This window comes from Salinimicrobium aquimaris (assembly GCF_035607535.1).
In the GTDB taxonomy this organism is placed as follows: domain Bacteria; phylum Bacteroidota; class Bacteroidia; order Flavobacteriales; family Flavobacteriaceae; genus Salinimicrobium.
On sequence record NZ_JAYDZX010000001.1, the window covers coordinates 519,042 to 576,712 of the forward strand.

General features: G+C 42.6%; 52 protein-coding genes, 1 tRNA gene and 1 riboswitch (1 of these 54 only partly in view). Of the genes, 38 read left to right on the plus strand and 15 right to left on the minus strand.

Going from position 1 to position 57,671, the window contains the following annotated elements; translation table 11 throughout:
- A protein-coding gene (locus tag VR862_RS02315; protein ID WP_324719329.1) for an LptF/LptG family permease crosses the window boundary here: on the plus strand, window positions 1-1,027 show its 3' portion. 425 nt of this gene lie to the left of the window's left edge; only the last 1,027 of its 1,452 coding nucleotides appear in the window; its start codon lies beyond the left edge, outside the window; the stop codon is at window positions 1,025-1,027.
- 31 nt (window positions 1,028-1,058) lie between these two features.
- On the plus strand, window positions 1,059-2,195 hold the full coding sequence (gene ribB, locus VR862_RS02320; RefSeq protein ID WP_324719330.1) for a 3,4-dihydroxy-2-butanone-4-phosphate synthase: 1,137 nt from the start codon (window positions 1,059-1,061) through the stop codon (window positions 2,193-2,195).
- Here ribB and VR862_RS02325 read toward each other — a convergent pair.
- Window positions 2,192-2,821 (minus strand): NAD(P)H-dependent oxidoreductase, encoded by a 630-nt coding sequence (locus tag VR862_RS02325; RefSeq protein WP_324719331.1) that lies wholly within the window; start codon window positions 2,819-2,821, stop codon window positions 2,192-2,194. The genes ribB and VR862_RS02325 overlap by 4 nt on opposite strands.
- Before the next feature lie 386 nt (window positions 2,822-3,207).
- On the opposite strand from VR862_RS02325, the gene VR862_RS02330 reads away from it, so the two are divergent.
- Window positions 3,208-4,254 carry a helix-turn-helix domain-containing protein gene (locus VR862_RS02330; RefSeq protein ID WP_324719332.1) on the plus strand — a complete coding sequence of 349 codons (1,047 nt, stop codon included), beginning with the start codon at window positions 3,208-3,210 and terminating at the stop codon, window positions 4,252-4,254.
- Here the strand turns inward: VR862_RS02330 and ligD are convergent.
- Together ligD and ku are read right to left on the minus strand one after the other, a co-directional pair.
- Complete coding sequence (ligD, locus tag VR862_RS02335; RefSeq protein ID WP_324719333.1) at window positions 4,251-6,674, minus strand: DNA ligase D; 2,424 nt, start codon at window positions 6,672-6,674, stop codon at window positions 4,251-4,253. The two genes, VR862_RS02330 and ligD, sit on opposite strands and share 4 nt — an antisense overlap.
- On the minus strand, window positions 6,675-7,454 hold the full coding sequence (gene ku / locus VR862_RS02340; protein ID WP_324719334.1) for a non-homologous end joining protein Ku: 780 nt from the start codon (window positions 7,452-7,454) through the stop codon (window positions 6,675-6,677).
- 264 nt (window positions 7,455-7,718) lie between these two features.
- Between ku and VR862_RS02345 the strand changes: the two genes are divergently transcribed.
- Window positions 7,719-8,378, plus strand: coding sequence for a flavodoxin family protein (locus VR862_RS02345; RefSeq protein WP_324719335.1), 660 nt, complete (start codon window positions 7,719-7,721; stop codon window positions 8,376-8,378).
- A 19-nt stretch (window positions 8,379-8,397) separates the two neighbouring features.
- The gene (locus tag VR862_RS02350) at window positions 8,398-8,754 is read left to right on the plus strand and encodes a phage holin family protein (protein WP_324719336.1); all 357 of its coding nucleotides are present in this window, start codon (window positions 8,398-8,400) and stop codon (window positions 8,752-8,754) included.
- A 1,130-nt stretch (window positions 8,755-9,884) separates the two neighbouring features.
- On the opposite strand, the gene VR862_RS02355 is transcribed toward VR862_RS02350, so the two are convergent.
- Window positions 9,885-10,955: an NADH:flavin oxidoreductase/NADH oxidase gene (locus VR862_RS02355; protein ID WP_324719337.1), complete on the minus strand. Its 1,071-nt coding sequence runs from the start codon at window positions 10,953-10,955 to the stop codon at window positions 9,885-9,887.
- Window positions 10,956-11,310: 355 nt separating this feature from the next.
- Between VR862_RS02355 and VR862_RS02360 the strand changes: the two genes are divergently transcribed.
- From VR862_RS02360 to xth, 6 genes are all read left to right on the plus strand, one after another.
- Window positions 11,311-12,102, plus strand: a complete 792-nt coding sequence (locus tag VR862_RS02360; RefSeq protein ID WP_324719338.1) for a hypothetical protein — start codon at window positions 11,311-11,313, stop codon at window positions 12,100-12,102.
- A gap of 105 nt (window positions 12,103-12,207) precedes the next feature.
- On the plus strand, window positions 12,208-13,452 hold the full coding sequence (gene xseA / locus VR862_RS02365; RefSeq protein WP_324719339.1) for an exodeoxyribonuclease VII large subunit: 1,245 nt from the start codon (window positions 12,208-12,210) through the stop codon (window positions 13,450-13,452).
- Window positions 13,453-13,455: 3 nt separating this feature from the next.
- Window positions 13,456-13,656 carry an exodeoxyribonuclease VII small subunit gene (gene xseB / locus VR862_RS02370; protein ID WP_324719340.1) on the plus strand — a complete coding sequence of 67 codons (201 nt, stop codon included), beginning with the start codon at window positions 13,456-13,458 and terminating at the stop codon, window positions 13,654-13,656.
- 93 nt (window positions 13,657-13,749) lie between these two features.
- Entirely contained in the window at window positions 13,750-14,943 is a 1,194-nt protein-coding gene (locus VR862_RS02375; protein WP_324719341.1) for a GAF domain-containing sensor histidine kinase, read from the plus strand.
- Window positions 14,944-15,195: 252 nt separating this feature from the next.
- Complete coding sequence (locus VR862_RS02380; RefSeq protein WP_324719342.1) at window positions 15,196-16,359, plus strand: PQQ-dependent sugar dehydrogenase; 1,164 nt, start codon at window positions 15,196-15,198, stop codon at window positions 16,357-16,359.
- Window positions 16,356-17,132, plus strand: coding sequence for an exodeoxyribonuclease III (gene xth / locus VR862_RS02385; RefSeq protein ID WP_324719343.1), 777 nt, complete (start codon window positions 16,356-16,358; stop codon window positions 17,130-17,132). The genes VR862_RS02380 and xth overlap by 4 nt, the downstream gene beginning before the upstream one ends.
- Here xth and VR862_RS02390 read toward each other — a convergent pair.
- The 4 genes from VR862_RS02390 to VR862_RS02405 all read right to left on the minus strand — a co-directional run bounded on the left by VR862_RS02390 (window position 17,099) and on the right by VR862_RS02405 (window position 22,931).
- Window positions 17,099-18,007, minus strand: a complete 909-nt coding sequence (locus VR862_RS02390; RefSeq protein ID WP_324719344.1) for a hypothetical protein — start codon at window positions 18,005-18,007, stop codon at window positions 17,099-17,101. The two genes, xth and VR862_RS02390, sit on opposite strands and share 34 nt — an antisense overlap.
- A 141-nt stretch (window positions 18,008-18,148) precedes the next feature.
- On the minus strand, window positions 18,149-19,105 hold the full coding sequence (gene metF / locus VR862_RS02395) for a methylenetetrahydrofolate reductase [NAD(P)H] (protein WP_324719345.1): 957 nt from the start codon (window positions 19,103-19,105) through the stop codon (window positions 18,149-18,151).
- A gap of 23 nt (window positions 19,106-19,128) precedes the next feature.
- Entirely contained in the window at window positions 19,129-21,912 is a 2,784-nt protein-coding gene (gene metH, locus VR862_RS02400) for a methionine synthase (RefSeq protein ID WP_324719346.1), read from the minus strand.
- A complete protein-coding gene (locus VR862_RS02405) occupies window positions 21,912-22,931 on the minus strand; it encodes a homocysteine S-methyltransferase family protein (RefSeq protein WP_324719347.1) in 1,020 nt (339 codons plus the stop codon). Before VR862_RS02405 ends, metH begins: the two co-directional genes overlap by 1 nt.
- 47 nt (window positions 22,932-22,978) lie before the next feature.
- Window positions 22,979-23,082, minus strand: a riboswitch (SAM riboswitch).
- A gap of 283 nt (window positions 23,083-23,365) precedes the next feature.
- Between VR862_RS02405 and VR862_RS02410 the strand changes: the two genes are divergently transcribed.
- Window positions 23,366-23,450 (plus strand) — tRNA-Ser (locus VR862_RS02410).
- 151 nt (window positions 23,451-23,601) lie between these two features.
- Here VR862_RS02410 and VR862_RS02415 read toward each other — a convergent pair.
- Window positions 23,602-23,820 carry a GDCCVxC domain-containing (seleno)protein gene (locus VR862_RS02415; protein WP_324719348.1) on the minus strand — a complete coding sequence of 73 codons (219 nt, stop codon included), beginning with the start codon at window positions 23,818-23,820 and terminating at the stop codon, window positions 23,602-23,604.
- A gap of 185 nt (window positions 23,821-24,005) precedes the next feature.
- Here VR862_RS02415 and VR862_RS02420 point away from each other — a divergent pair, with 185 nt between their 5' ends.
- The gene (locus VR862_RS02420; RefSeq protein WP_324719349.1) at window positions 24,006-24,971 is read left to right on the plus strand and encodes an ion channel; all 966 of its coding nucleotides are present in this window, start codon (window positions 24,006-24,008) and stop codon (window positions 24,969-24,971) included.
- A gap of 40 nt (window positions 24,972-25,011) precedes the next feature.
- On the opposite strand, the gene VR862_RS02425 is transcribed toward VR862_RS02420, so the two are convergent.
- Window positions 25,012-26,034, minus strand: coding sequence for a sodium:calcium antiporter (locus tag VR862_RS02425; RefSeq protein ID WP_324719350.1), 1,023 nt, complete (start codon window positions 26,032-26,034; stop codon window positions 25,012-25,014).
- 213 nt (window positions 26,035-26,247) lie between these two features.
- On the opposite strand from VR862_RS02425, the gene VR862_RS02430 reads away from it, so the two are divergent.
- From VR862_RS02430 to VR862_RS02440, 3 genes are all read left to right on the plus strand, one after another.
- Window positions 26,248-26,604, plus strand: a complete 357-nt coding sequence (locus VR862_RS02430) for a four-helix bundle copper-binding protein (RefSeq protein WP_324719351.1) — start codon at window positions 26,248-26,250, stop codon at window positions 26,602-26,604.
- A gap of 186 nt (window positions 26,605-26,790) precedes the next feature.
- A complete protein-coding gene (locus tag VR862_RS02435) occupies window positions 26,791-27,618 on the plus strand; it encodes a TIGR02587 family membrane protein (protein WP_324719352.1) in 828 nt (275 codons plus the stop codon).
- A gap of 10 nt (window positions 27,619-27,628) precedes the next feature.
- The gene (locus tag VR862_RS02440) at window positions 27,629-28,018 is read left to right on the plus strand and encodes a hypothetical protein (protein ID WP_324719353.1); all 390 of its coding nucleotides are present in this window, start codon (window positions 27,629-27,631) and stop codon (window positions 28,016-28,018) included.
- A gap of 16 nt (window positions 28,019-28,034) precedes the next feature.
- On the opposite strand, the gene VR862_RS02445 is transcribed toward VR862_RS02440, so the two are convergent.
- Together VR862_RS02445 and VR862_RS02450 are read right to left on the minus strand one after the other, a co-directional pair.
- Window positions 28,035-28,952, minus strand: a complete 918-nt coding sequence (locus VR862_RS02445) for a DUF389 domain-containing protein (RefSeq protein WP_324719354.1) — start codon at window positions 28,950-28,952, stop codon at window positions 28,035-28,037.
- A gap of 44 nt (window positions 28,953-28,996) precedes the next feature.
- Window positions 28,997-29,173, minus strand: a complete 177-nt coding sequence (locus tag VR862_RS02450) for a hypothetical protein (RefSeq protein ID WP_324719355.1) — start codon at window positions 29,171-29,173, stop codon at window positions 28,997-28,999.
- A 320-nt stretch (window positions 29,174-29,493) separates the two neighbouring features.
- Here VR862_RS02450 and VR862_RS02455 point away from each other — a divergent pair, with 320 nt between their 5' ends.
- Window positions 29,494-29,628, plus strand: coding sequence for a hypothetical protein (locus tag VR862_RS02455; protein WP_324719356.1), 135 nt, complete (start codon window positions 29,494-29,496; stop codon window positions 29,626-29,628).
- Here the strand turns inward: VR862_RS02455 and VR862_RS02460 are convergent.
- Genes VR862_RS02460 through VR862_RS02470 form a run of 3 tightly spaced genes read right to left on the minus strand, consistent with a single transcriptional unit; the run spans window position 29,612 to window position 32,337 of the window.
- Window positions 29,612-30,598 (minus strand): NAD(P)-dependent alcohol dehydrogenase, encoded by a 987-nt coding sequence (locus VR862_RS02460; RefSeq protein WP_324719357.1) that lies wholly within the window; start codon window positions 30,596-30,598, stop codon window positions 29,612-29,614. The genes VR862_RS02455 and VR862_RS02460 overlap by 17 nt on opposite strands.
- 48 nt (window positions 30,599-30,646) lie before the next feature.
- A complete protein-coding gene (locus VR862_RS02465) occupies window positions 30,647-31,744 on the minus strand; it encodes an acyltransferase family protein (RefSeq protein WP_324719358.1) in 1,098 nt (365 codons plus the stop codon).
- Between the two features lie 20 nt (window positions 31,745-31,764).
- The gene (locus VR862_RS02470) at window positions 31,765-32,337 is read right to left on the minus strand and encodes an ankyrin repeat domain-containing protein (protein ID WP_324719359.1); all 573 of its coding nucleotides are present in this window, start codon (window positions 32,335-32,337) and stop codon (window positions 31,765-31,767) included.
- A gap of 236 nt (window positions 32,338-32,573) precedes the next feature.
- Here VR862_RS02470 and VR862_RS02475 point away from each other — a divergent pair, with 236 nt between their 5' ends.
- The 21 genes from VR862_RS02475 to VR862_RS02575 all read left to right on the plus strand — a co-directional run bounded on the left by VR862_RS02475 (window position 32,574) and on the right by VR862_RS02575 (window position 57,383).
- The gene (locus tag VR862_RS02475; RefSeq protein WP_324719360.1) at window positions 32,574-34,667 is read left to right on the plus strand and encodes a helix-turn-helix domain-containing protein; all 2,094 of its coding nucleotides are present in this window, start codon (window positions 32,574-32,576) and stop codon (window positions 34,665-34,667) included.
- 23 nt (window positions 34,668-34,690) lie between these two features.
- Window positions 34,691-36,466 carry a helix-turn-helix domain-containing protein gene (locus VR862_RS02480; protein WP_324719361.1) on the plus strand — a complete coding sequence of 592 codons (1,776 nt, stop codon included), beginning with the start codon at window positions 34,691-34,693 and terminating at the stop codon, window positions 36,464-36,466.
- A gap of 96 nt (window positions 36,467-36,562) precedes the next feature.
- Window positions 36,563-37,429 (plus strand): SDR family oxidoreductase, encoded by an 867-nt coding sequence (locus VR862_RS02485; protein WP_324719362.1) that lies wholly within the window; start codon window positions 36,563-36,565, stop codon window positions 37,427-37,429.
- Window positions 37,430-37,436: 7 nt separating this feature from the next.
- Entirely contained in the window at window positions 37,437-37,826 is a 390-nt protein-coding gene (locus tag VR862_RS02490; protein ID WP_324719363.1) for a hypothetical protein, read from the plus strand.
- Entirely contained in the window at window positions 37,813-38,430 is a 618-nt protein-coding gene (locus VR862_RS02495; protein ID WP_416384486.1) for a CatB-related O-acetyltransferase, read from the plus strand. The genes VR862_RS02490 and VR862_RS02495 overlap by 14 nt, the downstream gene beginning before the upstream one ends.
- Before the next feature lie 206 nt (window positions 38,431-38,636).
- Window positions 38,637-39,281 (plus strand): hypothetical protein, encoded by a 645-nt coding sequence (locus VR862_RS02500; RefSeq protein WP_324719365.1) that lies wholly within the window; start codon window positions 38,637-38,639, stop codon window positions 39,279-39,281.
- 228 nt (window positions 39,282-39,509) lie between these two features.
- The gene (locus VR862_RS02505) at window positions 39,510-40,130 is read left to right on the plus strand and encodes a hypothetical protein (protein ID WP_324719366.1); all 621 of its coding nucleotides are present in this window, start codon (window positions 39,510-39,512) and stop codon (window positions 40,128-40,130) included.
- Between the two features lie 49 nt (window positions 40,131-40,179).
- Window positions 40,180-41,316 (plus strand): serine hydrolase domain-containing protein, encoded by a 1,137-nt coding sequence (locus VR862_RS02510; RefSeq protein ID WP_324719367.1) that lies wholly within the window; start codon window positions 40,180-40,182, stop codon window positions 41,314-41,316.
- A 1-nt stretch (window position 41,317) separates the two neighbouring features.
- The gene (locus VR862_RS02515) at window positions 41,318-42,589 is read left to right on the plus strand and encodes a hypothetical protein (RefSeq protein ID WP_324719368.1); all 1,272 of its coding nucleotides are present in this window, start codon (window positions 41,318-41,320) and stop codon (window positions 42,587-42,589) included.
- A gap of 22 nt (window positions 42,590-42,611) precedes the next feature.
- Window positions 42,612-42,782: a hypothetical protein gene (locus VR862_RS02520; protein WP_324719369.1), complete on the plus strand. Its 171-nt coding sequence runs from the start codon at window positions 42,612-42,614 to the stop codon at window positions 42,780-42,782.
- 299 nt (window positions 42,783-43,081) lie between these two features.
- Window positions 43,082-43,399, plus strand: coding sequence for a GIY-YIG nuclease family protein (locus tag VR862_RS02525; RefSeq protein ID WP_324719370.1), 318 nt, complete (start codon window positions 43,082-43,084; stop codon window positions 43,397-43,399).
- Window positions 43,400-44,985: 1,586 nt separating this feature from the next.
- Window positions 44,986-46,272 (plus strand): hypothetical protein, encoded by a 1,287-nt coding sequence (locus VR862_RS02530; protein WP_324719371.1) that lies wholly within the window; start codon window positions 44,986-44,988, stop codon window positions 46,270-46,272.
- A 328-nt stretch (window positions 46,273-46,600) separates the two neighbouring features.
- Window positions 46,601-47,023 (plus strand): response regulator, encoded by a 423-nt coding sequence (locus VR862_RS02535; protein ID WP_324719372.1) that lies wholly within the window; start codon window positions 46,601-46,603, stop codon window positions 47,021-47,023.
- Window positions 46,992-48,110, plus strand: coding sequence for a GAF domain-containing protein (locus VR862_RS02540; protein ID WP_324719373.1), 1,119 nt, complete (start codon window positions 46,992-46,994; stop codon window positions 48,108-48,110). Before VR862_RS02535 ends, VR862_RS02540 begins: the two co-directional genes overlap by 32 nt.
- A 189-nt stretch (window positions 48,111-48,299) precedes the next feature.
- On the plus strand, window positions 48,300-48,707 hold the full coding sequence (locus VR862_RS02545; protein WP_324719374.1) for a hypothetical protein: 408 nt from the start codon (window positions 48,300-48,302) through the stop codon (window positions 48,705-48,707).
- A 34-nt stretch (window positions 48,708-48,741) separates the two neighbouring features.
- Window positions 48,742-49,182 carry a hypothetical protein gene (locus VR862_RS02550; RefSeq protein WP_324719375.1) on the plus strand — a complete coding sequence of 147 codons (441 nt, stop codon included), beginning with the start codon at window positions 48,742-48,744 and terminating at the stop codon, window positions 49,180-49,182.
- Window positions 49,183-49,301: 119 nt separating this feature from the next.
- Window positions 49,302-50,228, plus strand: a complete 927-nt coding sequence (locus VR862_RS02555; RefSeq protein ID WP_324719376.1) for an endonuclease/exonuclease/phosphatase family protein — start codon at window positions 49,302-49,304, stop codon at window positions 50,226-50,228.
- 214 nt (window positions 50,229-50,442) lie between these two features.
- Window positions 50,443-53,169: a PAS domain S-box protein gene (locus VR862_RS02560; RefSeq protein ID WP_324719377.1), complete on the plus strand. Its 2,727-nt coding sequence runs from the start codon at window positions 50,443-50,445 to the stop codon at window positions 53,167-53,169.
- The gene (locus VR862_RS02565; protein ID WP_324719378.1) at window positions 53,166-53,606 is read left to right on the plus strand and encodes a response regulator; all 441 of its coding nucleotides are present in this window, start codon (window positions 53,166-53,168) and stop codon (window positions 53,604-53,606) included. Before VR862_RS02560 ends, VR862_RS02565 begins: the two co-directional genes overlap by 4 nt.
- A complete protein-coding gene (locus tag VR862_RS02570; protein WP_324719379.1) occupies window positions 53,603-56,299 on the plus strand; it encodes a PAS domain S-box protein in 2,697 nt (898 codons plus the stop codon). Before VR862_RS02565 ends, VR862_RS02570 begins: the two co-directional genes overlap by 4 nt.
- Before the next feature lie 514 nt (window positions 56,300-56,813).
- Window positions 56,814-57,383 (plus strand): hypothetical protein, encoded by a 570-nt coding sequence (locus tag VR862_RS02575; RefSeq protein WP_324719380.1) that lies wholly within the window; start codon window positions 56,814-56,816, stop codon window positions 57,381-57,383.
- The last annotated feature ends 288 nt before the right edge of the window (window positions 57,384-57,671 follow it).

Genomic DNA, 57,671 nt, shown 5'->3' on the forward strand with positions numbered 1-57,671 from the left:
GATGGTGATATCTGAAGGTGTCTTTAACGATCTGGGGCAGATCAATATCAAGGTTGATGAAAAATCAGGTGAAAGAGGCCAATACCTTCACGACGTCATCATTCACAAGAAGAATGAACGTCGTTCGGGGAATTACACTGTTATAAAAGCTACTGAAGGAGAACTTGTAGGAAGTACAGGTTCAAATATTTTAAGCCTTATACTCCGGGACGGGAACTACTACGATGAGATCATGTCAACTTCCCCCCGGGAGAGGATGAAAAGGCCCTTTGCAAAAAGCTATTTTGAGGAATACACCATTAACATGGACCTCTCCGGCTTTAATGATGTTGATCTCGATGAAGAAAGGTACAGCAATTCCCACAACATGCTCAAGATCTCTGAGCTCAACCGCACTATTGATTCCTTTTCTACATCCTACAACAAGGAACTGGAAACCTTTTCCAGAAATATGTACAACCGTACCGGGTTTGACAATCTGAAAAAAGATGTGAAGCCGGTAAAGGATACAATTTTAGATCCTGAAGACGGAATTTTACCGCTGTACGATCCCTACCAGGCTTCTCAGATCATTAATCTTGCCCTGGGAAATGTCAATGGAGCAGTAGCAACAGTAACAAATAAGCAGGCAGAGCTCATACAGGCTTCGAAACGCCTTAATAAATTTGAGATCGCCCTGCATGAAAAATATGTTTTGGCTTTTGCGTGCATAGTTCTGTTCTTTGTAGGCGCACCACTGGGAGCTATAATACGTAAGGGAGGAATGGGTTTACCTATGGTTATAGCAATTCTCCTGTTCCTCACCTATCACTTTATTGGGATCTTTGCCAAGAATAGTGCCGAAGAAGGACAGATAAGCCCCTTTTTAGGCACCTGGCTTTCCACACTTATCATGCTGCCGCTGGGAATTTTCCTCACCTACCGGGCAACGACAGATCAGGGCTTGTTCAGCTTTAGCATTTTATTTGAACCTGTGAAAAGACTCTTGAAAAGAACCCATATTATGGGACGTTCCGAAAAGGATTGATATCTTTGCGGCCAATAAGTACAGCTAGAGAATGAGCAAGGAAACTGCCTTTAAATTACATACTATAAAAGAAGCCATTGACGACATAAGGGCCGGAAAGGTGATCATTGTTGTTGATGATGAGGACAGGGAAAACGAAGGTGACTTTTTAGCTGCTGCTGCAAAGGTAACACCTCAAATGATCAATTTCATGGCCACCCACGGCCGCGGACTCATTTGCGCCCCTATTACAGAGAAACGTTGCAAGGAACTCCAACTGGAAATGATGGTGGGCAATAATACCGATCCTATGGAGACTGCTTTCACTATCTCTGTAGACCTTAAAGGCAAGGGCGTTACTACCGGAATTTCAGCTTCAGACAGAGCAGAGACCATTCGTTCTCTGATCGATCCTGAAACCAGACCTTTTGACCTCAGTCGCCCGGGACACATCTTTCCGCTTAAAGCAAAAGAAGGTGGAGTATTAAGACGTACCGGTCATACCGAAGCAGCCATAGATTTTGCAAGACTTGCCGGCTTTCCTCCTGCCGGAGTGATCGTGGAGATCATGAATGAGGATGGTACTATGGCCAGGCTTCCGCAACTCATTAAAGTAGCCGAAAAATTTGACCTTAAGATCGTTTCGATTGAAGATCTCGTTGCCTACAGAATGCAACACGACTCCCTGATCGTGAAGAAGGAGGATTTTGACATCAACACCCGGTTTGGCACTTTTAGACTAAGAGCTTACCAGCAAACCACCAATAAACAGGTACATATTGCCCTTACCAAAGGTGCATGGAAATCTTCAGATCCCGTACTTGTCCGGGTGAATTCAACTTTTGTCAATAATGACATTTTAGGGACCCTTACCAACGATGCCGACAAAAAGCTGGATTATATGTTTAAAGCCATTAATGATGAGGGAAAAGGAGCCATTGTTTTCATTAATCAGGAAAGTCAGTCTCTAAACCTCCTTAAGAGACTCGGGGAATTAAAGGACTTGCAGAAGCAAGGGGAAATGAAGGCCCCTCCAATTATCATGGATTCGAAGGACTTTGGAATAGGAGCCCAGATCCTTCACGATCTCGAGATCCACAAACTTCGCCTCCTGTCTAACAGTAAACAGACGAAAAGGGTCGGAATGATAGGCTACGGACTGGAGATTACGGAGTATGTGAACTATTAGAGTTCGATCACTGTTTCTTCTACCGGCCTTCTCACTTTCTTTAAGGAAGCAAAAAAGTCATCTTCTGCCCTGTAACCTACCGGTAAAGCCAAAACTGCTTCTAAACCATATTGCTGAAGGTTGAGGATCTCATTATATTTTTGAGGCTCAAAGCCTTCCATTGGGCAGGAGTCAATCTCTTCGACGGCACAAACGGTTAGCAAGGTCCCCAGTACTAGGTATGCCTGGTGCGTTGCCCAAACCTTTATCTCGTCAACAGGCTTTTGCTCAAAATCCCCGATTAAAGAGTCACGGAATGGGTGCAATATTTCATCGGGAGTATTTCTCACCTCCTGCACGTTCCTGAAATAATTATGGATGAATTCCTTATTGATCGCAGTCTCGATACAGATCACCAAGACGTGTGAAGCGGTACCAATCTGTTTTTGGTTATAGGAAGCTTTCATCAATTCATGCTGTACTTCCTTATTTTGCACAACTATAAGCTTGAGGGGCTGCAGGCCGTAAGAAGTAGCAGTAAGATTAAATGCTCTTTTTAGAACATCTAATTTTTCAGAGGAAAGTAATTTATCGGGATCAAACTTCTTTGCTGCATATCTCCACTTCAGGGCATGAACACTTTTCATGAATCGAATTTTGTGCAAAGATACGCCACACAAACAGAGGCTGCAAATCGCAAAATTATTGCAATCCTAATAAGTTCAAGATTGGGAATTACCTTGCTTACGTTCACGCCTGTTGCGATAAAAGAATAGGATCTTGCGAAAAAGATAGGCAGTCACCAGCAGCACCAAAAGGGCTTCAAATCCCAACATAAAATAATATAGCGTCATATACACCGAACGTTAGAAGGTTCAATCCAAAACCTCAAATGTAGACTAACTCAAGGTGAAGTATTAGCTCTATTCCAACTAGTAATACAACTTATAACACAATTTTGGCTAAGAAAAATCTTTAAAAACTTTAAGTTGTAGAAAGAACAAAAGACATTACAACCTCTAAAAAGAGAGAAATGAAAATTTTTGTAAAAGCTTTACCTGTAGAAGAAATTATAGAAAGCTTATCCAAACAGTTTAAAACACCTATTAAAAGAGATGGCGGGGAACTGACCATTGAACTCACCGATAAAATGGGACAGGGTTTCATCCGAGGAACAAGTTTCACTTCGGGAGTTGGCATAATTGAATATAATGTCACTTTCTATATGGATATGGAAATCCATTTTGTGATCAATCAGACGCATCCACTAAAATTTATTTTCTGTTCAGAAGGGAGAGTGAATCATGCCTTCGAGGAGAATATGGAAACCCACACTATTGATACCTACCAGAATGTGATCGTCTCCAGCAGTGGTCATAATGGACATATCCTTTACTTCAAAGCAAATGAAACCTCCCACGTGTTTAGTCTGGAGATCATTAGAACCGAATTTAACAACAGAAAAAACTTTGGTTACAAAGATCTTGACCCTCGCCTTGAAAAATTATTTAAAGATGAAGTTTCCCGGGAGCTCTTCTTTTACCAGGGGAACTACAGCATACAGGCCGCAGACATAGTAGAGGCTATGGCCAATAAAGAGCATACCGGTTTTCTACGATCCATCTACCTCGAAGGAAAGGCCTATGAAATGCTGGCAAAACAGATAAGTCAGTACTGTGATGACCAGGAAAATGGAAATAAGTCGGCCCTGTTACGAAGAACCGATGTAGAAAAGGTGAAACGGGCTATTGAGATCATCAACCAGGACCTCAACCAAAACTACTCAGTGGAGGAACTGGCCAAAGAAGTAGGTACCAACGTAAATAAACTTCAGGAAGGTTTCAAATACATGTTCGATCTTACGGTAAATAAATATGTGCAACAGGTGAAATTGGAAGCTGCAAAAGAAATGCTCACCAACAGTGACAACAATATTTCCCAGATTGTAGGACAGATAGGCCTTAATAACCGTAGTTATTTCTCTAAGATCTTCAAAGAAAAATACGGCGTTAGCCCAAAATACTTTCTGAATCAGAAATTTTCTGAAAGTGAGGAAAGCATGGAAAACGAGTCAAGCTAACCAGAGAGAGCTTCGAGTGCCTTTTCAATATCGATCCCTTTCCCCAGTACCGCTTTGAACAGATCCGGTTTCTGCTCAATCCTGGCCGGCATGGTCTTTATGGTAAATTCCTTCATATCCAATCCCGGTTTTACCTCTTCCCATTCCAGAGGAGCCGACACAGTCCCACCCGGTTTAGGCCTTGCACAATATGGTGCTGCAAGGGTTTGTCCTTTGCGGTTCTGCAGGAAATCGAGATAGATCTTTCCCTTCCTCTTTTTTACATTCCGCTCCATGGAAGTGGTTTCCGGTAATTTTTCCTTGATGAAGTAACAGAGGATCTTTGTGAAATCCCTCGCTTCATCATAGGTATATTTTGCACCCAATGGAATGTAAATATGAATCCCACTGGAGCCGGAAGTCTTTGGATATCCTTTTATTTTTGCCTTATCCAGCACCTCCTTCGCTGCCTGCGCAACTTCTATGACTTGTTCAAAAGTGGTTTTTTCTGAAGGGTCTATATCAATAACTGTAAAATCTGGATGGAGAAGATTTTCAACTCTGGAGTTCCAGGGATTGATCTCTATACAACCCAGGTTCGCCATGTAAATTAGACTCGCCTGGTTTTGGCACATGATGTATTCGATCTCGCGGTTGTTATGCTTGGAAAAGATCCGTGCAGATTCCAGCCAGTGAGGAAAAATACCTGCAGTATCTTTTTGATAGAACCCCTCTTCTAAAATGCCGTTTGGATGCCGGTGTAAATTCTGCGGTCTGTCCTTCAAATAAGGTAAAATAACATCAGAAATTTGCAGATAATATTCAATGAGGTCATACTTTCTCAAGCCCGATTCCGGCCAATAGATCTTGTCCAAATTACTTATAGGAACAGAAATTCCATCTATTTCCAAAGCATCTCCTTCTTTTTTTGCTGCCGGTTTTTTCTTCGGAATTTTTGCCGTTTTTTCTTTCGTTACCTCCTGTGGCAGTTTATCTATTCGCAGACCTTTAAAAGATGGATGTCGCATATGGCCGGACCGGGTCCATTCAGAAAAGTTTACTTCACAAATAAGTTCAGGAATTAGCCAGGTAGGGGTTCGGCCCTTTAATGCAGGTTTCTTTTTAAAAGGTTTGACATCGGTTACCAGGGCCTGAAATTTTTCATAAAGGTCTTTCTTATCCTGCTCGCTGAAGCCTGTTCCGCAGTTGCCAATATAGACCAGCTCCTCCTCCCGGTGCATCCCCAGGATCAAAGATCCGAAAGGACCTCCCTTATCTGAATCTGTATACCCGCAGATCAAAGCTTCCTGACTTTCAAATGCTTTTATCTTTAACCACTTGTCACTTCTGGAGCCGGGAATATATTGAGAATCGGCTTTTTTGGCGATCACTCCTTCCATTCCCATTTCCACTGCCTGCTCAAAAAAAGCTTTTCCCATACTTTCTACATGGTCGCAATAATACACCTGCGGAATATCTTCTATCACCTCCGGGATAAGACTTTTTCTTTCGGTAAGGGGCAGGTGCATAATATTATGACCATTTAAAAAAAGGATGTCAAACACATAGTAGCGGAGTTCTCCTGAAGGTTCTTTTTGATAATTCTGGAGCTTTTGAAATACAGGTTTCCCGGTCTCATCCAGCGCCACCACCTCTCCATCGAGGATCACATCATGCGGAATAGCTTTGAGATGCTCATAAAGTTCCCTGAATTTAGCTTTAAAGGAAATTCCGTTTCGGGAATAGAAATCCACTTTCCCTTTCTGTATGTTCGCAAGAGCGCGATATCCATCCCACTTCAATTCATAGATCCAGTTCGCTTTGTTGAAGATCTCGGGAGCCTTTGTGGCAAGCATAGGTTTGATAAGCTCTGTAACCTTAAGTTGCTTTACCTTCTCACGCTCGGCGTGTTCACTCAGGTTCTCGGCATCGTAACTCAGCTCTGTGGAATATTCGTCCTTTTTCTTGATGAGCAACCATTGATTGTCCTTATCCCCTCCCCTGCGGGTGTGAACCAGGGCAAAAGTACCTTTTACTTTAGTGCCAAAAAATGACAGTTTAAGATCACCTTTTTTCAGCATTTTCAAGAGGTCCTTCTCATCACCTCCTCCTGCCGCCTCATAGGTACCTTCATCCCAGATGCTCATCTCCCCTGCCCCGTAATTTCCTTTTGGAATTGTACCGTGGAAGGTGAGATATTTAATAGGGTGGTCTTCGGTCATTAAAGCAAGGCGCTTATCTGCCGGATTCATAGAGGGACCTTTAGGAACTGCCCAACTTTTCAAAACACCTTCCATTTCCAGGCGCAGGTCATAGTGAAGCCGCGTAGCCCTGTGGCGTTGTACGACGAATCGCAGCCGGCCTTTGTTCTTTTCATAAGCAGCATCGGGTTCGGGAGTTTTGGAAAAATTCCGTTTTTTGATGTACTCGTCTAGTGCCATTTAGGAAGCTTTGCTTTTTTTCTTCTTTTTGTCGAGACTGGCTTTCAGTTGCGCCATAAGGTCTGTCGCAGGTGTAGCTTTGGTCTCGAACTTCTCAACTTTAGTTTTCTTGCCAGAGGTCTTGGCTTTTATGATCTCCAAAAGCTGATCATTGTAGACGTCCTTGTACTTCTCGAAATCAAATTCTTCGGTATACTGCTCGATCAGGGATTTAGCCATGTCAACCTCCTTTTTAGAAACCTTGACATCGGGAAGCTTTAATTCTGAAGGATCCCTTATCTCATCTGCAAAGCGCACCACATGAAGAACAAGGGCATCTTTATAAACTCCTATTAAACTAAGGTTTTCCTTTGCCCGCATTACAAAAGTGGCCACTCCAAGTTTTCCGGTGTCTTTAAGAGCATTCTTTAGCAGATTATAGGATTTCTCCCCGCCTTTTTGAGGCTCAAGAAAATATGGCTTTTTAAAGAGTACATCGGCAACATCTTTTTCTTCAATGAATTCCTCGATGTCTATTGTACGGGATTTCTTTATGTTCGCCTTGTCGAAATCCTCTTTTTCCAAAATGATATAGGAATCATCCTGTTTGTAGCCTTTCACAATATCTTTCCACTCTACTTCCTCGCCCGTCACTTCATTGACCCGTTTGTACCTTATCCTTGCATGATCGTTCTTGTCGAGCATATCGAGATCGAGCTTTCGCTCCTCGCTACCCGAATACATTTTGATGGGAATTGTGACCAGGCCGAAACTAATGGACCCGTTCCAGATAGACCTCATAACCTGAAAATTTAAAGTTGATTCTCTACAAGATACCCGAATTTTCAATCATTCCCGAAGGATTAGCATTGTCTTAACGGAAGCTACCGCCCCTTTCCTCTCTTCCGTTAAGGTTTTAGGAAAAAGTCGCTAAAGCTTTCTTAATCATTTTGTTGCGACACAAAAAAGAATATAACTTAGAATTAACTGAGAAAACACCTGTCTTTCCGGGCAGCAAGAGTAAACCTGAAGCATCAAATCAACGGTGTGAAAAAAAAATTATCAATGGCATTAAAAGCACTTTTTTTAAACTGTACTCTAAAAAGATCACCCGAAACTTCAAATACATCAGCCTTTGTTAAGCAGGCACAAAAAATGTTCGCAGAACTCGATGTGCAAACAGAGGAGGTAAGAGTGGTAGATCAAAATGTGAAATTCGGAAATTCCTCAGATGAAGGGGAAGGAGACGGCTGGCCCAACATTCTTCAAAAAGTAAAGGACAGTGATATCACTATCATTGCTACCCCTGTGTGGAGAGGAGACCGCAGTGCAGTTGCAAAGGTTGTAGCCGAACGTTTTGACGGCATCTGGGAAGAAGCCGATGAAGAGACGGGCCAGTATCCTACCTTCAACAAAGTGGGCGGGGTCATGGTAGATGGAAATGAAGATGGTGCCAAAAAGGCCATTTCAAGCATTTGTTTTGATCTTTCGGAGCATGGCTTCACAGTTCCCGTAAATGCTTTTAGTTATTATGTAGGTAAGGCAGGACCGGGGCCAGCCTATATAGAAGCCAATGGTGACAGGCACTTCTTTACCAATCGCACCCTTTACCTCATGGTGCACAACCTTACTCACGTAGCAAGAGTTCTTAAGGAAAATCCGTACCCGACGAATGTAAAGGAATTGAAGAAAAAAGCTGAAAAGATCAGTGACACTGAAGAATAAAAATTAAACCTGATTTGATATGTTAAGCTGGTTAGTACACATAGTAGTTGATACCATAGTTCTTTTAATTGCGGCAAGGATGTTGCCGAAAGTAGAGTTAAAAGGCTGGAAAACAGCTCTTGTTGTGGCGATCCTCATTGGAATTTTGAGCTTTTTTCTCAGCTGGATCCTCACCGCGATCTTAAATGTCGTTACCCTTGGAATTTTCTATCTTCTGGGTCTGGGTTTCATCACAAGGATTTTTGCCTTTGCGATCATCATTGAACTGGCAGATAAATTGAGCAAGGGTTTTAAAACTCACGGTTTCATGCCGTCCCTCTGGTTGGCGATCATTATAGCCATAGTCGGAACAATTGTGGACTGGCTCATTTTATAAAGAAGGAATAATTGAGGCTCAGATTCCAGCCTTACAGGCTGGTTTTGAAATATGCTATCCAATTCCCGGGGCGATGCCCCGCGCTTCTTCTTTGCAGCCTTACAGGCTAATCATTTAAATGAGTGATTTAAGTTTCCAGAGCGGTCCTTCGGACTTTACTGGCAGCCTTACAGGCTGAAAAACTTCTAAAAAAATGCCATTTTTGAAACGTACAAAGGCCGGTAGTTTAAAAAAAGGTATTGTGCTGGCAAAAAAAGATCGATTACCCATGATACTTCCTATTTCACATTTCCTTTAAGGCCGTAAGCCTTAAACAAAATAGCCCGGAGCAATGTTCCGGGTCATTTTGAAATACCCGCATCAGCCTGTAAGGCTGAAACATTATACTCACCCGAAGGTTTCCAGCCTTACAGGCTGGTTTTGAAATATGCAATCTATTTCCCGGGGCGATGCCCCGGGCTTGTTCTTTGCAGCCTTACAGGCTGGTCATTTAAATGAGTGATTTAAGTTTCCAGAGCGGTCCTTCGGACTTTACTGGCAGCCTTACAGGCTGAAAAACTTCTAAAAAAAGGTCATTTTTGAAATGTACAAAGGCCGGTAGTTTTAGAAAAGGTATTGTGCTAGCAAAATAAGATCAAATACCCATGGTACTTCCTATTTCACATTTCCTTTAAAGCTGTAAGCCTTAAACAAAATAGCCCGGAGCATCGCTCCGGGTCATTCGAAATACCCACATCAGCCTGTAAGGCTGAAACAAAATGTCACCAGAATCATTCCAGCCTTGCAGGCTGGTTTTAAAGTTTGCAATCCAATCCCCGGGGCGATGCCCCTGGCTTGTTCGTTGCAGCCTTACAGGCTGGTCAATTAAATATGTGAATTTAATTTCCAGAGCGATCCTTCGGACTTTATTGGCATTCTTACAGGCTGAAAAACTTCTTCAAAAAATGCATTTTTTGAAGCTTATCAAGGCTGGACGTTGTATAAAAATTTGCCGAGCTAGAGAAATGTAAGTACGTCGGCATCCAAATCAAACTTCCCTTAAGGCTGTAAGCCTTAAAACAAAAAAGCCCGGAGCAATGCTCCGGGTCATTTTTTGAAATACCCGCATAAGCCTGTAAGGCTGAACAAGGCTATCGAGGTTGAGCTCTTAAATATTGATTTGGCCACTCAATTTCTGCACCCAATTGGGCAGCTGCCTGGAGAGGAAAATATGGGTTCCTTAACATCTCTCTTCCTAGTAAAACAAGATCGGCCTGCTCCTTTTGGATAATTTTCTCTGCTTCCTGCGGAGTGGTGATCATACCTACAGCGGCAGACATAATCCCGGCTTCCTGCTTTATTTTTTCCGAAAACGGCACCTGATATTGCTTCGCCACGGGGATAGTTACATGGGGTATCAGTCCGCCCGAGGAGCAGTCTATGAGGTCCACGCCTTCCTCTTTCAGCAGTTTCGCCAGTTGAACCGATTCCTCCTGATTCCAGCCTCCCTCAGCCCAATCTGTGGCCGAGATCCTTACAAATAGCGGTAGCTCCTTTGGCCAGTTTTCTCTTACCGCTCGTGTCACTTCCAGAACCAATCTGCTGCGGTTTTCAAATGACCCGCCGTACTCATCCTTTCTGTGATTGCTTAAAGGTGAAAGAAATTCGTGTAGTAAATATCCATGAGCTGCATGTATCTCCAGCACCTTAAAGCCTGCCAAAAATGCTCTTTTTGAAGCCTCTTTGAAATCTGATATTACTTTCTTTATTCCTGTGGCGTCCACGGCTTCCGGGGAAGGATTTTCACTATAGAAAGGAATAGCCGATGGTGCTACCGGTTGCCATCCTCCCTCCTCTTCCGGAATATATTTCCCGCCTTTCCAAGGGCTCGTTGTCGAGGCTTTTCTGCCCGCATGTGCCAGCTGAATTCCCGACACACTTCCCTGAGATTCTAAAAATGCGGTTATTTCTTTCAGTTTTTCCACGTGCTCATCTTTCCAAATACCAAGATCATCGGGCGTGATACGGGCTTCGGGGGAGACTGCTGCAGCTTCAGAAATTATGAGTCCGGCGCCTCCGGTGGCCCTGGTCCCCAGATGCACCAGGTGCCAGTTGTTGGCAAAGCCATCTTTGCTGCTATACATGCACATTGGTGACACAGCTATGCGGTTCTTGAATTTGATCGATCGTATATCTAAAGGGGAAAATAATTTACTGCTCATAAAAAGTATATTTCATTTCTTCAAAACTAAGGAAAATGAAAGGCGTAATTCCCGATATGCTATAGGCAAAAATCATTAGAAGATCGATTTAAGTAATGTTCTGCAGGTGTTCTTCAGAGTAGGATTCTTAACCCCTCACAGAGTTGTAGTTAGATACTTCCGGAAGATTTCCTGGAGTTTTCCGGCTGAAGGGACAGGATCAGTAAATTTTCTAAAAAAGTTTTAAACCTCAGACTTTCAATAATTTACGTATCTTTGGAGAAGTTTAAGAACTTTCCTCCATTTTGAATTTCAGCTTCCGGATAGAAGGACAGCATTCCCCCTTTATATTTAATATTAATTAAATCTTTATATTATGAAAAGGATGCAGTTTATGATGATCTGGGGCTTTTGTTTCCTGATTTTTAGCAGCGTGAATTCCCAGGAAAATCAAAATCAGGCTTACTGGATACACGAAGACCAGGTTAGACCCGGGCAGGTAGAGGAATATACTGAACATGCCAGGAAGCTTGTGGCAATGGCGAATGAACACAATTTCCAGGGAATGGGCTGGAATGTTGCTCAAATGGATGATGGCACCTTTTTGTCCATCACTCCCATAGATGATTTTGAGCACCTGCAAAGTCTGTCTTTTGCAAGTCTGCAGGAAAAGGTGGGGCAGGAAAAATTTAGTCAGTTGATGAACGGCTTCAATAAATATTATGACTATCACGGAGACTACATCACAATCCTGGACAACGATCTCTCGTATATGCCTGCCGGAGAAGGAGTTGTACAAGATGGAAAAGACTTCAGAAAATGGCATTTCATGAAGGTCACTGCCGAAAATGATTCGAAGATGAGAGAAAAACTCAGGGAATTAAAGGATCTTTACGGCAAGAAGAATTCGAAGATGCATTATAGGATATACCGATCTGGATTTGGACAAATGGGCAACAATTATGTGGCAGTACTTTCTGCAAAAGACGCTCAGGATTACGCGCGTCTTTCTGCTGAAAACGATCAGGTACTGGGAGAAGAAGGAAAAAAGAAATTCCGGGAGATCATGGATCTTGTCACCGAGTACAGAAATATGCAGGGGCAAATGAGACCCGATCTGGCCTATCATCCCACAGTAGTAGCGGCTCAACCTATACAGAAAGATTGAAATATCATTAGATAATATTCCTAAAATAGATGCTCTGATCTTCTTTTTCAGAGCATTTATTTTTCGGTGTGAATTTTTAAATATCTTAGCAGGGAAGATCCCGCTATGCCCGCCAAACAAGTTTTTCCGCTCTCCAAGCTTACCGAAGCTATTGAAAATGTGATCAACAGGTATTGCAGTAAGGTGGTGTGGGTAAAGGCTGAAATTGTCAAGCTTAATCATTATCCGCATACAGGCCACTGCTATCCAGACCTGGTAGAGAAAAAAGACGGAAAGATAGTTGCCGAGCTTAGAGGGAACATTTGGAAATCCAATTTCGACCTGATCAATGAGAAATTCAGACAGGTACTAAACGAGGACCTTCGGGACGACATGACGGTAGTGGTGCAGGCGACGGTTACCTTTCATTCTGTCTATGGCCTTGCTCTTAACATCCTGGATATAGATCCAGAATATACGCTTGGGGAACTGGCTAAGCAGAGAGCTGAAGCCATAAAAAAACTTGTTTCAGAAGGCATTTTTGAAGCCAATAAGAAACAACGACTTCCGGGGTTACCTAAGACCATTGCAGTTATTTCTGTAAACAGCAGCAAAGGATATCAGGATTTTCTAAATGTTATTGAGAACAATCCCTGGGGCTACAAATTCCATTGCAAGCTTTTCCCGGCGATCCTGCAGGGAGAACGTGCGGTTACCACTATCACAGCCCAATTAAAGCGAATTGAAAAGCACCAAAACCTATTTGATGCTGTTGCGATCATTCGCGGCGGGGGTGGCGAAATTGGCCTTAGCTGCTACGACAATTATCACCTGGCGAAGGCAATTGCACAATTCCCTTTGCCGGTACTCACCGGGATTGGTCACTCCACTAATGAGACCGTTAGTGAGCTGGTGAGCTATAAGAATTTTATAACCCCTACAAAAATAGCGGAGTTCCTGCTTCAGGAATTTCACAATTTCGCACAGCCGCTCAGGGAAAATCTTCAGAAAATAGTGACAGGCGCAAATCTTCTTTTCGAAAGACAGGAGACCCGACTGGAAAAGGTTTCAAGCTCCTTCGGCTTTTTGACCACCAGGATCCTGGACCGGGAAAAGAACAGACTCACCTCCTGCAGGCAGGTGATTCATTCAGGGGCCAAGGGAATTTTAAAAGAAAGAAATTCGGAATTAAAAAACATTTCAACTTCAATTGAGCTGCTCTCCCCAAAGAACATTTTAAAAAGAGGTTTCAGTATTACCAGGAAAGATGGCAGGATCATTACAGACGCCGGTTTACTCGAATCCGGAGACATTATAGAAACTGAATTCTATAGAGGTAAAGCTTCAGCAGAAATTAAAAAAACAAATTAAGTAATGGGAACGAAAATCACCTATACCGAAGCCTTTGATGAACTACAGCAAATAGTCACAGACCTGGAAAGTGCCGAAATCAGCATCGATGAGCTGGACTCCAGGGTGAAAAGAGCTTCTGCCTTACTTAAAATTTGCAGGGAGAAACTTTATAAGACAGAACAAAACGTTTTGGAGACCCTTAAAACTCTGGAAACAGAATAAAAATTGCCCTGTAAGAAAAAAGCCACTCCAGGAACTGAAATTTATTCGTATTTTGCCTGTAAGCCTTGAACATTAATTTCTGCATTTATCGAAGTGAACACTAAACAGGATTTATCTGCCGATGTAACGGCCATAAATCAGATTTCCATAGTTCCCCAATTACTGGAGGTAATTTGTCGTACTACAAAATTAAGATTTGCTGCCATTGCAAGGGTAACCGATGAGCGGTGGCTGGCTTGTGCCACTTTAGATAATGTACCTTTGGGGCTCAAGGCGGGAGATGAACTGGAGATCAAGAACACCTTTTGCACCCAGGTTCATAAGACAGGAAGGCCTGTGATCTTTGATGATGTCAATAAAGATGCTACCTATATCGACCATCCCGTTCCCAGGTTATATGGCATCGAAAGCTACATTTCTGTTCCCATTTACAAAAAGAACGGTGAGTTCTTTGGAACCCTGTGTGCCCTGGATTCTGTACCGGCCAATATAAATACTCCTGAAGTTAAGGAGATGTTCAAGCTCTTTACAGACCTTATTTCCTTCCATCTTGAAACAGTGGAAAGAATGGAAGCTACTTCAAAGACCTTGCAAGAAGAGCGGGAAATGGCAGATCTCAGAGATCAGTTCATTGCTATTTTAGGGCATGATCTTAAAAATCCCATTGCAACCATGAGAATGAGTTCAGACATTCTGCTTAAAATGTCTAAGGAAGAACTTACGCTGAAACATGCATCAATGATCAAGTCCACTTCCTTCAGGATGCAGAATCTCATTGAGAACATTCTCGACTTTGCAAAAGGAAAAATGGGTGAAGGCATCGCTTTGGACAGGGTGGCTAATAATGGATCTCTTGTTAAAATCCTGAAACAGGTCATCAAGGAAGTAAACATAAGCTCCCCCGAAAGGGAGATCGATCTTAAGATCGACCTGAAATCTGATGTTTATTGTGACAGGAACCGCATCGGCCAGTTATTGGCCAATTTACTCAGCAATGCAGATCAACATGGAGATAGAGATGCTCCTCTAAAAGTAACTGCACTTACCACAGATGATAGTTTTGAGCTCTCCGTGATTAATAAAGGAGAAAAGATCCCGGAGGAAGCCATAGGTCATCTCTTTCAGCCTTTTTACAGGGATAAGAGCGATGTGAACAAGAAAGGGCTGGGACTGGGTCTTTTTATTGCTGCTGAAATTGCTAAAGCTCATAAGGGAAAGCTCCTGGTAGATTCCACATCGAAGGAGACCAGATTCACTTTAAGGATCCCTCTGAAGGAACAAATATAAGTGTTCAAAATTTCATTTTTGAACCCCCTTATTGTTCCACAATTACGGGGTGAAATCTTCATTTTTGCCAGACCTTTCTCCTGCTGAATTATTTCCATATCCAGCACGGAAAAAATTTGAGTAGGGGGTCTTCATTTACGTATCCTTTTAAACAATTCTCAAAGTTTAAGCAACCTCTGTTAAGTCTTTACTAAGCAACTTGTAAGCAGCCTTAAGTCTTTTTATATTAGGTAAGTACATAAATTAAACGCTATGAAAAGAAAGACTTCACCCAGGGCAATTGCGATAGAGTTGCCAATTCAACGAAAAATATTTATCAGCATTTTTATAATGCTGCTTTTTAGTCTCACCGCACTGGCCCAGAAGCCCACGGTAAAAACCGACGCAGGAGCCATTAAAATTGATGTGATAAAAGAAGGCCTTGACCATCCCTGGGGTATGGCTTTTTTACCCGATGGGAGGCTGCTGGTGACAGAAAGAGCGGGAACGCTTAGGATCCTGGATAAGAATAACAACCTGTCTGCACCACTTTCGGGTACCCCCGAGGTTTTTGCGCAGGGACAGGGCGGTATGCTCGATGTGGTGCTGCATCCGGACTTTGATCAAAATAAATATGTCTATCTCTCCTTCGCGGAACCCGGTCCTAATGGAACTGCTTCCACTGCATTGGGTAGGGGAAAGCTTGAGGGAAATTCCCTGCGCGAATTTGAAGTTATTTTTCGAATGGAGCCAAAGGTGGAAGGCCCAAATCACTTTGGCGGCCGCATCATCTTTACTCCCGAAAATGATATTTTTCTCACCCTTGCCGAAAGATTCAAATTTGAACCGGCACAAGACCTCTCCAGCCATTTAGGTACTGTTGTGCGCCTCAATGAAGACGGTTCGGCTTCTGAAGAAAATCCTTCTTTTGATGCTGAAAATGCTCTTAAAGAGATCTGGTCCTACGGCCACAGAAATATTGAAAGCGCAGCCTTGCATCTCGAAACGGGTGACCTTTGGGTTGCAGAAATGGGACCAATGGGAGGCGATGAACTGCAAATAGCATCTGCCGGCAAAAACTACGGCTGGCCTGTGGTAAGCTGGGGAGATAATTATGACGGAAGTGAAATCCCCGATCCTACCACACATCCCAAGTTCGCTGATGCTGTAATTCACTGGACACCCACAATTTCTCCTTCGGGAATGATCTTTTATGATGGAAAAGTCTTTCCCGAATGGAAGAACAGCATGATGATAGGCGGACTTACCTCCACCGGAATTGTGAGGGTGAAGGTTGACGGGGAACAGGCCCGTGAGGTCGAAAGAATTCCGCTTTCAGTTAGAGTAAGAGATGTAGAACAGGGGCCCGATGGTCATATATGGGTACTTACAGATGAAAACAATGGAAAGATCCTTCAGCTTAAGCCCGTGAAATGAGAATAGCAACTTATAATGTAAATGGAATCAATGCAAGATTGCCGGTATTGCTAAAATGGCTGCAGGAATCGGAACCCGATGTGGTTTGTCTTCAGGAACTGAAGGCACCCGATGAGAAAATTCCGAAGGATGAAATTAAACAAGCAGGTTACACTGCCCTTTGGCATGGTCAAAAACGCTGGAATGGAGTTGCCATTCTCGCCAGGAAAGGCCTCGAGATACAGGAAACCGGCCGCGGCCTGGCAGGAGAACCCGAAGACGAGCAGAGTCGCTATCTTGAAGCTGTGGTGAACAATATCACCATAGGCTGTCTTTACCTGCCAAATGGCAATCCTGCCCCGGGTCCTAAGCTGGAATATAAGATGCGATGGTTCGGCCGCCTTACACAACGTGCCGCAGAATTGATCAAAAGGGATGAGCCGGTTATTCTCACCGGGGATTATAACGTAATGCCCACAGAAAAAGATGTTTATAAACCTGAAAGATGGGTTGATGATGCACTTTTTAGGCCCGAGGTTCGAAAAGTATTTCATGATCTGGTCGCTCAGGGCTGGACAGATGCAATTCGGAAATTATATCCCAACGAGACCATTTACACCTTTTGGGATTACTTCCGGAATGCCTATTGGCGAAATGCCGGTTTACGTATCGATCATTTCCTGCTTAGCCGGCACCTTAGCGGCAAATTAAAAGATGCCGGAGTAGATAAACATGTGAGGGGCTGGGAGAAAACCAGCGATCACGCTCCTGTTTGGGTCGAAATTTCAGTTTGAGCCCCGGCAGCTATTCCGGGTTTAATTTTTCTGAAGAACAGGAAGCTGAAGATCACCGCCAGTGTAAGGGCAGAGGGCATTATAAAGACCACAGGAACCACATTCACCCCTGTTATTGCCATGGCAATGATCTTTGCAACCAGAGCAGTCAAAAGAAAGCAAAGAAAGATAAGCGTTACAGCTGACATGAGGTACCCGAGATCTTTGTTTTTCCAGAGCAAAAGGCCCGAAATAAATCCAATAGGAAGAAAGAGAGAAAGATCCAGTCCCTGAACTGTGAGGCTGGTGTAATGCGCTACAGAAGCCGGAATAATTGTTCCGTCCAGCAATGGGGTAACTATGATCTCCAGCCAGAGAAAAGCTATGGATGTGGACAGGAACATGAGAAATCCTCCTATCAACTTCCGCCTTAGGCCGGGTTTAAATTTTTCCCGTAGCCCATCCAGCTTGATTTCAAAAAGGGTGATCATAAAGGCAAAAAATGAGAGTGATGTTATGATTACATAAAGCAGGAAAAGTGCATTGTACATCCCCATATTTGTATAGAACAGATAGGTAAGGAAGAAAAAATGCAAGACTCCCGCGTGAAAGAAAACTGCTTTTAATTTTCCGCTTTTTAGAAGGTGCAGGGAGAAAAGAAGCACGGGAACTGCAATGAAAAGCGTCACATAGTCATGTGCTATTCCCTGGACGGCCACCTCTGCAGACATGTGTTCATAGAGTCCGCGGCCATAGATCTCCACATCTCTTCCACGGATGGATCTGTAGATGTACGGCTTCCCATCTGTAGAGTAAAAGATCCCGGCTGCCGCTGCCACCGCTGCGCAAAGTGCTGTAAGTATTGACAACAGCGAAATGATCCTGAAATTTCTCATTTTACGAAAGAATTAGAAGATAAAGTTCAGAACCCGGAAGCGCAAAAACATTGATAAATATCAGTCAGAAAAAAATTCGTAGAAATTTCTTGGGAGGTAAAAAATTCTGCTCAAAAAAGGATCTTTTTCAAACCTGTTCGTTTAAAAAACCCGGGAAGCTATTGCTTTAATATTAGCACTCTTTCCCATGGAATAATAATGTAGTACGGGAATTCCTGCAGCTATCAGTTCCTTGCTTTGCTCCACACACCATTCGATCCCTACCTGGTGAACTTCTTCATTGTTTTTGCATTTTTCCACCTCATGAATAAGATCGTATGGCAGGTCAACATGGAAGCGGTGAGGGATCATCGTGAGCTGTTTTTTGGTAGCAATAGGCTTTAAACCGGGAATAATTGGAACATTAATGCCATTTTCCCTGCATTGTTTTTCGAACTCAAAAAACTTTTGATTGTCAAAGAACATCTGGGTCACCACATATTCTGCTCCTGCCTCTATCTTTGCTTTTAATCGCTGAATATCCTTTTGAAGACTGGGAGCTTCCATGTGTTTTTCAGGATAACCCGCCACTCCTATACAAAAGTCAGTGTTATGTCCGTTTTCAAGGGCTTCATCCAGGAATTTTCCGCAGTTCATTCTGGAAATTTGCTGCACCAATTCGTTGGCGTAATTGTGGCCCTGGGGATCGGGTGTAAAGTAGATCTCGCTCTTTACCGCATCTCCTCGCAAGGCCATCACATTCTTGATTCCAAGGAAATCGAGGTCGATAAGGAAATTCTCGGTATCCTCTTTTGAAAATCCGCCGCAAAGGATGTGAGGCACCGCATCCACCTTGTATTTGCTTTGTATGGCAGCGCAGATCCCCACGGTTCCGGGCCTTTTTCGCACTACCCTTTTTTCAAGCAGCCCTTTTTCCCGCTCGATGTATACGTACTCTTCCCTGTGATAGGTGACATCAATAAATGGAGGTTTAAATTCCATGAGAGGATCTATCCCGTCAAAAATGGACTGGATATTTTGCCCTTTTAGAGGGGGCAGAATCTCGAATGAGAAAAGGGTTTTATCTTTTGAATTGGCCAGATGTTCGGTTATTTTCATTTCAATTAATGTCTGTAGGTTTGTTAATCATTATCGGCTATTGATGGTGCCAGCCATTTATAAGCTTTTTCGGCAGGAATTTGTTTTCTCCCGGCAAAATCCTCTACCTGATCATTTTTGATCTTGCCAACTCCGAAGTAACGGGACTCGGGATGTGCAAAGTAATACCCGCTTACGCTGGCTGCAGGCCACATCGCCAGACTTTCGGTGAGCTTCACCCCTATCCTCTCCTCTACTTTCAGAAGTTCCCAAAGCGTCAATTTTTCCAGATGATCGGGACAGGCGGGATAACCGGGAGCTGGTCGTATTCCTTTATAGCTTTCCTTAATAAGCTCTTCATTATCAAGATCCTCTCCGGCTGCATAGCCCCAGTGGATCGTTCGCACCTCCTTATGGAGATATTCAGCAAAGGCTTCAGCAAGTCTGTCGGAAAGGGCTTTTATCATGATCGAATTGTACTGGTCATGATCTTTTTCAAATTCTTTTGCGAGTTCCTCTGTTCCGAAGCCGGCAGTGACGCAAAAGCAGCCAATATGATCCTGAATTCCGGGTTCTTTTGGCGCAACAAAGTCGGCCAGGGCAAAATTGGGTTGTTCTCCGTGCTTCTTTAACTGCTGACGAAGGGTTCGAAAAATGACATTTTTGACACCTGATATTTCTTCGGAGTTAACTTCAATATCATCATCATTCACAGTATTTGCCGGAAACAATCCAAAAACAGCTTTAGCAGTGAGCAGTTTTTCCTGAATTACCTTCTCCAGCAAAACTTGCGCATCGTTGTAAAGGGAAGTAGCCTGCTCTCCCACCACCTCATCTTCCAGAAGCTGCGGAAACTTTCCATGCAGCTCCCAACTTCGAAAGAAGGGTGTCCAGTCAATAAACGGAACCAGTTTTTCCAGTTCCAGATCCTCGATCACCTGCACTCCTGTTTCCCTTGGTTTTACCACCTCATTCTTACTCCAGTCAATTTGAAACTTATTTTTCCTGGCATCAGCAATACTCAGGTATTCCTTTACCTTCCCTCTCTTTTTGAAGTTCTTTCTGAAGGTCTCGTATTCCGCTTTGAGTTGACTCCTGAATTTTGTTCCGGTCTTTTCCCCGAGAAGATTGCCCACCACTGTCACCGCTCGTGAAGCATCATTTACGTGAACAACAGCATTGCTGTACTGCGGGTCAATCTTTACCGCAGTATGAGCCCTGGAGGTAGTTGCTCCACCTATCAACAGCGGAACAGTGAATCCCTGTCCTTCCATTTCCTGAGCCAGGGAGGCCATTTCGTCGAGGGACGGAGTGATGAGTCCGCTAAGGCCAATAGCATCAACATTTTCGGCTTTCGCGGTCTCAATGATTTTCTCGGGAGGTACCATCACCCCCAGGTCGATCACTTCATAGTTGTTACATGCTAGCACTACGCTCACAATATTTTTTCCGATATCATGAACGTCGCCTTTTACTGTGGCGAGAAGGATTTTACCTGCCCCGCCCTGCCCCCTGGCCCCCGGCCCCCCGATGGGGGAAAGCCCCCTCTCCCCCTCAGGGGGCTGGGGGGCTTTCTTCTCCTCCTCAATATATGGTAAAAGATGAGCCACTGCTTTTTTCATAACCCTGGCCGATTTCACTACCTGGGGCAGGAACATCTTTCCACTGCCAAAAAGATCTCCTACCACGTTCATTCCCGTCATTAGCGGACCTTCAATAACATCTAAGGTACGCGCGGAATTTGCCCTTGCAGCTTCAACATCTTCAACTATATACTCGTCAATTCCTTTTACCAGGGCGTGAGTGATTCGTTCCTGCAGGGAGCTTTCTCTCCAGGAAAGATCTGTTTTGCTTTCCCTTTCTTTCCCCACAACAGTTTCAGCAAAAGCCAGGAGGCGCTCGGTGGCATCATCGCGGCGGTCAAGAATAACATCTTCCACATGCTCCAGCAGATCCTTAGGAATGTTATCATACACCTCCAGAAGTGCAGGATTTACAATCCCCATGTTCATTCCGGCTTTAATAGCGTGATACAGAAATACTGAATGCATAGCTTCCCGCACGGGATCATTTCCGCGGAAAGAAAAGGAAACATTGCTCACTCCCCCACTTAGGTTCACGTGTGGCAGATTTTCCTTGACCCAACGTGTGGCTTCAATGTAATCCACAGCATTACGCCGGTGTTCTTCCATACCTGTTCCTACAGGAAAAATATTGAGGTCGAGAATGATATCTTCTGGCGAAAAACCGGCTTTTTGAGTCAGCAGATCGTAAGAACGTTTCGCGATCTCAATACGACGCTCATAATTATCTGCCTGGCCAATTTCATCAAAGGCCATTACCACTACTGCCGCTCCATAGCGCCTTATCTTTTTTGCATGCACCAGGAATTCCTCTTCCCCTTCCTTGAGGCTTATTGAGTTCACCACACATTTCCCCTGGACTACCTGCAACCCGGCTTCGATGATCTCCCATTTGGAACTATCTATCATAACAGGGATACGGGCTATATCGGGCTCGGCCATTAACAGGTTCAGGAATTTCACCATAGCTTCCTTCCCGTCGATGAGCCCGTCGTCCATATTCACATCCAGGATCTGTGCTCCACCTTCCACCTGGTCACGGGCTACAGAAAGTGCTTCATCGTACTTCTCTTCCTTGATCAACCTCAGGAACTTTTTAGAACCGGCAACGTTAGTGCGCTCCCCTACGTTAATGAAATTAGAATTGGGGGTGATGACCAGGGGTTCGAGACCCGACAGCTTTAAATATCTCTGCTGCTTACCTTCCAAAAATGTGTTTTTTGATGTTCTTTTTTCTCCTGTCATTATACTTCAGTTTCAGGTTGGATCTCTTTCTTGAATTCCCGTGGCTTGTATTCTTTAGCTACTTCAGCAATGGCTTTGATGTGTTCGGGAGTTGTTCCGCAGCAACCTCCGAGGATATTTACAAGTCCGCGGGAAAGATACTCCCGGATCTGTGCAGCCATCTCCGTCGGGCTCTGGTCGTACTCCCCAAAAGCATTTGGCAACCCGGCATTGGGATAAGCAGACACTCCAAATCCGGAACTTTTAGCTAAAACCTCCAGGTGTGGCGTGAGCTGTTTTGCCCCCAGGGCACAATTAAAGCCCACGCTGAGCAAAGGAATGTGAGAAATGGAAATAAGGAAAGCTTCGGCAGTTTGCCCGCTCAAAGTGCGGCCCGAAGCATCTGTAATGGTTCCGCTTATCATTACCGGAATGTCGACATCCAGCTCCTCCTTAAGTTCTTCAATGGCAAAAAGAGCGGCCTTGGCATTTAAGGTGTCAAAAACCGTTTCTACAAGCAGCACATCTACTCCGCCATCGATCAATCCCTTTGCCTGCTCCTTATAGGCGGCAGCCAATTCTGTGAACGAGATCGCCCTGAAACCGGGATCATTAACATCTGGCGACATGCTCGCGGTTTTATTAGTGGGGCCGATAGCGCCTGCCACGAAGCGTGGTTTATCCGGGGTCTCAAAAGTGACATTTTGAGCCACTTCTTTGGCTATCCTGGCAGATTCATAGTTAAGTTCATAGACCAGCTCCTGCATCTGGTAGTCGGCCATAGCAATGGAAGTCGCCGAGAAGGTATTGGTTTCGACAATATCTGCACCCGCATCAAAGTACTTGCGATGGACAGCTGCAATTGCTGAAGGTTGAGTGAGGGAAAGCAGGTCGTTGTTTCCTTTGAGCGACACAGGCCAGTCGGCAAAACGTTTTCCGCGGAAATCTTCTTCGGTAAATTTATATTCCTGCAGCATGGTACCCATGGCACCGTCGAGGATCAGTATTTTTTCTGAGAGTAAGTCTTCTATTTTTGACATTGGTTTGCGCAATATGGCTATCAAAAAAGAAGTCGGGAAAGAATTCTTAGTTATCTATCCCCGAGTACTCGGGGTAGAACGTAGCACCTTCTCCTAAGGAGGGTTGCTAAGGTTTCACAGGGTCTAATCCCTCAACCTTTCTTGATAACTCGTTTATTAAAAAATGAACTTAGGCAAAGATATCTATAAAACCGGGAAATGCAAATGAAAAGAGAGACAAGAGACAAGAATCAAGAGACAAGAATCAAGAGACAAGAGACAAGAGACAAGAGACAAGAGTCAAGAGACAAGAGTCAAGAGTCAAGAGAAAATTTTTCTGGGATTTTAAGTTACTATCAATAGGTGGGTTAGAAACTTCACAAAAAGTTCTTCATTCAAAAAGTAAAATTTCTTGTTCAATATTTAAAAAAGCTTTTTATATTTGCACCCGCAATGGAGGAATGGCAGAGTGGTCGATTGCGGCAGTCTTGAAAACTGTTGAGGGTAACACCTCCGGGGGTTCGAATCCCTCTTCCTCCGCAGACTTTAAATGCTTCCCTGAAAGGGGAAGCATTTTTATTTTAAGGAAGGTTTAAACGCAGTTTGAAGACCTTTTCTCTAGCATGTCCTGCGAATCCTTAAATCAGCTTGGTTAGCAGTAGACTCGAGTCGAACAAAAGCAACACAAAACTTAGTCGGAATGACTACAGCATGAGCGAGATTCCTGGATGGGCGGACAAGGAACAGATCCGTAGCTACAAAAAACGCAGCAATCCCCCTCCAAAGGCTTCACAACTACTTCACAGTTTGAGCATTTATAAAAGAATTGGCAAGCATCTGCAGGCATTATTTCCTCCCTCGAAACCTTGCAATAGGGACAAGTAATTAACGATTTTAATATGGTCTTCATTGATTCATTTTTAAGGCATAGATGAAGTACTTATATTGCTTCAGGCTGGTGGTGCAAAAAATGTCCCATTTTTATAGTCTAGCTTTCAAAGGTGCGTACGCCCCGAAGTTTTTGCTAAAATTAACAAACATTCTTTCAGTATCCTCTAAATTCGATGGTCAAATAATGGAAAACTCCCGATAGTCATGGAAAACACTATTCTCCTTCTAGTAGGAGTTACTATCCTCGTATTGGTCCTTTTTGACTTCTTTTATACCACGCTTTCAGGAAGTGGATTGGGTTTTATCTCCAAAAAGGTTGCAGTCTCTGCTGAAAAACTGGTAAAATTTCTCGTCAAAATAATGGGTAGAAATATATTGAAACTCAGTGGCCTGACTGTCAACTTGTCTATGCTCTTCATCTGGATAACACTAACGTGGGTGGGCTTGTTTTTGGTCTACTCATCCAACCCAGAAGCAATAGTCAATGCCCAGGGCGATACGGCAGACGTTTGGGAAAGATTATATTTTACAGGGTATATCATCTCGACTCTGGGTATGGGAAATTTTTATCCCACAACTCCTTTCTTCGAAATTTTGACCAATTGCTTTGCTTTTTTGGGCTTTATCCTCTTTACCAGTTCTATGACGTACTTTATTTCAGTGGCTTCAGCTCTCGTTCAGAAAAGGACCCTCATAAAAACCATTCATGGACTTGGAACAAATCCCCAAACCATATCCGAAAAGCTAAATTCATTCAGCAGTTCGTACAGCTATCAGCAACTTCTGAATTTACAGGAAATGGTGGACCAGCACGCTGTTAATCATCATGCTTACCCGGTTGTACATTTTTATACCCGACCAGAGCCAAAAGATTGTTTAAGTCTGAACATGGCGAGACTGGATGAAGCTCTTTCCATTCTTATAGGCTCTGAGAATAAAAGTAAATTCCAAAAAGAATTGCAACCTCTTAGATCTGCCATTTATACTTTTCTTCAGAATCTCGATAGTAATTTTTCCCGGAGTATGCCAAAGGTGAAAAATCCTGTACAAGCATCCTACTTTGGTTATCACCAAAGTATCAAAAATGACGAGGAACAAAAGGATAGAAGGAGGATTTTAGAGAGATTGCTTAAGAGTGAAGGTCTTAAGTGGTCTGATGTTGTGCAATAGCTCAATTGCATTATGTTGTACCTGTTGTCATTCCTTGAAATTACTGCGTGTTGAGAACATCAAGGATTCCAAAGCTTATTACTCCAACGTAGACGAAAACCAATAAAGCCAGAGTAATCACCTGCCATCTGGTGAATCCATAAGCCTTGTTTTTCGAGCCCAAATGAATAAAGAAAGCATAGAGGATGGCTACAAGTGCGACAAAGGTTAGTACTGTCACAAAAAGCGAAAAATTATTTACGGGAATCCCAACCAGGGCTAAAGGAAAAAAGGCTATGGTGAGAGTTACCGCATGATCCCCGATAACACTTGTCACAGACGAAGTAATTTGGCCACTTTTAGCTACACTCCATGTGGCAAATATTTCGGGAAGTGCGGCCATTGGTGCTGTAATAAAAAGTCCGCCAACGATTTCAGAAAGATTCATAGCAGTAACAATATTCTCTGTTGCTCGCACTGTGAAATAGGCTCCTAAGCCAAGAACAGCTAATCCGGCACAAGCCAAAGCTATTTCCTTTTTCTTCCAATCTACCTGTTCCTTATCCTTTTTCCCGCGCAAAAGCGCCTGACTCAGGTAAAGGGCATAGATACCCAGCATGATCCAGCCATCTACTGGTTGAAGTCCCCTCCATGGCTCTGGAACAGTGAGTATGGCCACTACAGCGATGATCACGAGGTACGGTAGCGCCTGAACCGTCACTGCTGTCTTATCTACTCTTAAAAGGTGTTCTTTGAGATGTTCCTCGTGATTTTTTTTTGCTTTACTTTTTTTCAGGTGCCGGGTCGCCAGGTATGCCGTTACTACCATCACCGGAATGGCAATAACGTTGGACCCCAGCATTGTTCCCAAACCAATATCTCCAACCCCTCGAGAAGCACTGGCAATGTTGATTCCTATTTCAGGACTTGCTGCAGCCAACCCCACCAAAGCTCCCCCTGCAGCTACAGAGAATCCCCATTGTTGCCTTAATTTCTTTAGAGGTTTTGCCAGGTGCTCTGCACCCCAGTGAGCAGCCCAGACTGCTGCCGGAAGTACGAGGTCCCAGATCCAGATGTCCATCATATTTTTTTATCTTCAAGTTAGGTACTTTAGGAAGGAAAAATGTTATGAAAAGCAAAAAGTGCTGAATTCATTTTCCATACACGGTAGAGGCAGTGAGCTTCTAAAAGAAGCTGCGAGATTAAATTAACAATCATGGGGCCTAACTTAACACCGTTTGATTGTATTTGTTCTGTCTGTTCTTTATCTTAAATAGATAACTAAAAGATCAAAGACATGGAACATAAACACGGAATGATGGAAAGACAGGAAAATTCTCAACTGCTAAAGCTTTTAGCTGAATGTGCAACAGAATGTGAAAACTGTTTTGATGCCTGCCTGGAGAATGAAAGAACAGAAAAGCTTATTAGGCAAATCAGACTCTGCAGGGACTGCGCTAAAATATGCTACGCAACTTCAAGTTTCATAGCATCGAATTCTAATCATGCCAAACATCTTGCTAAAGAATGCGCTGATGTGTGCAAAGACTGTGCTGATGCATGCAGTAACAAAGAAGATACTGAAGAAGAACTGATGCATTGCGGCCAGATCTGTAGAAAGTGTGAAGAGGCTTGCAGAAAATTTGCTGCTTAAAAGTAAAACCACAGGAATCTAAAAAGGCCCAAATTATCTGGGTCTTTTTTTATTCTGGATGTTCTATAACCTGAGATATTTCCTTTTTGCAGATTTCTGCTTAAGTAGACCCAATTTCTGTAAGACAAAGTTAATTTCTTTCAAAAGTAGGACATTGCCTTACAAAAAAGACCTAACTTGATCTGGATGAGCAGGAAAACAAGAAAAACCTCAGAAACACTTAAGGAGTATGGGAGGGGAACAGTTGGAGGGCTCCTCTTTAGTTTGCCGCTTCTTTACACGATGGAAGTGTGGTGGACAGGTTTTATTGCATCTCCCGAAAAACTCCTGGCTCTCATTGTCTTCACTTTTTTGCTCCTCCTTGGCTATAACCGGCATTCAGGAATGCGCGAAGATGCTTCTCTTAAAGAAGTGTTCCAGGAATCTGTAGAAGAAATCACCCTTGCTTTTATTGTAGCCTTTCTATTCCTACTTCTCATAAATAAGATCGGCTTTACCATGTCGTATCGTGAAATTGCCGGAAAAGTCATTGTAGAATCAATGATCGTGGCGATCGGATTTTCGATTGGTACGGCTCAACTGGGACAGGGGAAAAAGGAGACCGGAGAGGAAAATGCGAAAGACGATGGAGGACTGGTACAAATGATTGTGCTTTGCATCTGTGGTGCAGTGTTAGTTTCTTCCTCGGTGGCGCCCACTGAAGAAATTCTCAGGATCGCCATGGTAAGTGAACCATCTCACCTCCTTGTGATGGTCCTAACTTCAATACTCATCAGCGGAATTGTACTTTTTTTTAGTGACTTTAGGGGAAGTGGAAAATTTGAAGGAGGAATAAAAGAGATCATTTTCCATCTGGTAGTAAGTTACTTGTGTGCCCTTCTCGTTTCTGCCCTGGTGTTGTGGTTCTTTGGCAGAATTTCGGGCTACGGCTTTAGTTTCGTGCTGGCAGAGGTCATTGTTCTTGCTGTACCCGCTTCCCTGGGGGCTTCGGCAGGAAGACTATTAATTACTTAATTCAGAAGTCATGGAGAACGAAAAAAAAGAGCCAAATGTACTGGAGAAAACCATTTTCGTGGTGGGATTGTTGATCATAGTACTTCTTCTAAGCTACTTGAGTTATGACTGGGCTACAAGATCAGACGCGCCGCCAGACCTAAAAATATCCACCAGGATGGAATCCAATTCCTCCGGTAACACCTACAAAGTAGAAACAAAGAACGTGGGTATGGAGACAGCAAAAGCAGTTCACATAGAATTTAATCTTTACCGGGATGGAAGTGTAAAAGAGACCGCCGTTCTAGATATAGATTATGTGCCGGTACAGTCAAAGGAGACAGGATGGGTCTCTTTCCGGCAAAGTAAAACTATGACCGATTCTATTGTGGTTGGTTCAGTTTCTTACCTAAAGCCATAGAATTTTAAATCCACCTCTAAAGCTTTGCCAGATAATTTTTAATTCCCTCGCCTTTCATCTTCATCAGTTTGAAAGTAAGCACGGCAAAACCTATGAGCGTGACCACGTCCATTAAATAAACCAGTAGCAAATGCAACGGCTTGTCTGTGGGATCAAATCCATACACGATCTTTAGGCCAAACCAAATGGGATAAACAGAAATATGAGCAGTTGCAGCAAGACCAATAAGCTCTCTTCTACCGGCGTCATCAATAGAGCCCAAACCTGCAGCAATTCCCACGGCCATTGAGATCAGAAAACTAAAAAGCAGGGAACTCTCGGTGAAATCATCCCATTTAATTCCGGGTTCGGTAAGTAAACCTAAAATGACTCCTCCTAATACAATGAACAAAGTGGTGACAACGAGGCTTCCCAGGGATTGTTTCAGGAACTTTTTTTCTCCCAAAGCAACACTAAAGCCAATGCCCAGCATGTGGTGATGGTACGGAAGGAACAGAAGGCCGGCTATGATCAAGGGCATAAAGCCTTCTCTCATTCCATAGGCTACCAAAAAGGCGGAAAGTGTGACCCTTCCCAGAAGGCTTGTAGTGATTTGGCAAAACTGCCATAACTCCTGGTACACATCTGTTGTTGCCCTTATGATGGGTTTGGTTTCCTCTTCGGGTGGTTCTGAGGCAAAAAGAGATTCGGGATGCCTAATTGTAAAGCTGTAGGTAAGCGGATCGTAAAAAGGAGCTGTCATAAGATCTTCTATGAAATCCTTTACTTTGGGAGTACTGGTTTCAATTTCAATCCAATCGGCGGGGCGGGGAGAATCTGCCTTGTCAAAAACGTATTTCTCGGAGACAGCTACAGATTCTATACCCGATTTGATTGCCCTCTCTGCTACTTTAGCGCCTTCTCCTTTAGGAGCTTTAATGGTCAATAATTTCATAGGATTGTTCTTCTAGTTACTTATTGTGTGAGGCTGGCACAAGTTTATATGTTCCTGTTTTCCAGTTCTGCTTGCGTAATTCCTTTTTCAAGAGCTTCTTCCCTGGTACATTTCTCTCCGGCATATATTTCTGAAGCAAGCTCTAAAGCCCTGGCTCTTATGCCGGCGTCCAGCACATTAAGCCTTTCCTGAAATTCCTCAAACTCTCTGTTCTCTTCCATAGGTTTTTCAGTTAAAACTAAAATCAGCAATTGCCGGATTTTGAAGCGGAAGTTCGGCCAGTGCTTCCAAAGCTGTAAAAATTGTTGCTAAAAAAGGTTGAGCTCTGATGAGCGGATAACATATTATGACCGGGATTAAGAAATATCGCGGCGGTGCCGCAAATATTTCCGGAATTTTTGTGATGTTCAACTTGCATATCTTCAGGCTTTTCCATGGCAGAACCTTCTAAGTTAAAAAAAGCTTTTGCCGCAGCCTCTTAAAGGGCTCTTAACTTTTTAAAGGATAATGATGTTCGGCCCGGAATCAAATTTTAGCTGCCATGGATGCTGCTGTTGTAGAAAACCTGAAAGGCGATATTTTCTTCGGAATCGACATGAACAAGTTTATCCCTGCTGCACTTAGCTGTACAAGAACCGGTGGGACAGGAAAGCTTTGGCTTAGGAGGTGGCAATAATGATGTTCCCTTTCTTATGGCCTTTTTCGATGTACCGGTGTGCCTCTGCCAGTTCGCTTAACGGGTACTGTTTGTCAACCACGGTCTTTAGTTTCCCTTTCTTGTAGATTTCCAGGACTTCCCCGAGCAGCTTTCGCAATTGGTCATCGCCTTTAGTTCCCGTGGCCTGAAAGACCGCCTTTTTCTTCGACCCGGAGGTTTTGAGCATCTCCAGCAGGAGAGACATTTTTAGGACCGGCGACAGGTATATTCCCTGCTCTGCCAGGATCTTTTTACATTTCTTAAAAGAACTTTTACCTACTGTATCAAACACATAGTCATATTTCTTCCCGCTCTGAGTAAAATCTTCTTTCCTGTAGTCGATAACCTCATCTGCTCCCAAAGATTTCACCAGATCAAAATTTTGGGCACTGCACACGGCAGTTACCCGGCAGCCAAGATAGTTGGCAATCTGTACTGCCGAAGTACCCAGGGCTCCTGAAGCTCCGTTCACAAGCACCCTTTCCCCCGATTGGACTTTCGCTATCTCTTTGAGGAAGTTGTATGAAGTAAGGTGTCCATCTCCAAAGCTGGCCGCTTCAGTGAAGTCCATATTTTCAGGCATTGGCAGGACAACGCCGCCCTCAGAAACCGTCAGGAAGTCGGCATTTGCGCTAAAGCCTAAGGTGGTCTCTCCAAATACCCTATCCCCTACTTTCAGTTTACTGACTTTAGTTCCCACCTCCTCCACTATTCCGGAAAATCCTGTACCGGGGATAGGATGTTTTGGTCTCTTAAAGCCCAGGAATAGCCGGCCGATATACGGCTTCCCTGTACGCATCATGGTATCGGCCCTTGTAGCCGAAGATGTTTTCACCTTTACGAGTACTTCATTAGGTCCCGGTTCGGGAATTTCTACTTCCTCAAGACGGAGCACATCGGGGGAGCCATACTTCCTTACGAGTACTGCTTTCATTTTTTTCACTTCCATAATTATCTGCTTTTTAGTAGCACAACAAGTTCTGTTAGCAAAGAGCGATCACAAGGAGCTCTCGACAGGCTTTACAACATTCTCCCTTTTCTTTTTTTCTTTAAAGCTCCATTTGAGGCCAAAAAAAGGACCTAAGAACCCCACCCTCCTGATTATGAATTCATAAAGGAGAAAACATCCTGTTCCTGTAAAGATACAGATAGTTATAAATTTTAGCCATACCGGTATCTCCAGGGGCAAAATGATCATGGCCCCGCCGTAAAGCACGAACATGTGAACAATATAAACAGGATAGGCAGCCTTACTAAGGTAGCTTAGTAGTTTTCCCGGCCTGTTGAAATGTTTATATCCCAGCCCAAAAATTCCGAAGATCCAGCAATTGGATTCTATTGCCATGAAAAAATCTATTGATGGCACCTCCATTAAGCGGAAAGAATAAAGAACCGCTGCCAAAGCAAGATAGAACCACCGCCACCTTAGTACTGTCTGCCAAAAAGCTTTCCCGCTATAGACAAAAAGGAAGCCGAAAAAGAAAGCAAGCAGCCCCAGAAAGAAGCCATGCCAGGTCTCTGCGTACATCTCAAAGACCTGCGGTTTCACTATGAGGCTCTCGAGTACAAAAAAGAGCGATATCGCCAGGGGTCCCACAGGGTTTTCCATTAGGAATGACAATCCTCTTTTGAACCTGCTGTTGTTCATTCTCTTCAGGTAAACAAACAGCGGCAACAAGATTAGGACATATGCGAATATATTACCTAAGAACCACAGGTGTCCCTGATGCGGGAAATATCCCAGAGGAAACTCATAATACTCCTGAAAAAGGAGAAAATGTAAAGGTGTTACAGCGATGATCCCGAAAAGGAACGGCAGCAGGATCCTTTTACTGCGCTCCAGCAGCAGTTCCTTCCAGTTGCGCTTTTGTATGGCAAAATAAACTCCCATACCCGAAACGTAGAACAGTAAGGGAATGCGCCAAATATTCAACATGCTCATTAGCTTCCACAAGCCCAGCATAGGTTCATCACTCCTTATAAATCCTATCAACATGGCCCAGGGTTGGAAGATGATGGCAATGTGATAGATGAGGAGCAGGCCTATAGCAATCACCCGCAGCCAGTCAATATCGTATCTTCTTTCAGTTTTCATCAGTTTTTGGATTTATGGTTTTACTGCAACATCATTGCTATTACGGGACGGTTCTTTTTAAGTTCCTCCATATCCAGTTGTAGTCCCAGCGGGGCCAGCTGCTGTTGCATCATTTCGTATACAGGTTTCATGTCTGAAAAAGGACCGGCGACAGTCTCTCTGGGGGTTGCTCCGAAATTATTTTTCAAGCTCTTATCTGCCCTGGCATCCAGTAATAATTGTACGATCTCAATTCGGCCAAAGAAGGCCGCAGTATGAAGTGGTGTTGAGCCGTCGTTGTTTTTAATGGAAAGATCTGCCCCGGCGTCTATCAGTTCCTTTGCAATACCTGTCTTTCCAAATACTGCTGCAGTATTTAACGGGGTTGATCCACTAAACTGATCTTTAGTGTTCAAATCGGTTCCGGCCTCAATGTGCTGTTTTACCACCTCAAGATCATTTGACATCACTGCCGTATGTATATCCATCTCAGGTTTCTCCGCTACGGCCCGGTCTGTAGATCTTTTAGTGTTTTGGCTGCATGCAGGAAACAATACGCATAGCATAATAAGGCTTAGAAATGTTCTTAGGGAAATAATTTTTGAAGTTTTCATGATTTTAAATTTTAGCTTTTTAGATTATTAAAATTTCTGTGGTACAAAGATGGATCAGGAAGGCTGGCGGGATATACCAGGCAGGCGGCCAAAAGCATAAAGTTTAAGGAAGGGGATAAAAACTATGACGCAGCAGTATAAATTATGTTGCAACATGAGCTCGCCGGCAGCTTTTACCTGAACAGAAAAGAAGGCTTTAAAGATTTTTTTCTAATTTCATCAGGTCAAAAAAGGCAATGCTGAATAGTACTCAAGACAGGGGAGATTTCCTCAATAAGGTGACCACGGTTATCGTAGAAAATGCTCCAAACGATCAATTTGGAGTTTCTGAACTGGCCGAAGCAATGAATATGAGCCGCTCCAACCTCCTGAGAAAGATCAAAAAAGATACAGGTCTCTCAGCGAGCCGGTTCATACGACAGGTGCGGCTGGAGATCGCCATGGAATTGCTGCAGGAAACATCCTTGAGTGTTTCCGAGGTTTCATATAAGGTAGGCTTTGGTAGTTCCTCCTATTTCATCAAATGCTTTAGGGAGCAATACGGTTACCCTCCGGGAGAAGTTGGTAACCAGAAAACGGAAGTACCGGAACCTGAAAAGGAAGAGCCGGAGATCGCCGAGATCTCCAAGGAAAAACCCACCCGAAAGTTAATGACCCGGGTGCTGTTGTTTTCCATTCCTTTTCTCACCATTCTGGTAATTTCTTTCCTGTTCCTGTACGAGAAGCCATCCGCCAATGTGGAGAATGTTGAGCCCGAAAAATCAATAGCCGTACTGCCTTTTAAAAACGAGAGCAGCGATGCTTCCAATCTTTATTTCGTTAACGGACTGATGGAATCGACGCTGAATAACCTGCAGAAGATAAAAGACCTGCGGGTGATTAGCAGGTCATCTGTAGAGAAATACCGTAACACTACGAAGACCATTCCCGAAATAGCTGAAGAACTCAATGTGAACTACCTTGTGGAAGGCAGCGGACAAAAAGTAGGAGACCAGGTTTTACTGAACATTCAGCTGATTGATGCTTCGGGCGACCGTCATCTCTGGTCTCAACAGTACAATCGTAAAATGGTGGATATCTTTGCCATTCAGAACGAGGTAGCTGCAAAGATCGTCAACTCCCTGGAGCCTATAGTCACTCCGGCTGAACTTAGGCAAATTCAGAAGAAACCCACGCAAAATCTGCTGGCCTATGACTACTATCTTCAGGCACTGGATCCTTTCCATTCCCGCACCCATGAAGGACTTCAGCAGGCAATAGGACTGTTTAAAAAGGCAATTGAAGAAGATCCCGAATTTGCCCTGGCGCACGCAAATATCGCCACTTCTTACTATCTACTTGAAATGTTCCAGACAGAGAAACAGTATACTGAAGAGATCAACAGTTACTCAGACAAAGCCCTGCTATACGATTCTAAATCGGCCGAAAGTCTTACTGCCAAAGCCTTTTATTATATTCAGACCGGGCAGTATCAGTTAGCCCTGCCGTACCTTGAAAAGGCGCTGGAGTACAATCCCAATTCTTCCCTGGCAGTGCAAATGCTGGCTGATTTCTACTTCCGCTTAAAGCCAAACACAGAGAAACACCTCAAATATGCCTTAAAAGGAGTGCAATTGAATGCTGCCGGAAACGATTCGATCACAAAAAGCTATACCTATTTGCAGCTGAGCAATGCCCTGGTAACTTCCGGCTTTTTTGATGAAGCCCTGGAGTACATCAATCTATCGCTGGCCTATGACGCCAAAAATTATTATGCTCCGCACTTAAAAGCCTTTATCCTTTTTGCCAAAGATGGAAATGTGGCACGAACCCGCAATTTGCTCTTGACAGAATGGAAGAAGGATACCAACCGGCTGGATATATTGCAGGATCTTGCCAAGATGTACTATGTGGAAGAAGATTATGAGCAGGCTTATTACTATTTCAAGAAATTCGTAGAGGCCCGGGAGAAAAATGGCCTTGATATCTATGCGCAGGAAAATGCCAAAATAGGCCTGGTCTACGAAAAAGCAGGAATGAAAAAGGAAGCCTCTCAGTTTTTCACCTCATTTTCAGAATACTGCAAAAAAGATCAATCCATCTACAGGAATGCTAACCTGGCGGTAAAATACGCACACGAAGGAGAGGTTGAGAAGGCTATGGAACAGCTGAAGAGGTTTTCGAGCATTGAGAGTTATCCTTACTGGTTTTTATTGATTGGCGACGATCCTATTCTTAAGCCCTTAAAAACCCATCCGGATTTTAAAAACACAATGCAAAAGATCAAAAATCGCTTTTGGCAAAGACATGGTCAAATGAGAATGTCACTTGAGGAGGAAGGGGTGATTTAATCAATTCTTCCATCTTTTAACCCATGATAAATTCCAGATCCATAGCAGTATTACCCTTCGTCAATATGAGTAGCGATATTGACAACGAATATTTTTGTGATGGGATTACCGAAGAGATCATAAATGCCCTTACAAAGATCAATCAGCTTAAGGTAATTGCAAGGACTTCCTCATTTGCCTTTAAAGGAAAGGAAATAGATATCAGGTTAATTGGGGAGCAATTGGGTGTAAACTCAATTCTGGAAGGAAGCATAAAAAAATCCCGGGATAGGGTAAGAATTACTGCCCAATTGATCGACGTTAGAAACGGTACCCACTACTGGTCCAAGAAATTCGACAGGGACTTAACAGATATTTTCGAGTTAGAAGATGAGATCAGTCTGGCTATTGCAGATGAAATCCGGAATAATTTCGGACATTTTGAAGTTCAGGAGCACCTGGTTCAACAACCTACAAACAATGTTGATGCCTATCAATGGTACTTGAAAGGGCGTTCTGTGCAATTAAAGTGGACACAGGAAGGGCTAAGGGAAGCTATATCATATTACAATCGGGCTATCGCTCTGGATAAGAATTATGCCAAAGCATATTACGCAAATTTGCAATGTTATGGGTTATTGGCAATGTGGGGATATATGCCATATGTGGAAGCTATAGATCTGGCCATTAGCAATTTGCTCATAGCAAAGGAATTGGACACCAGCCTGCCTGAGTATCCATTAGCCTATGTGGGAAAGTTCTTTTGGGAAGAATGGGATTTTAAAAATGCATACGTTCATATTCAGAAGGTTTTAGCCATTAATCCGGATCATATAGATGGTTTAGAAGCTTTAGCCGAATTATTCATAGCTCTTGGTTTTTTTGATCAGGCCTTAATTTATGCACATAAACTTTTGGAAGTAGATCCGCTTTCAGCAAATAACCATTACACCTTAGCGCATATCAACTATTACCGGGGTCATTTTGAGAAAGCCCTGGGAAATGTGAATTATGCCCTGACCCTTAATCCCGAGTTAGAATTAGCACATTATTTACAGGGTTTCTGTCTTATATGGTTGAACAAAAAGGAGGAATTTGAAGAATCAATTTACAATACCGGCCTTTATGAAGAAAAGATGCTCTTATTCAGGGTTATCAATGAAAAGAATGTTGAGGTACCGCGGCATCTTCTGGAAAAGTGGTCAGATTTCAGAAATTCTAAAACAACTCTTACTCCTTATGATCTGTATATTCTGGCAAATTCCCGACATAAAGAACTGGCCTTTTCCATTTTAAAATATTACATAAGTCAAAAGAGGGGTCAGGTCATAAACTACAGACAAGAACCCTTTTTGGAAGCTTTGCACAAAATAAATGGATTTGCAGACCTGCATCATTCCAATTTATCCTATTCCGATATAGAAATCCTCAAGGTCAATGAGGAAAAAGCAACCCCAGGTATTCTGGATGATCATCAAATAGAAACTTTGAAGGAAGCCTTGCTAATATATTTTGATGAAGAAAAACCCTTTTTAAATCCCCAATTAAGCCTAAAGGTCGTAGCTGATGTTTTGGAATTGAATACCAACAAGATGTCATATCTGATTAACCAGGTATTCAACACGAATTTTAATGACTTCGTTAATTCCTACCGACTGGAGCATTTTAAAAACATAGCCTTAGATCCCAAAAATTCACATCTCACCATTCTGGGATTGGCCTATGATAGTGGTTTTAATTCCAAAAGTGTCTTCAACACCTATTTTAAAAAAGTGGAAAATATCACCCCAAAAGCCTGGATGAAAGCTAATTCCTTTTAGCGCCATATAATTTCGTTCCAGATTATAAATTAGAACGATTGCCCTGTTAATCTTGAGAATCTTTGTGTACAAATTAGTTTTCAAAGACGATCCGGTATGAATGTATACAAAAATGTTTTGCTGGCAGGAGCTACAGGCTATCTGGGCAACTATATTCTAAAAGCCCTTATTGAAAAAAAGTATCAGGTAATCGCAATTGTACGTGATCCAAAAAAGCTGAAAAATGAGAACGAGGACTATTTGGAAATAAAACAAGCCGAAGTAACAAACCCGGAAACACTACGGGACATCTGCAAAGGAATAGATACTGTTATATCCACAATAGGAATCACCAGGCAAAAAGATGGTTTGACCTATATGGATGTAGATTATCAGGGCAACATGAATTTGCTGCAGGAAGCTCAAAAGTCAGGTGTAAATCACTTTGTGTACATATCGGCAATTAATGGTGAGAAATATCGCAAACTTAAAATTTTTGAAGCCAAGGAAAAATTTGTCGATGCCTTAAAAGCTTCAGGCCTAAGCTATACCGTTGTAAGACCCAATGGTTTTTTCTCTGATATGAGAGATTTTTTAAAGATGGCTGAATCTGGCCGTGTCTACCTTTTTGGATCAGGGCAACAAAAATTTAATCCCATACACGGTGAGGATTTAGCAAAGGCCATTGTAGAGAAGTTAGATGATCAGATTAAAGAGTTCTCTCTTGGAGGTCCCGATATCTTAAGCCTTAATGAAATAAGTCAAATGGCCTTTACCGCATTGGATCAACCGGTAAAAATTGTTCACTTACCCGACTGGACGAGAAAACTATCACTTTGGAGTTTAAGGACGTTCACACCGGTTCAAACCTATGGGCCTTTTGAATTTTTTCTGACCTTAATGGCTGAAGATAATACTGCACCGACCTGTGGCAGACATCATTTAGAAGATTTCTTTATAGAAGAAGCGAAAATTCTTAAGTAGATCCTGAATGAAAAATATTGATAATACTGTTTTAGTTATTGCAGCGGCTTACTGCCTCCTGCATCTATTGATCCTGCTTCAAATAATGCCATTAAACATTGTCTGGGGTGGTAAAATAGAATCTGTTGATACAATTTATATACTGGAAGGAATCGCGTTGGTCACAATGGCTTTCCCGGGGTTGGTCATAATGATAAAAAAAAGGATCATAAAACCTATTTTTGGAGAAAAAGCAATTAGCAGAATTCTACTGATTTACGCATTCTTTTTCATGCTCAATACTGTTGGAAATCTTTTAGCAGAAACATATATCGAAAAAGTTCAAGCCGCCATAACTCTGTATTTAGCTGTTGCGCTGTTTTATTTATCAAAACCAAAACCTCATGAAAATACCTGATCCCAATTCGGTTTTTCCACTGGCTCATTACAAAAATCTCTGTTTTTTGAAAAGCTACATTAACAATCCTAACATCGTGGTGGGCGATTACACTTATTACGATGATTTTGAAGACGTTTCAAATTTTGAAAAAAACGTCAAATATCATTTTGATTTTATTGGAGATAAACTGGTGATAGGTAAATTCTGTATGATTGCTTCAGGTGTTACCTTCATAATGAACGGGGGCAATCATTTGACGGAAGCTACAACAGCTTATCCATTTGCCATTTTTGGAGGTGCCTGGCAAGATGCAATGCGAGGCAAAAGCTATCCCTCAAAAGGAGATACCGTTATAGGGAATGATGTATGGATAGGTCACGGAGCCACTATTATGCCTGGGGTACATGTAGGTGACGGTGCCATTATTGCAACAAAAGCCGTAGTCACAAAAGACGTCGAGCCCTACACCATCGTTGGAGGGAATCCCGCAAAACCTGTTAAAAAACGTTTTTCGGAAGACATTATAGCTAAATTATTGCACCTAAAATGGTGGTATTGGGATATTGAAAAAATAACTAAAAATCTCGACAAACTCACCTCTCATCCTGAAGAGTTACTTTAAATAAAATAGCATCTCTCACGTAGGCCTAACACTTAAAACTGTTAGGCCTTTTTTCTTGGCTGCACCTTACCTATAGGAACCCCGACCTACTAAAGTAAAAAAGGTCTGAAATCATAATTCAGGACGATTAGCCCCGGGTTCCGACCTTTCTTTGCTTCATCAAGTTTTTCTTTATCAAAATACTGACAACTAAAATCTCTTTAAAAATGAAAAAGTTATTATTCATCGGTTTAACGCTTTGTACAATGAGCGTTTTCGCGCAGTCTGGAAAAGACACCATTATTGAAAACAATCAAGCCTACAAATACAGGCTTAGCTTTCCTGCAATTATCCTTGGTAATATTGGTAAAGGAGGCGAAAGAATAAATACACAACATTATGAGCTGCACATAAAGCAGGAACTGGATCCTAAAAACATCGTGGGTGTAAAATTAGCCACCTGGCGGTTGTTTCAACCTATGGGCATACAATGGTGGGATGGACTATTAGATAAAATAGATTCTGAAACCGAATTTTATCCCGGCTATGTGCGGGAAACGGGTATAGGAGTATCCTATCAAAGAATGCTGTGGAAAGGACTATTCGCTTCAGTAGAAGTTTTACCGCAGTACAAAACCTACCTGGACCTAAACAACGAAAAAATAGCAAACGGGTTTAAGCTGTATACCTCATACCACATCGGCTATCACTTCGCTTTCGGGAAAAAGAAACGATTTTTTGTAGAACCTCAGATTCACGGTCAGAACTGGATGTTTGACACGAATACGCCTGCCGCTTTTAAACGGCTGGATAACAAATGGAAATCCTATTTCCTGTTTGAGCCTAACCTGTATGTGGGTATCAGGTTTTGAGGCATCATCAGCTTTTTAATCCCTGTACATAGTCTACAATACCCACTGTATCACTAATCTTTAGACTTAAAATCATGAAACATTTAATTACATCTTTTTACTGAAGGATAAGATCAAACACTAAATATCAAAGTGGAATGCTTCGGAAAGATCCAGATCATCATAAGCCTCCGCTTCAGACTTTCAACTTAACAAATTCTAATATAAAAAATCAAAAGAACAACAGACATGAAAACAAGTAAAACAAACACATTCGTACAACACATTAAATTAAAAGTGCCGGTTATTATCTTTACATTAATGGCTTCCATGACATTTGCACAAAATAATTTAGGCGATCAAAACACCTCTCCACGTGACGGTTTCATCTTTGAGTTCGGCTTGGGTGGTGGTGTTATCTCCATTGAAGACAGTGAGGGAATGCAGACATTTGACGAAGCGCAGGGAGCAATTAGTTTTCCTGAATTGAAATTTGGCTATATGCTGAATGATGAATTGGCAATAACCGCCAGCATGCCGGGAATGATCTATGAATTCCAGGGCAGGGACAGACATTTTGGAGGCATTATTCCTTCCTTACAATACTGGGTAAAAGAGCGTTGGTGGATCCATGGAGGTCTTGGCCTGGCAATTGATTCCCCGGCCCTTTATGATATAGAAGACGACCTTAACGACGACTGGAACTTTGGAGGTGCTGTTATGGCAAGCACAGGATATGAAGTTTATAAAAAGAAAAACTTTGCACTAAATATTCAGTCAAAACTGGTTATGGGCAGAGCATTTTTGGAAGGCGATGCGCATAGGGATGCAGTAACTTTTAGTGTTGGCTTAGGCTTCAGCTGGTTATGATCTCATTACAAGTAACTTACCGGAATAATAACAGCTTAAAAGTGGACAAATGAAAACCAGCTTATTCTTAACTTTATTAATTTTAGTATCAATACCCTGCATTGGCCAGCAAACTATAGAACAAGAGGTGAAACAATTGTTTGAAGCTCAATTGGAAAAAGGAAATATCAAAAGTGCTATTCTGCATGTTTATTCTGAATCAAAAGATATTGATCTACAGCTAGCTGAAAGTAACCCGGATTCAGGGGATCATGTGAATATAAACAGTCCTTTTTACACGGCCAGCATAACCAAAATGCTCACCGCTACGGCTATCGGGATCCTGAAAGATCGCGAAAAACTGAATTTTGAGGATAAGATAGCTCAGCATTTGCCGGAAGAACTGATTGATCGGCTACACGTTTTAGATGATAAGGAGTATTCAGAAGAAATAACCATAGCTCAGTTATTACAACATACATCGGGATTACCGGATTATTTTACAGGCACCACAATGGACGGCAGCCCGAATGTTATCAATCAGTTACTCGTAAATACAGATAAGACCTGGTCACCTCAGGAAATAATTCAGTTTACCAAAGATAAGATGAAGCCCCACTTTGCTCCCGGGCAAGGCTATTATTATTCCGATACAGAATATGTGCTTCTGGCATTGATCATTGAAGAAGTTAGCGGCATGTCCTTAGAAAGGTTCTTTCAGCAGTACATTTTTGAGCCCTTAGAAATGCACAGTTCTTATATCAATTTGAAATCGGCACCTACAAATTCTGAGTCTGCAATGGCCGGGTTTTACGTTGGTGATATTGAATTATCCTCAATTAAAAGCCTAAGTGCCGATTGGGGTGGTGGTGGTTTGGTGTCGACCACGCAGGATCTAATTAACTTTCTAAAAGGCCTAAATGAAGATCTGATCCTAAAAAAAGAAACCCGTTTAGCAATGCAAAATTGGATCGCAGAAACTGAAGGAACTGAATACGGGTTTGGGATCAGAAAGATTTCTTTTCAGGAGCATTTAAATTCAGACACAGACCTACAGGTTCTTGGTCACACCGGCAGCACAGCCTCTTTTTTATGGTATTGTCCTCAGGTAGACACCTATATAGCAGGAACATTAAACCAGTTAGAAGCTTCAAAAAGCACCCCGGGTTTTGTATATGATGTACTTAAAACAATAGAAAGGAATTAACATGAACTCATTTCAGAAAACAGTAGTCGTTCTTCTAGTTTTTATGGTTCCCCTTTTTCCTGTAGTGCATGCCCAGGCAACAGTTAAAACGGACTGGAAAAAAGATCTTGAAGTATATAAAGATTCTTTGGAAGAAAAACATATAGACCTTTATCACTCGGTAACAAAAGAAGAATTTCTCACTGAGTGGAACAAGATCAATGAAAGTCTGGAAACGGCGCAGGATTTTGAGATCGTGCTTAAACTTATGCGTTTGACAAGGAAGATCAATGATGGTCATACCTCTGTTTCTTTTGGAAATCTGTCAAGACATAGGTTTCCTTTTGAAGTTGAACAGATCGATGGTCAATGGCTGGTAGTAAAGACCCTGGAGGAAAACAAGGATATTCTCAACACTACATTGGAAAGTATAAATGGAAACCCGATTGGTAAAGTTGCTCAGGAAATTTCAGAATTAGCTCAGTTTGTAGAGAATGAATATTCTTTAAAAGTAAGAACGGCCAGTTATTTGACCATAGCCGAATTGCTTTTTCATCTGAACCTTATAGATTCCAAAAACACTGCTACCTTCAGTTTTAGAGACAGTGAAAACAACCAAATAAATAAGACCTTGCCATCAATCGATGCTAAAGTTTGGCAGGACACCAGTACCTTTTCTGAAATAAATCTGAATACTCCGGAGATCACAGAACCACATACCGGCAACAAAGAGCTCTGGTTTGCACCGGTAACAGGTACAGATATTCTTTATATAAACTTTAATTCCTATCCTGCATTTGAAGCAATGCAGGCTTTTGGACAACAACTGGTAGCTTACATTCAGGAAAACCAAATAAGACAAGTGATCATAGATATGCGTGAAAATGGAGGTGGTGATCTTTACGTAGGTACGGTGCTGGCCTATGCACTTAATCTGGCCGATTCAATAGACTGGAAAAACGGTGTTTATGTAGTAACAGGTAATAAAACATTTTCGGCTGCAACAAGTAATGCTGCTTTGTTCAAACAGCTACTAAATGCAAAAATAGTCGGGGAACCAACCGGTTCTAATCCGAATGGATATCAGGATATGGATACCTTCACTCTTACCAGTTCACAATTAGTAATAACCTATTCGAAACGATTATTCCGATTGAGCAACGAAAGTAATAAACCTCTAAAACCCGAAATAACTATAGAACCACGCTTGAAAAACTATAGAGAAGGAAATGATATTGTGTTGTCAAAGCTTATAGGAAGAATGAAAGAAGAATCTGGATCGCGGAGCTTCTAACAGAAAATTAAAAACAACGTTAATGATCTGGATAAAATTAGATAAAGTTAGAGTGTTAGGGTTAGCTGTTTTAGTGAGCAGCCTTATTCTTGATTATTTTCTTGAGCCGGGAATGTATGGCTTTTGGATAGGTGCCTCGGCTGGTGCAGGAGGTGTTTTTACCGTTTTTGGAAACATTCTGAAAAAAAGATGATCAACGCCTCCCAAAGATCTTTTTTACAAGATAAGCAGGAAAAGCACGCCTGAATTTATCATTTTAAAGGAGTATATTTATTCAAGACCTCAGAGGTTTTGGAAACCTGAGAGGTCTACTCGTGCCACGCAGCCGGGATGCAGAAGCTTTAAAAATGAAGAAACTCCAGAAAATACATTTTAAGGGCAATACCGACTAAACTCCCTGCGCGAATTCTGCGACCCTGCCTTTTGCAAGCCCTTTCCTGTTTTTGGGTGCAATATTTTTATTAAATTAAAAGACTCTTATTCTTTGGATTAATGATTGAATACACAGAAGGTATTTATAAATTCTATGTCTATATCCTCACAAATAAATATAGAACTACATTCTATATCGGGGTAACCAATAATCTAAAGAAAAGGTTAGGACAGCATAAGGATTCAATTCAAAAGAAACAAAAAACCTTCGTTGCCCGTTTTCATCTATCAGAACTAATTTACTATGAAACTTTTGGATGGATTCAACAGGCTATTGCCAGGGAAAAGGAACTAAAAGGATGGAGGAAGGAAAAGAAATTGAATTTAATTCGTTGTAGTAATCACAAAATAGAATCATTGAATTCCTTTTTTGAATGAGATCCTGTGCAAACCTTTATACGTTACAAAAGGGCTTTGTTTGTCATTCCGACGAAGGAGGAATCCCATCCTGTTGTTCAGTGGTTCCTTTTCTTACTCTGATGAGACCCTTCCTGCGTCAGGGTGACAAAGGGCACTTGTATGTCATTACGATGAACGAGGAATGCCAAGTGATTGTTTGTCATTCCGGCGAAGGAGGAATCCCATCCTGTTGTTCATTGCTTCCATTGCTTACTCGAATGCGACCCTTCCTGCGTCAGGGGGACAAATGATGGTTTGTCATTCCGAACGAAAGGAGGAATCCATCCTGTTGTTCAGTACTTCCATTGTTTTCTCAGAGGAGACCCTTCCTGCGTCAGGGTGGCAAAGGGCACTTGTATGAACGAGGAATCCCAAGTGATTGTTTGTCATTCCGACGAAGGAGGAATCCCATCCTAATATTCAGCACCTTCCATTGCTTACTCAGCTGAAACCCTTCCTGCGTCAGGGTGACAAAGGGCACTTGTTTGTCATTCCGACGAAGGAGGAATCTCATTCTTTTGTTCAATGCTTCCACTGCTTACTCGGATGAGACCCTTCCTGCGTCAGGGTGACAAAGGGTACTTGTTTGTCATTCCGACGAAGGAGGAATCCCATTCTTTTGTTCAATGCTTCCATTGCTTACTCGGATGTGACCCTTCCTGCGTCAGGGTGACAAAGGGTACTGGTTTGTCATTCCAATGAAGGGAGGAATCCCATCCTGTTGTTCAATGCTCCATTGCTTACTCAGATGAGACCCTTCCTGCGTCAGGGTGACAAAGGGTACTGGTTTGTCATTCCGACAAAGGAGAAATCCCATCCTGTTATTCAGGGCTTCAATTGCAAACCCCGTTAAGCCCCTTCCTGCGTCAGTGACACAAGTGATTGTTTGTCATTCCGCCGAAGGAGGAATCCCATCCTGTTGTTGGGTGCTTCCATTGCTTACTCAGAGGAGACCTTCCTGCGTCAGGGTGACAAAGAGAACTTGTTTGTCATTCCGACGAAGGAGGAATTCCATCCTGTTATTCAGTACTTCCATTGCTTACTCAGTTAAGATCCTCCCTGCATTAGGGTGACACAAATGATGGTTTGTCATTCCGACGAAGGAGGAATCCCAAGTGATTCTTTGTCATTCCGACGAAGGAGGAATCCCATCCTGTTGTTCAGGGCTTCCATTGCTTACTCAGATGAAACCCTTCCTGCGTCAGGGTGACACAAGTGATGGTGGGTCATTCCGACGAAGGAGGAATCCCATCCTGTTATTCGGTGCTTCCATTGCTTACTCAGAGGAAATCCTTCCTGCGTCAGGGTGACAAAGGGCACTTGTATGTCATTCCAATGAAGGGAGGAATCCCAAGTAATTGTTTGTCATTCCGACGAAGGAGGAATCCCACCCTGTTGTTCGGAGCTTACATTGCTTACTCAGATGAGACCCTTCCTACGTCAGGGTGACAAAGGGTACTTGTTTGTCATTCCCTCTGGCAATAGAAAAAAGCCATTTTTTTGTAACAAATTATAGAAAATTCCTACCCATTAGTATATCTCTGTTAGATCAAAAAATTCATACCGTGTTCAAAAATCACTTTCTGCCACTCCTCCTTTCAGCTACTGTATTTCTTTCCTCCTGCGAAAAAGAAGAGAATGTTCCGCAGCCCGACTACTCTATAGGATCTACTCCAGGTTTCGAACTGCTGGAAGAACACGGGAACGGCTGGATTAAGCAGGGGCGCTATCAGCTTTCGGGAGACCCTACAGAGGAGTTTGAATATTATGAGAACGGGTATATTAAATCGGCTAAGGTTTACGCCAGTTATCCGCAGCAGCACCTGTATATGGAAGTCAGCCGCAGTGAAGATAATAAGCCGCTCTGGTCCAAATACTATCATCCCGACGGCACTTTTTGGTTCGAAACCGAATATAAGAACGGGCTTCCCGCAGTCAAGAAAATATACAGCGAGGCAGGAACTACAATTCATACCTATACCGACGGGGAGTTGAGTTTAGTAGCATTTACTGCAGCCGATGGCAACAGCAGCGTCACCACCACTTACAACAAGACAGGCGAAAACCGGAATGTTATAGTTACCAGAAATGGAGAAACAGTTCTTGATGAGAACTATGCTTACCAGGAGCAGGTGGGAGCGGGAATTCACTCAGGTAGTCATGTTCCTGTCGCCAACCCTTTTGGTGCTGCGGAGCCCTCCTACTTTAGCCTTAATCAGTCTTTCTCGCAATCCCCTTCATGGGAAAATGACGCCGACCCGATAGGATTGATGTTTCCTTATCGGTTATTTGATGAATTTTATCACCCGGGAAATTATTTTGCCACCAGGTTTGCTGTTAGTACAGAACTATACCAGTCGGTGATTGAACAATATCCGGTCACCGAAAGAGGAGTCTTGATAGGTGGGGGCAAATATGAGGACGGGTACGAAGCTTTTTCAAACCAGTGGGAAGTACGGGATTCCCTGGCCAAAGTCTATGAAGAAGACCCGGAGCTGTACAAGCTGAAATACGGAAACGAGTATATTGAAAAAGTAGGTTACGGGAAGATCTTCTTTGTAATTGGCGCCCTAAGAAATCTGCCAACCAGCAGTGATGTCGCAGAGGACATCAAAACCATTGCCCGCAAAAAAATGGCAGCATTGACAAACGTCAGCACCGATATCACCCAGGAGGAACAGAAAAAACTCGACAAAGTGTGGTTTGAAGTGAAATTCTTCTCCACCCTCAAAGAACACAGAGATGGAGTGGTCATAAATTCTTTTGAAGATTATGAAAATGCCCTTGAAAAAGTGATCGCAGGCGAAATTGCAGTAATTCAGTTGAAGTATACTTCGGTTGAAAATTTGTAAGAGAAAACAGGGAATTGCGCCAGGTCGATGTCGGTGCATAACACCTGGTGAAGATGTAGGAAAAGATGTAGGAAAATTTGTATATTAATAGCAAAGATAAAAATGAAGAAATTGACCCCGGTCTTTCTCCGGTGTAGAAGAACTATAAGTTAGTCATTTTGGTCTGACGACATGGAAAATGTTGGTTTCTAATCCAATAAAGAAACTGATAATGCTGGTTCAATTCAAACCCGAGGCAGAACAGTAAGAATTTTTGTTTAAGTATTTTTTATAAAATATAAACATTTCGATTATTTTTGTGCCCTGGATTTGCAAAACAGAGACAGCAATGAAGAAAGTGAAAACAGCCTGTATTATCGATGATGATCCCATTTCTGTAATGATTGCAAAAAAATTAATGGAATTATCAAATTTCTGCAGCAACATTTTAGTCTTCAAAGATGGACAGGAAGCAGTGACGAATTTGAAGGAAAATCATGCATCGGGAGGTGCAATGCCCGAGATAATTCTACTTGATTTGAACATGCCCGTAATGAATGGGTGGGAATTTCTCAATAGCATGTCCCCAATTCTGGAACAGCAAAAATGTTCCATATTTATAGTTACTTCTTCTATTGACAGATCTGATCTTGAAAGAGCGCGGAACCACAAAGATGTTGTTGATTGTGTGGTCAAACCCCTTACGCATCAAAGCTTACCTGGAATTTTAAATAAGTGTTATGAGCAAAAACAGTCGATTAGAAGAGGTTAGATCTTATGAGGTTTTTGATAACCCTCCTGTAAAAGAGTTGGATGAACTAACCGAACTTGCCTCCGTCCTTTTTGAAACTCCCGTTTCATTGATCACTATACTGGACGATAAAAGGCAGTGGTTTATATCCAGGAAAGGACTGGAACAAAAAGGAACACCTGTCGAGGACGCCTTCTGCAAACATGCGTTAAACACTCCAGATGAAGTCCTGGTGGTAAATGATGCCCTGGAGGATTCCCGTTTCAAGGAAAACAAGTTAGTAGTTGGGGAACCAAAGATCCGCTTTTATGCAGGCGCTCCTCTCACTACCAAACAAAATCACGTGTTGGGCACCTTGTGCGTGATTGACAAAAAATCAAAGAAAATAACCCGGGAACAAAAAAAAGCTCTCAAGATCCTCGCAGGGAAAGCAGTGGATATTCTGGAGACGCAGAAAGTTTTGAACAATCTCAACACGAGTGTGGAATTGAGCACACAAAGAGTCGTAAAGATAACCGAGAATATACCCATAGGTATTTTTGAATTAAGTATCAATCGCAATGGGAAAATCGAATTTTTGTTTTTAAGTAACGGGATCAAAAAGATTCATCCCAACGTGAATGTTGAAGAGTGGCTTGATGATCCTAACCTCGGCTTCGATGTGGTACATCCCGAGGATCGGGGATCCCTTAAAGCCAGCTTGAGAGATGCCGTAATAAAGAACAAAAAACTTCACCACGAATATAGAGTTCTTAGTGAATCGGGTGTTCGCTGGCATGCTGTAACCGGAAAACCTGAAAAAGCGAAAAATGGAGAGATGAGGATCTACGGCTCCTTTACAGATGTGACACATCACTATGAGTATGAATCTGCACTGGAGCAAATATCCTTTGATATTTCCCACGTGTTGCGCAGACCGGTGACCTCTATGCTGGGTATTACCACTTTATTGGAATATGAAAAGGAATTATCTGCTGCAAAGCTCAGGGAATACTCCCGCAGTTTAAGAACAGTTGCCAGCGAGCTGGAGGACTTTACCCAAAAGCTCAACAAAATATATTCAGAAAAAAAGGTAAAAATAGGTAGTTACAAAGCGCAGGAGAACTAACAGCAAGTATTCTAAAGAGGTGAAACTATAGACCTATAGATGACCACAGATAATAAATTAAAAGAATGAGACAGTTTTTTTTGTGATGATGGATATAAACTACAATTTTAGATATCTTTAAATCTTCACACTGACCAATTACAAATACGGGCAGCCGAAATTTTTACTGACACTATAAACTTCTTTTACATGAACCACAACCTACTCCCCTATTTCTGGAAAAAGATAGCCCTGGGAATTTTTGTGCTCACCATTACCATCTGGTTCATCAACGCAGCAAACCCGGATCTTATCGATCTTAATGCATTTAAAGTTAGCTGGTCATTGAAGATGGGGCTCCTCATTTCGCTGTTGCTTTTTGTTGCCTCAAAAGAAAAAACGGAGACCCAAAGATATTCCAGGCTTAGGCTGGATAGTCTTTTTGGAGCAATGATAGCAGGAGGAATTTATCTTATAGTAGAATTTGTCATGGAGATCCTGTTCCAGGGAGAAAGTGCAGCAAGGACCGGCGGCTATAAGCTCATGATGATCATGCTCGTGTTATATGCCTTGAGCTTTTACATTAAAAAGAAAAAATTTTCAAGAATCCAGAATTAGAATACTATCTCCCGGCCCCCACTTACACCTACTTATGAAAAAACTACTACTACTCCCCTTCCTCCTCCTTTTATTTTCCTGCTCTTCTGAAGATGCTCCCAATGATCCCATAGTAGGTCACTGGCAGTTAAACAGTCGTATCTCCTTTCCGGAAAATGCCCAACCGGTAGAGAATGAAGTGCCCGAATGCTATAAACAAGAAACCCGCACCTTTAAAAATAACGGGGAACTTTATTCGGTGCACTACTATATGAACGAGATCATGGAGTGTAAACTGAACGAAAGTGCCACCAGAACCTACAAATGGACCAAAGTTTCTGAAGAGATCTACAACCTGAAGAGCACCTCGCCCGAGGGAAGAGACATCAGGTTTAGCTTTCCCGACAAAAACACCATGTGGATGTACGACAGCGGCCCATATGAGGTGGATGGCGTAAAATATTCAGCAGATGTTGAGGTGTATAAAAGAAAGTAAAACCCGAGGATCTTCAGTTTTGAACCTTTTAAAACGCCACAAAAATAATGGCGGAGTTGCGGAAAATTAGCACGGAGAGTTGGAATGAACTCCAAAAGAAATGCCTTTAATTCCCTCCCATGAGAAAGATAATCTTTTGGATCCTACTGATTGGAACAGGTATTTTTTCCATTATGCCGCATCTGCTGCCGGGATATTGGTTAGGAGATATCTTTTCTCATTTTAAACTACAGTATCTCCTGTTTCTGCTCCTGCTGCTGCCTGCCGGTCTTGTTCTGTTCAGAAAAAAGTTGGTGCCGCTTATCCCGGTTCTGTTGCTTCTGTTGTGGAATGCCCGGTTCATTCTACCACTGTACCTTGAAGGCCCCATTCAAGAAGAGGCTTCGGGCGGCGGGATTTCCATTCTTGCCATAAACCTGCTTGCTTCCAATACCAATTACGCGGAAGCTCTAGGCCTTATTGCTGAAAAAAATCCCGACGTCGTCATTTTGTTAGAGGTGAGTCCCCAATGGGAAGAGCAGCTTGAGGTCCTGACAGTTGATTTTCCGTTCCATCACCTGCTGCCGCAGAAGAACAACTTCGGAATAGGCATTTTGAGTAAAAACCCGGTGAAAACAGAAGTCAGTCATTTTAACAGAGATTTTCCGCCTTCTTTGCACAGCAAGCTTGAGATCGATGGGCATTTGGTTTCCATTTTGGCTACCCATCCGGTTCCTCCTGTGGGCCAGGCCGCCTTTGAATTGAGGAATGAACAGCTGCAGGCAATTGAGGAACTGAGCGCTACGCAAGCCGGAAACTTCATAGTGGTGGGCGATCTTAATACCTCCTCCTACTCTACCCATTTCCAGAACCTGCTGCTGAAGGGAGAACTCCGGGATTCCCGCAAAGGTTCTGGGATTGCCGCTACCTGGCCTGCAGATCTTCCTTTTATGAGAACCACCCTCGATCATTTCCTGCTGAAGGGGTCAATGAAAGTTCTTAAAAGAACAACAGAAAGGGATATCGGTTCAGACCACCTGCCCATCTTTATCAGGTTGGGATTTTAGTAACTTCAGTGTAAATTACTCCTCAAAAATGCCATTTTTAAGCCTTCATGTAACAGGATTTTCTGAAAAGACTTCTGGCAAACGGTGAGTATTCTCCGTCCTATGTCCACAACTTAGACCCGCCGTTAATTTTATTCATGAAGCAAAAATGTGGTGACAATCAATTAAATAAAATACTACTTTAGCTGCTTTAACAAATTAGGTCCTGTCATAAATGGATGTAAAAACCAGGTTTTTTAAGCTGCTCGGGGCAGACGAAAAGCTGTTTGACTTTGTTCAGGAGGAAGCGCTGGATGGTCTGTGGTTTTGGGATCTTGAAAACCGGAACCAATTATATATCTCCCCAAAACTTCTAAAGATCCTGGGCTATACCATCCAACCCCCCGGTTGGGAAAATATTATTGACAGGGAGGAACTGGAGATCGCATTAGAAAATCACACTTCAGAAAATGCGGCACCCCATAGCCCTTTAGATCAAAGCCTAAAGCTAAAAGCCTTTGATGGTGCAGCTTCGGAACTTGGCTGCAAAACTCTTATAATATTTGGGAAAGACAGAAAGCCTGTGGGTATGTTGGGAGCTTATAATGAGATCATCAAGCTTGCTGCTAAGGAAAAAGAACTTTTTGAGGCAAAGGAAAAAGCCGAGAAAAGTGAAATGCGGTATCGTACCCTCTTTGAAAATATGAATACGGGATTTGTCCTTTTTGAGGTGGTTAAGAACCGGAAGGATGAACCCGTTGATCTTTTGATTCTTGCAGCAAATAAAAGGTTTGAAGAAACCACCGGCCTTAATTTAAGGGCTGCCGTGGGAAGTCATCTCTCAAAGGCCTTACCGGGAATAGAAAATGATGAAGCAGATTGGATTGGCACCTATTCCAGAGTGGCAATGACCGGCAAACCAATTCGGTACGAGCAAAGCTCTGAATTCTTAGGAGTTCACTATTCCATCTCTGCCTTTCCTGCTGAACCCGGTCAATGTGCCGTTACCTTTCTTGATATCACTGAAAGAAAACAGGCAGAAAAACTTCTTGCCGAAAGTGAAGAAAGACTAAGGCTGGCCACAGAACAGTCTGATGTGGCGGTTTGGGAGTATGATTTTGTGAGTCACTCCATTACCCGCTCCGGCAACCACGACAAGTTATATGGGCTGGAATGGCAGACAAAATGGGATATGAATACTTTTTTAGAGGCTACGCATCCCGAGGACCGGGAACTTTCAGAGCAGCACATTATGGGATCGGTGAACCCCGGAGGACCGGATAATTACAGTTTTAATTTTCGGGTAATTTATCCGGATCAAACCGTAAGATGGCTGGCAGCTAACGGAAAGGTGATCCAAAGGGATGAGAAAGGCGTTGGAGTACGTTTGCGGGGTACACTGGCCGATATTACCGAAGTAAAAGAAACCGAACTGGCTCTTAGGGAAAGTGAGCTCCGCTTTAGAATGGCCATCAAACATGCCCCTTTTCCTATCCTTATCCATGCCGAAGACGGGCAGGTGATCAAGGTGAATTCCTCCTGGACCCGGTTGACAGGATATAAGGAACGGGATATCCCCACCATCGCCAGGTGGACGAAGAAGGCCTATGGAACTGAGAAAAAAACAATTAAAAAATATATCGAGGGGCTGTACACGTTAAATGCTCCAAAGGCTGAGGGAGAATATAAAATAAGAACAAAATCTGGCGAATACCGCATCTGGGAATTTAGTTCGGGCCCTATCGGGGAACTGCCCGATGGACGCAGACTCGTTATAAGCATGGCAATGGATGTGACAGAACGAAAAAAGGCCGAGCTGGATTTGTTCGACACCTCCCAACTACTAAAGACTTCACAGGAGATCGCCCACCTGGGAAGCTTTGAATATAAAACTGCCGACGGTTCTATGGTGTGGTCTGAAGAAGAATACCGCATTTATGGTTTGGACCCGGCTTCTCCTGCTCCGGATCTTAGTGAATTACTACAAAAGTTTATTCATCCGGCAGATAGAATACTATTCGAAAAAACCTTTACCACCGCTATGCAAAACCATGAGGATTTTGCACTGGAACATCGAATTATAAGACCCGATAACGGTATTCGCTGGGTGTACAGCAAAGCCCATCCCACTTTCAAAGAACAGGGAATTCTTCTTGCCTATGTTGGAGCGACCCTTGATATAACCGAAAGAAAACAACTCCAGGAGGACCTGGAAAAATTAAATGCAGAACTTGAGCAGAAGGTGAAGCAGCGTACCCTTCTCCTCGAAGCGTCAAATAAGGAGCTCGAAGCCTTCAGTTACTCGGTTTCCCACGATCTGCGGGCTCCCCTGCGGCACATCAACGGGTATGTCGACCTCCTAAACAGGCGATACTATAAGGACCTGCCTGAAAAAGCCCAACATTACCTCCAAATCATTTCAGCAGCTTCAAGTAAAATGGGCAGCTTGATAGATGACTTACTGGAATATTCAAAGACCGGCCGTACAGAGGTGAGAAAAGCAGAAATAGACCTAAATGTGCTTCTTAAGGAAATCAAGGAGGAACTGGGAATTGAGGAGAAAAAAGAAAGGGTTTTGTGGGAAGTACAAAAGTTACCAAAGGTCTTTGGGGATGCTTCCCTTCTAAAACTGGTTTGGAGGAACCTGCTGGAAAATGCTCTGAAATATTCGGGCAAAAAAGTAATTTCCAAAATTTCAGTGAGTTATGTGGAGGAAGAGGAATATTTTGTATTTTCAATACAGGATAACGGCGTTGGGTTTGACATGAAATACGCTCAAAAATTGTTTGGAGTATTTCAAAGACTTCATTCCCAGGCCGATTTTGAAGGTACCGGAATTGGATTGGCAAATGTTCAACGAATCATTCAAAAACATTCAGGACGTGTATGGGCTGAAGCCGAAGTTGGAAAAGGAGCAGTTTTTCACTTCAGTTTACCTAAGCATCAGAAGGAAATAGCATGAATAAACTGAGGACAATTTTACTTGTTGAAGATAATGAACAGGATGTAGAGCTTACCATTGAGGCACTGACTGAGTATAATCTTGCCAATAATATAGTAACAGTTGGTGACGGGGTGGAAGCTTTGGAGTATCTAAGGTATGAAGGTAAATTTGAGAACCGTTCCAAGAGTGATCCGGCAGTGATCCTACTCGATATTAAAATGCCACGAATGGATGGACTTGAAGTTTTGGAAACCATCAAGACCGATGAGAAATTAAAAAATATCCCTGTGGTCATGTTAACTTCGTCCCGTGAGAATCCAGATTTAAAAAGATGTTATGACCTGGGGGTGAATGCGTATGTTGTTAAACCCGTTGATTTTAAAGAATTTATGGTAGCAGTGAAGCAAATTGGTGTTTTTTGGGCAATAATCAACGAACAACCACCACGAAATTGAATACAGATAGATTGACGAGCAACCCGGAATCTTTCCTGAGGGTGCTCATTCTCGAAGATTCATATCTCGATCTCGAATTATTAACAGAATATTTAAAAGATGCCGGTTATCAACTTCAGGTCACCCATGTTGAAGTTGAACCGGCTTTTAGAGAAGCGCTTACAAGTAAGGAGTTTGATATCATTCTCTCTGATTACAGGCTTCCCGGGTTCGATGCATTCGGGGCGCTTGAGATAAGCCTCGAGCTCTGTCCCGAATTGCCGTTTATTTGTATCTCCGGCTCCATTGGAGAAGAAACTGCAATTGAACTACTCAAGAAAGGAGCAGTAGATTACGTGCTCAAGGATCGTTTGGGTAGGCTACCCTTTGCAGTAAAACGGGCTCTACAGGAAGTAGAAGAGAAGGCAAAAAGGATCAAGGCTCATGAAGATCTTAAGGAGAGCGAAAAGCGGTTTAGACAGGTCGCCGAAACTGCACAGGAATGGATATGGGAAATTGATGCCGACGGTCTTTACACCTACTCCAGCCCAGTCGTGGAGTCCATTTTAGGTTATAGGGTTGATGAGGTGGTGGGTAAAAAATATTTTTACGATCTGTATCCCGCAGAAAGAAGGGAAGATTTAAAAAGATCTTTTTTTTCACTTATCTCGAAAAAATTAAGCTTCAACAATGTTGTCAATGAACATCTGCACAAAAACGGACAGGTTGTATACCTATCTTCCAGTGGCAGCCCTGTCTTTAACAAGGACGGAAAACTGACCGGATATCGCGGTGCAGATGAAGACATCACAGAACGCAAAAGGGCCGAAGAATTACTGAAGCTAAGTGAAAAGAAATTCCGCCAGATCTTTCACAATCACTCGGCTGTTAAATTCATTGTTGACCCCGGCACAAAAGAAATAGTTGAGGCTAACAAGGCGGCAGCAGCATTTTACGGCTGGTCACTGGAAACATTACAATCTATGAGTATCGACCAGCTGGCGGTTGTGGAACCCGAAGATGATCACCTGCCCGAACTTCCTCAGTCAAAAAACAGCTACGAACGGAAGCATCGCAAAGCAGATGGAAGTCTCGTAGATGTCAAGATCTTTAGCAGTAATATTGATCTTGAAGGGCAAGAACTGGTTCACTATGTCATACACGACATTTCTGAAAGAAAACGGGCCGAAGCCAAGCTTAAGCTGTTGAACAGGGCTGTAGAAGCAAGTTCCGTTTCTGTGATCATTACCGATCCCAAAGGAGATATCAACTACGTTAATCCCTATTTTACCAGGACTACAGGCTACTCCTGGGAAGAATCGGTTGGCAAAAATCCCCGGTTCCTCAGCTCGGGTCATCATTCGAAAGCCTTTTATGCCAATATCTGGAATACCATAAAATCTGGGAAAGACTGGACAGGGGAGTTTCAAAACAGGAAAAAGAATGGAGAAATATTTTGGGAATACACTGTCATTTCGCCCATCCTGAACAACCGCGGAAAAGTCACCAATTTTGTGGCGATAAAGGAGGATATAACTGAAAGAAAAAAGATTGTTCGGGAGTTGATAATTGCAAAAGAAAAGGCTGAAGAAAGTGATAAACTAAAAACAGCTTTTATAAACAATATCTCTCACGAGATTAGAACTCCTCTTAACGGGATCCTTGGCCTGGGGCATATGATGTCTGAACATGAAATGTCCCTGGAAAATCGAAAAAAATACTACAAGCTCATCAAAAAATCCAGTGATCGCCTGCTGGACACGATAACAGATTACATGGATATGGCAATGATCGTATCCAAAACCTTAAAACCAGGCAAATCCAATTTTCTATTAGCCCCTGTTTATGAAAAGATAGCAGAGAGAGCCAAAAAGCTTAGTGCAGGAAAGAACATTCTCTTCAAAACAGATGTCCCTAAAGGCAATACTAGGGTTTTCCTGAATTCCGATCCCGAACTGGTGGAGAAGATCCTTAACAAACTCGTTGATAACGCAATAAAATTCACCACAGAAGGAATCGTCACATTTGGATATAATACTACAGAGAAGCATGTGACATTTTTTGTCGAAGATACAGGAAGAGGTATAGACCCGGAAAAGCTCCATTTAATTTTTGACATGTTTAGCCAGGAAGATGTTACAATGACAAGGGAATTTGAAGGAAGTGGTCTTGGACTTTCCATAGCAAAGTCATTGGCGACCATTGTAGGCGGTGCAATAGAAGCCACCTCTCAAAAAGGGGTGGGATCAAGATTCACCTTCACTATTCCCCGTGAAGGAGCGACAAAAGTAGCAGGGGGCAAAGAGGCTTTATATTCAGCCAACAAGACCAAACCCCTCATTTTGATCGTAGAAGATGACAAATTGAATTACCTCTTTTTGAAATCCATTCTCGATTCTGGGGGTTATGATCACCTTCGTGCTGTAAACGGCCTGGAAGCTGTGGATCTTTGTAAAAACAATTTGGACATTAGTTTGGTATTGATGGATATTCAAATGCCTGTAATGAATGGGATCGAAGCCACCAGACAGATCCGTCAATTCCAGCCACACGTGCCAATTATAGCCACTACTGCATACACCGAAACCTGGAATAGAAATAGCTTCTTCCAGGCAGGTTGTACCGAATATCTTCCTAAACCTGTGAACAGGAAGCGTCTCCTTTTTCTTGTAGAAAAATATGACCTGAGTATAACATCTAAAAAAGTATGTTAAGATCCATTTTTTAAAGCTGCAGGAAAGGAAATTCTTAAAAAGCGGAATGAACAAATCATCTGAAGTCTGTACTTTCGTTAGGTCATTTTTTGATTCTCTTCGTTTCGTGATCCATAGCTACGGAAACCGGAAAATTTATGAAATATGATTTAGGTCATATTTCTTCTGCTACTGCTCATCGACCTTTATCTTCTGATAAACAATGAATTGTGAGCTCCGGTATCGATAGTAAGCTGTTAAAAATACAGGTTTAGAAATTCGTAGTGATATTTTTGAACCTGCATGTTTACAACAGTCCGGCTTTTAATTTTCCTAAGGATGATAAAAATAACTGATCCCCTGTCCCCCAAAGACCGACTCGTGTTCCTGATTTTTCTTGCTGCCATAGTTGTTCTTGTATATTAGAAACTTATTTTCTCTGATCTTTCTTCCCCTACAAGACATCAGAGAGTGGACCCTTGCTGCGGCAGGGGTTTTTATTTATATTACAGTACATTCCTCTAAAACAAACATTGTGATCAAACAAAAGATCCTCCTACTTCTGCTATTCATTATTATCACCGCTTGTGGAAATACCACCTATACTCACCACTTTAAAAAAGGCAGGATGATCGACTTTTCTCAGGGAAAATGGCTGTTGAACCATCCTTTTACAAATCACAATCCTCGCCATATCGATGATCTCGCAGCCAAACATTTTGAAAGGTTCCTGGGAGATTCCTTAAGCAGGATCACAAAAATGGAAAACGGAAATGTTATTGCTGCACATCTACCTTTTGATCCATCCCCGGAACAACTCAAAGCAGCAAGAGTCGCGACAGGACACGATTTTTTGATCAATGTACAGTCTCATTTGGGCAGGAATGAAATGGGTTCTTTTGCTCATGCTCCCGCGATGGGAAGTACTGTGAAAACAAATGGAGCCAGCAGCAAAATTAGGATCTACAACCTTCATACAGGAGAAATGATCTCAGAGACCTCAACCACAGGAGTCGCTGAGGTATTAAAATCTGAAGGGGATAAGAACTGGGATTATGTAAATAGCGCCCAAACAATTGCCGTCAAGAGTCTAAAGAGGTTATAAAACAATACAGAAAGAACGGGATCACCAACTAATTTTTTCATTCATCACCCTGACTCTTCCTATTTCTCGGGAGTCTTAAATCTTTTGGAAATCAACTAAAGAACCTGAACAGTTTTCCCTCTCACTTCTAATTATTGCATAGCGTCTTCTTCTGGAAAAAGAATGAGGTGGACTATGGCAAAGAATAGATTTTTCAACCGGAATATGGTGGAGGTAAGGATAGAAAGAAAAAAGTTAGAGAAGTGACAACACTGCCGGCACAAGAAAAGTTATAACCCCTACTTTATA

Excerpts from the sequence above, each read along its gene's own strand:
- VR862_RS02525 (WP_324719370.1), top strand. The coding sequence starts at position 43,082 with ATGATTGAATACACAGAAGGTATTTATAAATTCTATGTCTATATCCTC.
- VR862_RS02455 (WP_324719356.1), top strand. The coding sequence starts at position 29,494 with ATGGATGCTGCTGTTGTAGAAAACCTGAAAGGCGATATTTTCTTCGGA.
- xth (WP_324719343.1), top strand. The coding sequence starts at position 16,356 with ATGAGAATAGCAACTTATAATGTAAATGGAATCAATGCAAGATTGCCG.
- xseB (WP_324719340.1), top strand. The coding sequence starts at position 13,456 with ATGGGAACGAAAATCACCTATACCGAAGCCTTTGATGAACTACAGCAA.
- VR862_RS02485 (WP_324719362.1), top strand. The coding sequence starts at position 36,563 with ATGAATGTATACAAAAATGTTTTGCTGGCAGGAGCTACAGGCTATCTG.
- VR862_RS02420 (WP_324719349.1), top strand. The coding sequence starts at position 24,006 with ATGGAAAACACTATTCTCCTTCTAGTAGGAGTTACTATCCTCGTATTG.
- xseA (WP_324719339.1), top strand. The coding sequence starts at position 12,208 with ATGCCCGCCAAACAAGTTTTTCCGCTCTCCAAGCTTACCGAAGCTATT.
- VR862_RS02440 (WP_324719353.1), top strand. The coding sequence starts at position 27,629 with ATGGAGAACGAAAAAAAAGAGCCAAATGTACTGGAGAAAACCATTTTC.
- VR862_RS02380 (WP_324719342.1), top strand. The coding sequence starts at position 15,196 with ATGAAAAGAAAGACTTCACCCAGGGCAATTGCGATAGAGTTGCCAATT.
- VR862_RS02560 (WP_324719377.1), top strand. The coding sequence starts at position 50,443 with ATGGATGTAAAAACCAGGTTTTTTAAGCTGCTCGGGGCAGACGAAAAG.
- ku (WP_324719334.1), bottom strand. The coding sequence starts at position 7,454 with ATGAGGTCTATCTGGAACGGGTCCATTAGTTTCGGCCTGGTCACAATT.
- VR862_RS02545 (WP_324719374.1), top strand. The coding sequence starts at position 48,300 with ATGAACCACAACCTACTCCCCTATTTCTGGAAAAAGATAGCCCTGGGA.
- VR862_RS02430 (WP_324719351.1), top strand. The coding sequence starts at position 26,248 with ATGGAACATAAACACGGAATGATGGAAAGACAGGAAAATTCTCAACTG.
- VR862_RS02325 (WP_324719331.1), bottom strand. The coding sequence starts at position 2,821 with ATGAAAAGTGTTCATGCCCTGAAGTGGAGATATGCAGCAAAGAAGTTT.
- VR862_RS02355 (WP_324719337.1), bottom strand. The coding sequence starts at position 10,955 with ATGAGCAGTAAATTATTTTCCCCTTTAGATATACGATCGATCAAATTC.
- VR862_RS02500 (WP_324719365.1), top strand. The coding sequence starts at position 38,637 with ATGAAAAAGTTATTATTCATCGGTTTAACGCTTTGTACAATGAGCGTT.
- VR862_RS02565 (WP_324719378.1), top strand. The coding sequence starts at position 53,166 with ATGAATAAACTGAGGACAATTTTACTTGTTGAAGATAATGAACAGGAT.
- ribB (WP_324719330.1), top strand. The coding sequence starts at position 1,059 with ATGAGCAAGGAAACTGCCTTTAAATTACATACTATAAAAGAAGCCATT.
- VR862_RS02460 (WP_324719357.1), bottom strand. The coding sequence starts at position 30,598 with ATGGAAGTGAAAAAAATGAAAGCAGTACTCGTAAGGAAGTATGGCTCC.
- VR862_RS02405 (WP_324719347.1), bottom strand. The coding sequence starts at position 22,931 with ATGTCAAAAATAGAAGACTTACTCTCAGAAAAAATACTGATCCTCGAC.
- VR862_RS02425 (WP_324719350.1), bottom strand. The coding sequence starts at position 26,034 with ATGATGGACATCTGGATCTGGGACCTCGTACTTCCGGCAGCAGTCTGG.
- VR862_RS02555 (WP_324719376.1), top strand. The coding sequence starts at position 49,302 with ATGAGAAAGATAATCTTTTGGATCCTACTGATTGGAACAGGTATTTTT.
- VR862_RS02515 (WP_324719368.1), top strand. The coding sequence starts at position 41,318 with ATGAACTCATTTCAGAAAACAGTAGTCGTTCTTCTAGTTTTTATGGTT.
- VR862_RS02520 (WP_324719369.1), top strand. The coding sequence starts at position 42,612 with ATGATCTGGATAAAATTAGATAAAGTTAGAGTGTTAGGGTTAGCTGTT.
- VR862_RS02465 (WP_324719358.1), bottom strand. The coding sequence starts at position 31,744 with ATGAAAACTGAAAGAAGATACGATATTGACTGGCTGCGGGTGATTGCT.
- VR862_RS02550 (WP_324719375.1), top strand. The coding sequence starts at position 48,742 with ATGAAAAAACTACTACTACTCCCCTTCCTCCTCCTTTTATTTTCCTGC.
- VR862_RS02490 (WP_324719363.1), top strand. The coding sequence starts at position 37,437 with ATGAAAAATATTGATAATACTGTTTTAGTTATTGCAGCGGCTTACTGC.
- VR862_RS02330 (WP_324719332.1), top strand. The coding sequence starts at position 3,208 with ATGAAAATTTTTGTAAAAGCTTTACCTGTAGAAGAAATTATAGAAAGC.
- VR862_RS02350 (WP_324719336.1), top strand. The coding sequence starts at position 8,398 with ATGTTAAGCTGGTTAGTACACATAGTAGTTGATACCATAGTTCTTTTA.
- VR862_RS02415 (WP_324719348.1), bottom strand. The coding sequence starts at position 23,820 with ATGAAGACCATATTAAAATCGTTAATTACTTGTCCCTATTGCAAGGTT.
- VR862_RS02495 (WP_416384486.1), top strand. The coding sequence starts at position 37,813 with ATGAAAATACCTGATCCCAATTCGGTTTTTCCACTGGCTCATTACAAA.
- VR862_RS02390 (WP_324719344.1), bottom strand. The coding sequence starts at position 18,007 with ATGAGAAATTTCAGGATCATTTCGCTGTTGTCAATACTTACAGCACTT.
- VR862_RS02470 (WP_324719359.1), bottom strand. The coding sequence starts at position 32,337 with ATGAAAACTTCAAAAATTATTTCCCTAAGAACATTTCTAAGCCTTATT.
- VR862_RS02345 (WP_324719335.1), top strand. The coding sequence starts at position 7,719 with ATGGCATTAAAAGCACTTTTTTTAAACTGTACTCTAAAAAGATCACCC.
- VR862_RS02510 (WP_324719367.1), top strand. The coding sequence starts at position 40,180 with ATGAAAACCAGCTTATTCTTAACTTTATTAATTTTAGTATCAATACCC.
- VR862_RS02475 (WP_324719360.1), top strand. The coding sequence starts at position 32,574 with ATGCTGAATAGTACTCAAGACAGGGGAGATTTCCTCAATAAGGTGACC.
- VR862_RS02450 (WP_324719355.1), bottom strand. The coding sequence starts at position 29,173 with ATGGAAGAGAACAGAGAGTTTGAGGAATTTCAGGAAAGGCTTAATGTG.
- metH (WP_324719346.1), bottom strand. The coding sequence starts at position 21,912 with ATGACAGGAGAAAAAAGAACATCAAAAAACACATTTTTGGAAGGTAAG.
- ligD (WP_324719333.1), bottom strand. The coding sequence starts at position 6,674 with ATGGCACTAGACGAGTACATCAAAAAACGGAATTTTTCCAAAACTCCC.
- metF (WP_324719345.1), bottom strand. The coding sequence starts at position 19,105 with ATGAAAATAACCGAACATCTGGCCAATTCAAAAGATAAAACCCTTTTC.
- VR862_RS02505 (WP_324719366.1), top strand. The coding sequence starts at position 39,510 with ATGAAAACAAGTAAAACAAACACATTCGTACAACACATTAAATTAAAA.
- VR862_RS02445 (WP_324719354.1), bottom strand. The coding sequence starts at position 28,952 with ATGAAATTATTGACCATTAAAGCTCCTAAAGGAGAAGGCGCTAAAGTA.
- VR862_RS02535 (WP_324719372.1), top strand. The coding sequence starts at position 46,601 with ATGAAGAAAGTGAAAACAGCCTGTATTATCGATGATGATCCCATTTCT.
- VR862_RS02360 (WP_324719338.1), top strand. The coding sequence starts at position 11,311 with ATGAAAAGGATGCAGTTTATGATGATCTGGGGCTTTTGTTTCCTGATT.
- VR862_RS02480 (WP_324719361.1), top strand. The coding sequence starts at position 34,691 with ATGATAAATTCCAGATCCATAGCAGTATTACCCTTCGTCAATATGAGT.
- VR862_RS02540 (WP_324719373.1), top strand. The coding sequence starts at position 46,992 with ATGAGCAAAAACAGTCGATTAGAAGAGGTTAGATCTTATGAGGTTTTT.
- VR862_RS02435 (WP_324719352.1), top strand. The coding sequence starts at position 26,791 with ATGAGCAGGAAAACAAGAAAAACCTCAGAAACACTTAAGGAGTATGGG.